We start from the raw sequence: 57,671 nt of genomic DNA on the forward strand, positions 1-57,671 counted from the left end.
GATCAGCATCACGCTTATCCAGGACTGCGGCGAACTGCTGACGCAACTCTCTTTCTGCCGGCGGCGCAATGGCTGCTACCACATGGCCGCGACCAATCAGAGGGCGGTCTTTGGCCTTCACTTCCGTGTCGTGCCATGCACGTTGTGCGCGCAACCACAGTGCCAGCGATGCGATTTGCGCGGCGCGCGGGTCGATGTCCACGCCATAGATGTTGTGCTCGATGATCAGGCGAGGCACGTCGCGCAGGTACGCGTCTCGGTCAGCATAGGCCTGGCTCAGGGGCTTGAAGCTGTCCTGAGGCTGAGTGGAGACATCCAGCGAGCCGGGGCCATGTTGCTGCTCCCACGCCCAAGCCTCCCGGTAGATCTCAGCGAACAGATCGAACGCATAGAGACCGAAGTGCATGGACCCACAGGCTGGATCCAGCAATTTCAGGGTGCGTGGGTCGCGAAGCTTGGCGGCCACTTTAGGCATTTCATCGGGTTTGACCAGCATGTAATGGCAGCGCTCGCGTAGAGGTGTCTGCCCACCCGTGGCGTTGAACCACAGCCTCCCCAGGGTGTTGTCGACTAGAAACTCGACCACATAACGCGGCGTGAAGAACTGGTTGCGTACTGCCAACTCCCGACTGTTGCGCGGGGCCTGCGATGCGTCGCGCATCGCTTTGCGCTCTTCCTTGGAGTTGAAGTACTGGTAGATCCAACCAATGGTTTCGTCTTCGGCCCAGAGCGGTTCGATCTCAGCATCGTTGATTAGCGCCAGCAGGGGCAACAGCGCCGCCTCGCGCGGGAACAGTCGGCCTTGCGGTGAATAGCGATCAAACAGCCCCGGCAGGTCTTGCGCCAGTTCATCAAAAACGCTGAAGAGGTAGCCGCGGTAGGCGTCCCCGGTTTCACCCAGCCCCGTGCCGGCTAAACGAGCATAGAGCTGAAAGCCCTTGGCTTGGTAGCCATTGCCAACCGACTCGACCAGCAGCCCGCGCGCTTCCGCCATGCGCAGGGCGGCCAAGCGGTTCAAGACGGTGAAGGCCTGCTCACGGACGATGCGGTCCAATCCCTGTTTGGAATCCATGTCGCCACTGGCACAGTAATGCGCCAGCGTGTCACGCAAGATGCGCGCGGTTTCGCGCTGTGCGTCGTTGAGGTGGCGCAGGCTGGCAAGGTCCGCTACGGCACCGGCGTTCGGGTCCATGCCATAGTCGTTTTGTAGTTGCCGCGTAAATTCTTCTTCCAGCACCCGGCGCGCGTCGTTGACGAAGCGCTGCAGTCGGTTCCTGGTCGTTTGGTCGAAGGCCATCAATCAGTTCCTATTGTTCTTTGCTGTTCGCCTGCACCGGGTGTTTGCCAATCCTGGCCAAAGTGGGCACGCAAGCCCTCGATGGCGGGTGGCAAGGCGCCCTCGCACGTCAGACCCAGGTAGGTGGCCGCACGGGTAGTGCCCACGTACAGGTATTTGTCGAAGAGTTCCGGGTGCTGTGCGGCAAGCTGATCGATAGCGATGAAGAATACCGCCTCGAATTCCAGCCCCTTGATGTGCTGGATGTCGAACACGCGAACATTGCTCTCTTGCCCCACGGCCTGGCCCTCACGGCAGGCAATGACTTGAATGTTGTGCTCAGCCAGCATCGCGTTGAGGGCATCGGCCACTGGGGCGACATCAGCCTCGGAATTGACGAAGATGGCCGTGGACGGCAATTGGCCGACAAAGCGCTCAATCTCACGGATGCGGTCGGCCAGCCAAGCCACGATGCCTTCACCGGTGGCATTCTCGAGCAGTGCAGGTGCAACTCCGCTGCTGTCGACGCGGGCCGGGAGGCTCACATGCTGCTCGGCACCACCCACGGCGCGGATCATGGCGCGGGCAAGCTCGTTGAGTTGCTTGCTCTGCCGGTAGGAGACGGTGATCTCTTTGATGTCAAAGTCGGGGAAGACCCATTTCAAGTCATCAGCCGTCTTGGCACCCCAGATGGTTAAACGCTGGTTGAAGTCGCCACACGCAAAGAATGAGCGCAGCCGAGGGTGCGCCAGGGCCGCCATACAGCCAAGCTGGATGGGCGAAAAATCAGTCGCCTCATCAACCAGAATCTGACTGCGAAAATGGGACAGAATGGATTGGAGCGATGACCAGGCCGGGCTGTCGATATCGCGCAGCACATTGGGCCGGCCGATCAAATCGCTGGCCGCACGCAGGATGGCCAACAGCACCAGGTCCAGCTCGAGCGGGTGGATGTCGCGTGCCTCGAAACCTTCATTCAGGTACCAAACCCCGTCTTCCTGACGTTGCCGCCTGAATGCACGGTAGCGCTTGGGAATGCCGTCGATGTAACGCTTGACCGGATTGACGAAGCGCCGCGCACTCGCTTGCACCAGAAGGCTTGCGCCGACTTCGGCACGGTCCGCGCCAGATAGGGTGCGATGGCCGAGCCATTCGATGATCTTGCCATTGCGCGAGGTTTTGCTGAGTGTGCGTTTGGAAGCCGCTGATCTCGCCTGGGCACGTATCGCCTGCATGTAGGCCGTGAGCGCGGCAGCTCGGCCTGTGCGTGGTGCTGATGCGTCTTCTTCCTCGTCTGCGTCGACATCGTCCTGGTCGTCCGCGTCCGTAACCTGCCCTTGTTGCAGGCCATCGATGAAGCGCGCCAATTCGTCCAAAAATGTTCGGTTGCGGTTAAGCTGCAGATTGAGGGTGCCTTTGATCTTCGCGTCAGAGGCTTCTTTCAGGCTGGTGACCAGTGCCTGCACCTTTGACAGCTCCGTTGCGAAAGCGCTGAATGTGCTTGCCAATGCGCCGTCGCCAGCGCGGTCGAGAATAGCCGCGAGGCGAGAACCCAACTCCTGCACTGCTGAAGACTTGGAATGACTGAGCAGAACCGCCGCGTCGCGCAGCTCTTGCACATAGGCGTTGCGCTCCCAGGCATCAAAGTCGCCGTACCACTGGGTGGGGCGCGTCAATGCGTCCATATTGAGGCTCTGAATGCCGTCTTTCAGTACAAAGGTGCCGCCGCCGGTAGTGGTGCGCAGCACACCGAAGGCATTCCTGGCGAGCTCGCGCCGGTAGTCTTGCCAGGTGCGAATTCGCAGATCTGATGCAGGCACTCCCTCGCGGGCGAAGGCTTCTTTGAGGTATTGCTTCAACAGTTCGGTGGGCGTGAACATCAGCCAGTTTTTGGAGTGCGCGACGCCCTGCGCTGCGCCGAGGCTTTCCACCAGACGCTGCTCGCCTTCTTCCAAGAAGGCCGTATCGAGCTTTTGGCCCAAGCGGCGAATCAAAGTGGTAGTTTTGCCAGTGCCGGGTGGGCCCAGGATGAGCAAGCGCTTGTCGAGCGGCAGGCGGAAAATCTCGTCCTGGTACTGGTCCAGCACAGGCTGGTCCCTGAGTCCCATCTTAATGATGACGCTGCGCCGCACGCCTTCGATGATGGACGCATTGGCGCTTTCCTCAGCAAGAAGTTGCCCCAAGAGGTCTTCGGTGGCTTCTTCGCCGGCAATCTCGGTCAACAGTGCCCGCAGCGACTCGATCGTCACCGGGCCAAAGTGTTCCGATTCAATGACCGTGTCGCGGGAATCCCAACCGTCGGGCATTGAGTCGGGCCTCAGTTGGGCACGCTCCAAGACCTCGACAACGGTTCCGTTTGGCAGCGTGAACTCGCCCCCTATCGCCAATGAGGCCAACCGCCCCACCGGGGCGCGATAACTGGCGAGGTTGGGAAAGCCGGATATCGGGCTAGTACGGCAGATATAGTAGGTCCGCTTTTCGCCGGAATCATCAGCCACCACAACGCGCGCAATGGCGGGCTCTGCCGCCAATACCAGGTGACTTTCACGGTTAGCCTGGCTAATCTGATCCAGCCTCTGGATGGCCGAGCTCGAGGTCATTGTGTTGATGCTTGCCAGAGCACCGGAGTTAAGCGTTCGCCCGCCACTGAGCTTGCTTAGGGCAGCAGCGGCAATGCTCTCGAGTTGCGCTAAAGCTTCATCAGCGACCTGCTCAAGGTGATGCATCGAATCCGTAGTGAGCTCCATAGTCAGGCTCCCTCCTTTCCAGGCTGAGCACCAACGACGAAAGACACCTCGATTTCTGCATATAGACCAAGTTGTGCCTTGATCTCGTGGAGCTGTTGGATCAGAGCATCGATGTCCGCAGCAGAAGTCATCTTCACAGGGATCGAGATGGATTTGGAGAATCTGGCGGGGCCCTTCTCGCCGGTCTTGGCGCGCTCTTCTTCTATGCGCTGGCGCAGGCGTTCCTGGCCCTGACGTTGGATGGACCGCTTGAGGTCTTCGAGCGTGCTGTTGATGTCATAGTCGCGGGCCAGAAGCTTCTTGAGTCCAGCCAGGTCTTGCGTTGCAGCCAGCGCCAGACCATCCAGCCGGCTTACGGCGTTGCCGCGCTCCTCCTGGGTCAGTTCTTCCCATTCCGGAATGCGCTGCAAGTCCTCCACGCCTTCCTTCAAACGCAGCTTTTGCTGGTCTGACAGCGTGATTACGGCATCGCGGACGCGACCCTTCAAGTGCGTGAGCTGCGAGTTAAAGTCTGCGCTGTGCTTGTAGAAGTCTTCCTTGCCCAAGCGATCCGAGAGGATCGCCAAGTCTTCGCCCAGTTCGCGGCGCAACTCGCCGGGAACGCCGGTATCGGGCAGCGCCTCAATATCGTGGCGGTGAGCCTGAAGATCGCGCAAGGTTCCGTCAAGCCCGTTGTCGAGCACCCGCTTCACTTCGAGCGCCCACTTGAGATTGTCGTAAATCGCGGAGGTTTCAGCACCAAGACGCTGGGGGGCATCCGATGCATCGGTGAACAAGACGTCGGCGATGTCCTGGTTCAAGATGCGAACGCGATCACTACCCGCCAGCCCGAGGCCACTGAGTTTTTCCGCCAGCGAACCATAGTCATGCTGGAATCGCGGAAAGTACTTCGCTGCCGCCTTGCTGATATCCTGTTCCAAGGGGATGACCATGTCACCCACCAACTCGGTGAGCCGCTCCGCTGCGCGCCCCAGGGTTTCGATAGACGGGCGCTCGTCACGCAGCGCAACGCCGATCTGTTTGAACGAGTTATTGGTCTTCAGGGCGTCGATCGCCTGTTGGCCAGCGGCAGTGACTTCGCGGCCTGATACCTTGAGTTTGATCTCACCGGCCATCAGCATGGCGGCCACGATATAGCGCGTCGTGTCTGGTGACCAGCCAAACGGATCACTGCTGAAGTCGTCCAGCAGGCGCTTGCCATCCACCGTGCCGCGCTTGTCGATGTAATCGCGAATGCTGATCATCGCTTTGTGCTCGGTCTTAAACGACGCGCGCCCCGCAAGGGTCTGGACCAGACCCAGCGGATCGAGGCTGCTGCTGATGGCAGCGGGATTGGCCACCTTCAGGAACTTCTCTGCGGTATCGGTCCCGGCGCGAACAGGGGCTTCGACGTAGCGGTCGAATACCTGGTCGGCGACATCGGCCAATAGCTTCCTGGCAGCGTCGAGCAAATCGGCGTCAAGTGCTGAGACGGCCGTAGCCTGACCACGGAAAACAAATGAGCCCCCCTGTAGGGTTTGCTTGATCTTGCTTTGGAGCTGAGTCGCGAGCTTGGCGGCGCGGTCGAGCTGGCCGGAACAATAATCCTTGACCTCCTGGTCCGGCTCATTCCGGTGTAGCTCGGCGATGCGCTGGCAGCGATAGATCTCGTTCGCCAGATCGTCAAGCTCAGGATTGGACTTGGCCAGCAGCCCGATGACATTGCGGCCAGCGCGGCTGCGGGAGTCATCGAGCATGCGGTTCTTGGCAGCTTCATAGTCGCTGGCAACCACCAGCTCAACGACGGTCTGGATGGTGCTTTGATCGCCAGCCAAGCTGGTAATGGCACTCCCCGCCTGCACCTTCAAGCCAGTGGCAATGGCCATCGTGCCGTGCAGACTGACCCGGGGTAGTGGATCGAAGGATTCGCGCAGCGCATCGTTAAAGATGCGCTTCACATCCACAGAGCGCAGAGCAATGGCGCCGCGTTCCTGTTCGATATCGCGCAGCTTTTCGCTAAGGAAAACCAGACTGCCGTCTTTCTCGCCGAGCGGCACGTGCACATCGTTCAGCATCTCCTCGACCGCCTTACGCACCGTATCGATCTGCGACGACGCAGTGACGGACGGGTGCATCAGGCTGGTTACGTTTTGTACCGACACCGGCAAATTGCCGAGGATCTGCAACACCGCGACGGACTTGGCGATGTCCTGATGGAGCTGCGAATCCGGGAAGCGAATCTGAACCTTGCCGACGGCCTGATGAACAGAAGTGAAGGCGCGGCGAATGTCCTTCTCCAACTCGTCGTAAAGCGTGACCGTGGTGGCAAGCCAGCCAACGGATTGATCCGCCATCGCCTTGGAGCCGCCCTCGCCTTTGAGTACGTCCTGGATCACCTTAATAGCAGAGCGCAGACCGATACCACCGGTGGATTTGGCTAGGGCACCCAGCAAGTGCAGCAGGATGTCAAAGTGGGCCGGCAAAAACGGGTAGAGATTAGTGAAGCTCTCCCGGCTGAAATCGGCGTCGTAGTACTTGGCGTCTTGCAACTTGGTGTTATGCCGCAGCGCCTGGCCGTGGGCATCGAACAGCTTGCCCAATTCCGTCTCACCAGCCGGAGATTTGCCCAGCAGACGGCGATAGCAGATCTCCTTGATGTCGCTCGACTCCAGATCGATCTGGATCGGAAAGCGGTCTTTCAGCTTGTAGAGCTTATCGGAGTTCAGCGCTGCACGCGGGTCGTCTTCGGTGAGCGTCTGCTGCGCGGTGGAAATGATCCAGGCCTTGCCGTCGCCCAGCCGCTTGAGGTTCTTGGCCAGGCCATCGAGATTGAGGATCAAGTTGTCGCGTGATGCAACATACTGCCCCACTTCGTCAACGATGAAGATAATATTCTGCTTGCCGCTTTTCTCGCGGACGATATCGATCATCTCCTGCACGCGCTGGTCTTCGAACTGGAAAAAGCCATCGGTGCTCGACGAGAAAGACTTGGCTTCCGGGAACAACGCCGGGTACATCTCGTGGGCGATCTTTGGAATCAGCCCATCGATGGCAAGCGGGTTGTTCTGAACGCGAGTCCAGGTAGCGCCGGGCAGCGCTTTGGAAATGCGTTCATATAGCTCGGGCGTGCGGCCATCTCTCTCAACCATGCGTTCAAAGGCGGCAACCTTGAGGTTTCGTGAGTAGCCGGCCCACTGGAGCACCTTGAAGTAAAGGACGGTGGAGACGTCTTCCATCGTGGCGCCAGCAAGCATTTCGCTGGCCAGGTCGAGCATCACCACGGCAGCCGGGAGGCGTTGCGCCACGGTGTTTAGCAGCGCCTTGGTTTGCGGCTTGTGCAGCCGGTCCTGCAGGTACTTGATGAACGGCGTGCCGTCGATGGTGCGCTGGTCATCGAAGGCCAGACCTAGGTACTTGGTGAACGAACTCTTACCTGAACCGTAGAAGCCTGAGACCCAGACACCAATCTCATTTTCTCCACTCGACTCCATTGCCAGTTGCATGCGGTCGAGGAGCTTTCGGAACTGCTCTTCAATGCTCTCGGTGACCACATACTCGGAGATCTCAGCCTTGAGCCGGCCTTCCTGCGAAGCACCATAGGTGATGACCTTCTCGATGGTCCGGTAAATGTCCTTGCTTGGGTCGAAGAGTGATCGAATGGTCATTATTTTGTCCCAGGGTTCTTTGATCAGGTCAGCCGCCAACGTGGACTGAGCGGTAATTGCCATCTTCCGGGTAGAAGCCGAGAAACTTCAGACGTGTCTTGCCGGTACGGACGCCGGGGTAAAGGAAAATCGTCGGCACATGAAATTTGCCTTGTAGCTGACTTTCGATAGCCCCAATGCGCAGGAATGGGTGAAGTGCCTCGAGGTCAGTCACCAAGAGCAGCGCACCTTGCTGGGCTTCGAGCGGCTGTAGGGCGTTTTCAAGACGCTTTAGCAAACCGTTATCCGCAGTCAGGATGTCAGCCAATGCCTTGTTAGTGCGCTGCCAATCCAGCGGGGCGGACTTATCTTCCATCACGCAGAGCGACCAGAACGGGTCTTCCTTGAGCAACGCCCAAATCTGTTCTGCAATCGAAAAGGTGTGCACATTCCAGCCTTCCTGATGGAGCTTGGAAATCCAGGCGGGCGTCTGCCGCTTCACCTCCAGGATCTGTTCGGGTGGGAAAACGAGGTAGTAAATCGGCTCGAAGCTCGCATGACTGAGTTCACGCCCATGCCGGATGCGCTCGCGCAGTTCATCGAAATCAGCTTTGAGTGAGGACATCGCAGAGCGCCTCCATGTCTTGTTGTTTCCAGCTAATCCGGACCACCTCGCCGGCCGCCTGGATGATGAGCAGTCCCTTCAGCGAAAGGCGTTTGATTTCGTCCAACACGTCTTCGCGCGCCAAACCGAATAGCTGCCAGTCTTCGTGCGTGAGCAAGGCGTTGTCGCCGAGACCGGCAAAGTGCAGTGCGTACGCGAGGTAAGCTGCCACGACCGGGGAGATCCTGAACGGAATGATGCGGCGGCTGGAACGCAGCCCGCGCTCCAGCATTCCGTAGTCAGCGCAGCAACCGGTCAGATAGGCAGAGACACGTCGCACCGTGGTTTCAGACCATCGTTTAACGGTCTTTCCGTCGTCTATTCCACGCTCGACAAAGACGCGAGCATCGTCATTGGTGATCTGCGTGTAGCCGCCTGCATACCGAGCCCAGTAGACGTGTCGCACGAAGTCGCCAAGGATCGGGTTGGCTCGACTCGTAAATACCAGCATGAGCTGGGTTAGGTCTGCTGTGGAGATCGTTGACGACAACCGCTTGAGTTGAACGGCCGGCGCTCCGCCTGCGACCAGATAGCGCGGGGCGAAGCACTCAACAACGATGTTGCGAAGCCGGCGGGCAGTGACTGTAGGAAATCGGCCCGATTCCAGAGCGATCTGGTACAACTGGTTCGCCGACATGCCAGGGGACCACAAGTCGAGCAATGTCTTGGTCTCGTTGACGAGTCCAAGACCTGCCTGCAATTGAGTTGTGTAGGTCTTGCTGTCAGCCACAGCTAGCCCAACAGATATGGATACGTCTTGGCGTTCTGAGAGAAAGCCGAGAGGTAGGCGCCCGCGATTGCCCTCAACGCTTCGGAAGACTCGAGGTCCTTAATATTTCCAACAGCCGTCGGTCCCTCGCTGGCAGGTATGCTTGGCTCAGCCAAGCTCTTCAACGCCTCCAGTGCCCCTTCTCTGGTTTTAAGGATCTGACGGACAAGGTCTTCACCAATGCTGCTTTGAACGATCGCATGGAGATCCTGTTCGACCTCTTCCGGCAAACGAAAAAGGTGGTAGCTGCCCACGCTCAAATGCTCGTCGTGCAGCCGCCGAGCTGCTTCCAGGACGCCGTGGTACTGCGCCAACCGGGTTGTTTTCGAAAAAACTGGCTCAAGGAAGAGTCGGCTAGACGCCTCATAAAACGAGGTTGGCCACCAGCCAAACTGAGCGCGCTCTCCGAGAAAACCGACGACTAGTCTCATCTGCAACAGCGTCGATAGGTAGGATTCCTTCATCTGATCTCGCATTGGTCAGCCTTGAGTCCTTTGGGTTGGGCCCGCATGGACAATTTTCTTTAATTGAGTAGGTCTTGATTGCATTGCATCTAGCGCAACATATCCAGGGGCCAAGACCGCGTTCTTCACGCCATAGAGGGCAAGATGATCCTTCAACCAAAGCCGATACTCTGGGCCACGCAAGCTATGATCCGGGGAACAGTCCACACTCCACTTGCGTAGGACGTATCCTGCGGCAGCCGCTCGCAGCTTGATTCGCAGCACCCCGCTCTCCATCTCGTAGTCCCGCTCCGTAATTTCCGGTCGTGGTTGATCTGGGTGCGCCACGAGTTCAAGTTCAACGATTCTGGTCCATTGAATATCGTGATCACTCGTTTCGCACGACTGGACCTCTGACTGCCTCATTACCAGCGGATCTTCAATGCGGGTGATAACGAAATCTCGGAACTCGTGCGTCCTGCGATCAAAAGCGCGGACGTGCCAGCGAAGGCCATTGTCGATCAGCGCAAACGGGACAATCTCCCTCTCCACTCGACCACTTGAGATGGAGTGGTACTGGATCTTGAGCGGGCATTTCAGATGGATCGCACGCGTCACCGCGGCGAGGGTGTCTATTTCCGGATGTGCTAGTCGCGATGGACTCTCGTAGGTTACCCATTCCGCTTGACGCAGAGGTTCGCTGTCACCGAATCCCTGCGTCAACAATGCGAGCACCCGGCCTCGAGGAAAATCGAACAGCGGCTGGAACGCCCCGCCTAGCACATAGGATTTTGCGCTTCCATCGTAGTCCAAATTACCGGGCGCCATGTCTTTATAGAGGGCCAAGTCACGCGTGGCTGCAGCCGACTGGATACTAAAGCGGGTCACCAGATCCTGGCGGCGAATCTCTCCCAAGAAGCGCAGGCGCAGTTCGATATAGGCAAGGCGATCTCGCTGCGACTGAGTCAGACCTGGAAGTTGCCTGTGAGGCATCGGGGGCGTTTGATTGGCAAATTTGTAACGCAAATTTTACAAGAATCTTTTCGATCCGTATATACGCCGCATTTTGATCGCCATCCTTCGAAAGGACAGAACCGAGGGCACGCGACCTTTTCGTGCCTATTAAAGCACATTCAACGACCAAAGGGGAACCTATGAATCGCCAGTATGGCGGGAGCGGCTGAAGCGTTTCTGTAGAGAACGCAGCCTGTCGCCGACCCAGAGGCAGATTTCTCTCCTTGCCTCAACCATGGTGCCGACGCGTAGATCCCCCAATCTGGGCCACCATTTTCCGGAACCCCGATCCGCGCTGGTCCGTTCTTCGTGGAGGAGTTCCTTGCGCGCCCTCGAAATGCCACGTCGGTTGACCCGCGCGACCGAACGGCGGTGGAATTCGCGAGCACATTCCATCGAATGCGGTCAGTTGGACATGGAAGCCTTCGTTATCGTTTCGTCCCTACTCCGGACGTGGGGGACTCGCTGGATAAGTCCGTGGACAGCGTTCCGAAGGGGTCTCAGTATTACCCCGAAGCGTGACACCGCATTTATTAAGGACATAATGGAAGCGCTTCTTCTGTGCCTCTCGACTCCTCAACTTGTCAGCAATGCCACCACGCGCCTTGTTGCGACTTGCGAACTCTTTAAGCAGAACGAGCGCCAAGCGACGATCTTCGGTATCCAGGGGTATTGCTAGAGACCGCCCTTCTTTTTTTCCTTGCACCAAACGGAGTACGCCGTCTGGTTCGACCAGGTGAGGCCTGAAGCATATAGCCTCTTGAACCTTAAACCCGAAAGCACGAATCGCTAATAACTGATGACCAACGTGTTCGTCTAAAAACATAATTCTACTCAACTTCTCATCGAAAATTACGTCATCTCTCGACTGAGACTTATCTCGTGGTCTTGCCCGAACTACCCTTACCAAACTTGAATCAACGACGTATTCCTCCGGGTTTTTAACGAGTTCTCCTTTACCGATCCACCGGCAGAAGATCCTAAGCGCCGAGAGATTTGTGACAATTGTTCTCGCCGACAAACCGTCCTGCACCCATACATCGACGAGCGCCACTATGTGCTCCCGCATCAGATTGAACGGATCAATCAACTCGAAGGCAGTTCGATTCACCAGGTCTTTGAAAATTTTGTGAATCGTACGCTGCCGTTCAGCTCGGGTCTGCGTACTAACAGCTTTGTTACTCCTGACACCAGAGACATTGCAGACATCAATAACATCCTGCACCGTTCTAGTCAACGCTTGAGTCTGCGACTTTTCTTTAATTGTATCTATTTCCGCACTACTGAGCAGACCCTTTCCCATGAAAGCCACCATCCTTTCCAATGAATCCGCAGAACAATATTTATGGATGGCGTCAAGTCAATCGTCACCTTACCGTCTGGCTCCACTCTAGAATAATCAAATCCACATTTGCCAGAATAGATATCGAGATCGCGCTCTTAAATCTATGGACGCTTCCACTTCCATCGCGATGTACATCGATTCACAGAAAATTCATCGCGCAACAATCTCATTACCTCCCGGTTAAATCGTACCCAACCGCCTTAAAATCTCAGTGTCTACTGACACCGCCAGCAGTCCTCTTATCCATGAGATAATAATTTGACAAATTATTTATCTGCGACGCTGGCGGGTCAACTTACATACGTAAGCGTATGGAGCCCCCCCCTAAATCGCCGGACACAGCCTCCCACTAGAAGTGCGGGTAGGCATACGACTGCGTTAATGAGATGCACGCAACCCGAAATCGCCAATATATGTCGACCACAACGAAATACTTACAATCTGCCCCTGCGGCCCGCTGGTAGCGGGTGCCACCTGTAGAAGCACGAATCAGCGTTGTCACCAAAAGGAGCGCGTTACCGTGGCCAAGATCGTCCCCGACGGCTGGGAAGTGGTGCAGGATGCCGGCCCCCAGCAACGTGAGTTGGAGACGCTCGGCGTTCTCGCCGAGTGTCTGTCCGACGACTATGCCGTCTACCACTCGGTCCACTGGACCAACATCGAGCGATCCCACGCGATCTACGGCGAGATCGACTTCGTCATCGTCAACCGCGCCGCCCAGATCTTGGTCATCGAGCAGAAGAGCGGCTTCCTCTCCGAGACCGAAGACGGACTGGTCAAGAACTATGCGAACAAGGCCAAGGTCGTGTCCGTGCAGATGGGGCGCACGGTGGATAGCCTGCGGTCAAAGCTCGCGCGCGCCCTGAACGACCAGTTCGTCGCCATCGAATACCTTCTGTACTGCCCTGACTACGTCGTCCGGAATCCGCTAACTGCAGGCCTCTCCCCGGAGCGCATTGTCGATGCCAAGCGCCGCGATCAACTGGGCGCGCTCATCCAGAAGTTCCTGCCACCGGGAGAGGACGATCCCACTGCCGAGCGCGTCCATCGCTTCCTTCGGGACATGATCCACCTCGAAGTTGACGTCAGCGCCCTGGTGGGTCGGGCAAAGACCATGGTCACGCGGGTAGCCGGCGGACTGGCGCATTGGGCACGCCAACTGGAGATGGAGCCGTTCCGTCTGCGCGTGACCGGTACGGCGGGATCGGGCAAGACGCAACTGGCGCTCGCCGAATACACCGATGCCATCAGACAAGGCAAAAGACCGCTCTACGTCTGCTTCAACCGCCCATTGGCAGACCACTTCGGCCGGATCGCGCCTGCCGGTGGGCTGGCATGTACGTTCCATATGCTGTGCGACCAGATGCTGCGCCATGCAGGCAGCATCCCGGACTTCACCCAGGCGGACGCGTTCACCCGACTCGTCTGCGACGTCGCCTCGCTCGCCATCCCGCAGGAATTCCAGTTTGACACCGTGATTGTCGACGAAGGCCAGGACTTTGCGCCGGACTGGCGCGACCTCGTGCTACGCCATGCCCGGCCTGGCTCACGTGTGATCTGGCTGGAAGACCCGATCCAGAATCTCTATGGGCACCCGCCTGCCGACTTGCCCGGCTGGATCAGGCTGCACGCGAAGAGCAACTTCCGCAGTCCGCGTCCGGTCGTCCGCTTCCTGCAATCACTGCTCGAGAATGGCACTGATATTGAGGCCCGCGCGCCGATCTCCACGTGGGAAGTCGACTTCCTGACATACCAGGACCCGGCGGACATGCGGGAGACGGTCAAAGACGGGATCAAGCGATGCTATGCCGACGGCTTCCGCAAGTCAGAAGTCGTATTGCTCAGTTACCGCGGGCGCGAAAGCTCCGGACTGCTGTGCTTCAACCAGCTAGGACCACATTCGCTCCGCACGTTCACCGGGGAATACGACGATGCCGGACAGCCGCTCTTCTCCGAGGGCGACGTGCTAGCGGAATCGGTCTACCGCTTCAAGGGGCAGTCGGCGCCCGCCGTCATACTCGCCGAAATCGACTTCGAAATGCTGGACGAGCGCGAGCTACGCAAGCTGTTCGTGGGTGCCACCCGCGCCACGATGAAGCTGGTTCTCGTCCTGTCAGATCGCGCCGCCGGGGCCCTGCTGGAGCGGATGGAGGGGGCAGGCTGAGCCCGCCTTGCCCCGATCATAAGCACGACGGCAGCAGCCTGACCGCGTAGCCCGCCGCGATGGCCCGCACCACTGACGGCGGCGTGATGAGCCGGACCAGGCCGGAAGGGCGACCGAGGTTGTCCGGCGTTGCATAGCCGCGTGCCGTCCACCTGAGCAGCCGGCTGCCGTTCCACAGGCAGGCGGCCCCGTTCACCTCCACCATCACGCCGGCAGGGAGGCTCTCCTGCGCAGCCTGCCAGTGCGCCCCGCTGCTGTCGTCGCCCGTGCGTTCCTCGTGCAGGAACTGGTCGATCTCGCCAATTGGCGTTGCCGCGTCCTTCCCGTTTCCGGCTGACCATGCCCGCTTGAATACCGCATAGTCGTCGCGCCGGCACTCTCCGCATGGCCGGTGTCCCGCGGCCAGGGCAGTTGCCTCGTCCTCAAAGAACAGCTCCGTATATTGGCCCGGCCGCATCAGCGGCTGCCGGTTGCGCCCCTTGAACGATAGCTGGCACGTAATCCAGGCCTTGCGCGACCAGGGGCGAACGATCCTGCCCGTGTCATCGTGCAGAATGCCGCGATTGCCCATCCAGGCTGCGGCCGGGCAGATGGCTTCGATCCTGCCGGCGGGTGTCACACCGTTGGGTAGCGGCATCTCTCTCCTCGATTGCAGGTTTCCATCTACTTCAGGCCGCGACCCGCAACTCGACCCGCAGCGCCGCGCCGGCCACCGGCAACACCAGCCACACCTCTTCCACCGGCAAGCCGCTGGCAGCCTCGATCACCTCCTTGTAGGCGGCAAGCTGGCCGGCATGGGTGGACGCCAGGGCCGCCCACTGGGCGCTAGCCGCCGGGGTCGACTTGTGATCGAGGAGAATCCAGCCGGTCGGCGTCCGTATCAGCAGGTCGCTGCGGCCTGTCACTCGCTGGCCGTTGTCGAGCGATCGGGTCATCGGCAATTCCACGACGGCCGCCATGCCCGGCCAGCGAGCCTGCAGCCACTGACGGATCGCGCCCAGTTGGCCTTGCAGCGGCGCGGCGAGCGCCGGGCGGGCAACCCCCATTCGCTCGAGTGCGGCCTGTACCGCCTCGACGCTGACCGGTTGCTCCGGGCAGGCGAGATCGGCTGCCAGGCAGGCATGGATCGCGTCGCCCAGGATGCCCCGTTCCGCGATGTCGCTCGTATCAATGCGCGTGCCAATCCGAACGGTCTCCACGACCGTCGCTGCCAGCTCGGCGGAGGCCGACGGGCTGACCGTCAACGGCAGCCGCGACCTGATCAGCGACGGCTGGACGAACCAAGCGAGGTCTTGCCCGAGCGCCTCGTGCGGCAGGTCGGCGGACTCGGCGTGAAGCCGGTCGCGACGGAACGGGACGGTGCCGCCATTGGCCAGCGCAAGCGTTCCGATGTCTGCCGCCGGCAGGTAGCTGTCGAGCTGCATGGTGCCCATCCATTCACCCACTGGGTTCTTTTCCTCCCGCGCCAGCACCAGCGCGTCGCGGGCGCGCGTCATGCTCACGTAGAGAAGGCGCTTGTGCTCCTCGTCGGCCTCGTGGCTGGCGGCCATGCCGGTCGACGACGCCTCGACGACGTCCGCCACCGCCACCTTCTTCTGCGCACCGAACGGCCACGGCCAGTAGCGCAACACGCGATCGAGCAACGGTTGGTGCACGTCGAAGCCTGACGGCGATTCCGCCTGCACGGTGTTCCACAGCCGACCCTTAATGTCGCTCGCGAGATCGCACAGCACCACGACCGGCCACTCCAGCCCCTTGGCGCCGTGATGGGTCATTACGCTGACCGCATCCACGCCCGGCTGGGACAACGTGTCGAGGCTGGCTGCGGCAAGGTCCTGCAGCCACAGCAGGAAGCCGGACAGCGTGGCTGCCTCGCGGCTCGTGTGGCACTCGTCCTCGTACTCGCTGGCCAGTTCCACCAGCCGGTCGACATTCGCCACGCGCAGCCTCGCCCGGTCGGTGTCCTGTTGCCATTGCACGACCCGGCGCACGATGCCGCAGCGGGTCAGCACGAGTTCGACCGCCTCTCGCGGCGCCAGCAGCGAACTCTGTGCGCGCAATTCCGTCAGCACTGCAAGGATCGGATGCGGCGCCGCGCCGGCCGGCGTTCCCTCCTGCCACTGCGCGGGCGGCGCGCCGCTGTCGATCCAAGCCAGTCGGTCGGCCATCCATTGCTCCGGACCGGCGCAATCGGCCAGCGACAAGATTTCGGCAGTCGCCAGCGTGTCGTGGGGATCGTTCAGGCGGCGCAAGCAGGCCAGCGCCAGGACCAACTCCGGCTGCGCCAGCAGCCCGGGTTGCGCGGTCGAACTGGCGATGCCGCGACGCCGCAGCGTTGCGGCAACCTCCTGGACGCCCTCGTTCGAGCGCAGCAGGATGGCGATATCCGAAAGGCAGACCGGACGGACCGCCTTCGTCTCACGGTCGACCACCGGCGTGCCATCGGTGATCAGCCTGGCGATGCCGGACGCCAGCGCTTCGGCCCTCTCGGGCTTGTTGTCCCCGTGCAGTATCCAGTCGATCACGGCGGGCGTGCCGCCCAGTTCGTCGCGCGTGGGCGTCAGAACGACGTCCTGCGGCACCAGGCCGTCGAATCCGTTGGCGAACACCTGGTTGACGAGTTCCACCAGCGACGGCCGCGAGCGCCACGACTTCGGCAGCACGTCCCGCGTACCTCCCAGTTCGGGCAGTGCGGCAAGGACGGCCTTCATCAGCGCCGTGTCGCTGCCGCGAAAGCCGTAGATCGCCTGCTTTACGTCGCCCACCCAGACCACCTGCCTGGCCAGGCCGGCCAGCTTGAGGAACAGCGCAAGCTGGATCGGGCTAGTGTCCTGGAATTCGTCGACCATCAGCAGATCGAGTTCTTCCGCCAGCGTCCCGGCGACGAACGGGACATCGAGCACGTCGAGCAGCTTGCGTTCCTGGTCGGTGAAATCGATCGCGCCAAGTTGCAACTTCAGGTCGTCATAGGCCTGCAGGGCGTCGGCAGCGAGGCCGAACAAGCGGCACAGATAGTCGCGCAGGTCCGCGTGCAGCCGCGGATGGGCCGCATGGCGGGCAGCCGCGTCGGCCACCGGCTGCACGGCCGGCTTGAGGCCGGCCTCCGGCGCCTTGCTGGCCACCCGGTTCCATTGCGCCCAGGTCAGGCGGCCGTGCTCCATGTCGCGTAGGCAGACTTCGCACATGTGCAGGTACTCCTGCGTGACCTTTTTCGCCTTCACCTCGATCGCTTCCCGGAGCACCGGGAGCACCGACACGATGGCCGAGTGCAGTTGACCGTCGAGGTCATCCGTCGTGGCGGCGGGGAAGTGCGCCAGCAGGCTCCGTGCGTTCCTCTCCCCGAAGCCGCGCAGGGTCTCCGCGTCGATGCCGTTGGCACGCGCCTGGTCGACGATGGCCCGCAACGCCTTGCGCCACGGCGCTTCGCCGTCCCCACGGGCAACCTCGTCCAGGCACAACCGCCGGGCTACGGCCAATAATTCCGCAAGCGCCTCGCGCTCCATGACCGTGTCGATCGCCTCGCGCAGCAGTTGCGCGGACCGCGCCTCGTCGAGCACGCGCTGTTCGACCGGCATGCCGGCTTCAAAGGCAAAGCGCTGCAGCAGGCCACCGCACACGCTGTTGACCGTGCCGATTCGCGCCTGCCCCATGGCGTTGGCCAGTGCATAGGCGTTCTGGCGGATCAGGTGCGAGCGCACCCGCTCCCGCAGTTCGGTGGCGGCCTTCGTCGTGAAGGTCGTCGCCAGCACGCCGCCGGGCTGCACGCGCCCTTCGGACAGCTCGCGATGAAGGATCTCGGTCAGCGTGTACGTCTTGCCGCTGCCGGCGCCGGCACTGATGAAGCGAATAGATGCTGCCATGCTCAGTCCTCCCAGCCGGCCAGGTGAATGAAGTCGTTGTAGCGGGGATCGAGCGGCTCGATCGGCAGCTCGGCCACAGGCGGCGTGGATGCATCCGTCGGTGCAAGCCCGTCGAACACGAGCTCGATCGCACCCGCGTCGATCTGCCCCTTGCGCCAGCGCCAGGTGTCAAGCAGACGCTGCCAGAGCAGCGCGGTGCTCCCCTCCGGCGCGTCTACCGCGCGCACGCCCGGGAACACTTCGGCGCTGGTGGTCAGCAGTTCGCCCCTGCTCAGGATGTAGTAGGCCACGTGCGGCCAACGGCCGCTTTCCTGCGCGACCAGTTTCGCGTAGATCGCTAACTGGAGATGCTTCTGGTGTACAAGCTTCTCGCGATACTTTTTGTCTCCCGCCCATTTCATGTCGATGACGGCCTGCCTGCCCGACGCCAGATTCAGCAGCAGGTCGCTGCTGCCACGCAGATGGCCGAGCGGGGTATCGCCCGCCAGCGCCGCCTCCGGCGCGATGGACGTCAGCCCGCAACCGCGCAGATGGCTGTGCAACTGGCCAAGCGAGGCCCGGAAGCGCATGCGGAACGACTCCATCTCGGCACGCTTGCCGGGCATCAGCAGCACGGCGCCCTCCTCCGCAACAATCGCATCCAGATGCGTGTCGAACCATTGCATGACCTGCTCGTGCGACCACTGCGCGCTGCCGGCTTCGAGATAGAGCCGCTCGACGACGCAATGCGCGAGATTGCCGAGTAGCCGGAAGTCGTTCGGCAGGCTCAGTAGCATGGACGGACGCAGGCGGGCCGGATAGTTTAGTACCCACTGGTACGGATTGAAGATCAACTGCTCCAGACTGGTGAACGACATGCTCTCTGGCCACGGCAGCGTGACGCCGGCCGGCAACTGCCACCAGCGGTCCCGCGCCGGCAACGGCCGGTGCGGGACCGTGGAGGTTTCGCCGGCAACGGTCGGATCCGTCAGCGCGGCCTCGACCGATCCGACCGGCGCGCCGGCGAGGATGCCGGACAGCAGCAGCCAGACCGGATGCGCTTCCTCTCCCGCCCTCGGAAGGACCAGTGTCAGGCGTTGCCCGGCGCGCAGGATGGGCTGCAGCCATCCCCTGGCCTGGCTCGCCAGCAGTGTCGTGGTGTCGGGGAGGTCAATGCCGGCTTGGCGCAAGATAGCCAGTTCGCCGGGCGACCACGGATACGGCGGCACCAGCGGGACGGCAGCCAGATGCCACCACATCACGTCGTCGAACGGTTCGATCATTGCGGCGGGATCGGTCACGCAGGCCTGTGCGCCGGCTTGCGCCTGCAGCAACGGATTCGACGTGCCGCGCGACGTGGCCTGCGCCACCAGCTTGTCCAGCGCTTCCGGCCGGATGGCCTGTACGCCCTGATCCAGGAGGCCCTGCAACGCCTGCAACACAGCCGTGGCCTGCTCATGCCCGGCCAGCCAGCCAGCGCGCCGGGCGTCGTCCGGGTCGGTCAGCCGCTTGCGGAAATACTCGGCCAGCCGCGCCACACGCTCATAGATCGTGGCGAGCGGCGCGCCGTCCGCGGGCGCGAAGCGTAGATGGTCGATCCAGTAGGCGATCTCCTGCCGCACGGCCCCGGCTTCATCGCCGTAGTGGCCGTCGATCTCTTTGAGCAATGCCGCCCAGCGCTGGCCACCGATGCCCGGCGCATCGGCCATCTTCTCGGCGATGCGCCGCCGCGCGAAGCTAGGCAGTGGCTGCACCGTGTGCGACAGGAACTGTAGCAAGGCATGGAAATCGAGCGGCGCCCACATCAGCCGCAACGCCAGCGGCAGCAATTGCAGCGGGGGACGATAGGGGCTGCGATCAGACAGTCCAAGCCTGGGCAGGTCTAGGGCGTCCAGCGACGCGTCGAGCAGCGAACCGTCGCGCTCTGCCACCACCGCCACGTCGGCGCCGCTCAGGCGGATGCGGTGCGCCAGCCAATGCGCGCCGGCCAACTGGGTTTCGGCGCGCACAATCCGCACGGAGCCGTCATCGCGCCAAACCACGGGCGCCGGCACCTGCCCCGACAGCGAAGTGATCAGGCTCTCTTGCAATGCTGCCAGCACCGTACCCGGCGTGGCCCGAGCAAGCGCGGGTTCGGCGACCGTGATCGGCAATTGCTCCAGCACGCGGCGCCAGCCCAAGGGAAATTCGGACGGCGCGTCGAGCAGGAGCACGGATGCGATCTGCGGCGTGCGTGCCACCAGCGCCGCCGATACATCCGCGAGCCTCTGGCCCGCGCCCGGCGCCACCTGCTCACGCGCGAGTTCTTCCACGTCCGCCAGGTCGCGCAGGCGCTCGGGAGCGCCAGCCGGAATCCTGCCATCCCAGCCGTGCTCGTACCATTGGTCGCGCCATGCCAGCAGCCGCGCCGCCGTGCCCAGTTCATCGATGGCAAAGCTGCGCTCGTAGAAGCGCTGGCCATTGCAGGCCTGTGCCAAGCATGCACGCATCTGCACGACGCGCTCCGAATGGGACGGCGTCATGCGCACCAGACCCAGTTGCATTTCCAGCAGCGCCAGCATCCCCAATGGACCGACGGTCGACTCGCCAAGCGCATTGCGCACATGCCAGCCACGCTGCCCGTCCAGCGCCAAGCCAAATCTGATCTTCTGCACTCTTGTACCCCCTGTTCCTGCCTTGCCCCGTTGTTGGATTGTCTTCCCGTCCCGGGCTGTGCCCTCAGCCCTTTGTTGTCACCGGCGGTGCATAACCCGGCGCCAGCATGGCGCTGCTCGCGCCGTACAAGGCAAGCGGATCGCGCAGCCACAACCGGTATTGCTCGCCTTCCAGCGTATGGTCCGGCGAGCAATCGACGCTCCAGCGCAGCAACATGTAGCCGGCCACGGCTGCCCGCGCTTTCACGCGCAGCACGTCGCTCGTCATGCCGTAGTCCATGCGGATGATCTCGGGCCTCTGCAGGCGCGGATGCGGCACGAGATCCAGTTCGATGACCCTTGTCCACTGGATGTCGGCTTCCGCGCGCTCCCCCGGCTTGGCGTCATCGTTCAACTGCCGCAGCGACTCAATGCGCGTGAGCACGAAATCCCGGAACTCGCCGGACTTGCGATCGAACGCCCGGGCGTGCCAGCGCAACCCGGTATCCACCAGCGCGAATGGCACGATCACGCGCTCCGACGCGCCGCTCGACATCGCGTGGTAGCGAATCGCCAGCGGCCGTCCGGCGTGAATGGCCCGGCAGACCGCAGCCAGCACGTCCAGACGCGGGGCGCTAAGCGTGGCGGGCGACTCGCACGGAAGCATCGGCCCGGCCACGCCTTCCACGCCCGCGCCAAACCCTTGGGTAAGCGAGGACAGCACGCGCCGTGTGTCGTGCTCGAATATCGGGGAGAAATCCACGCCGATCCGGTACGTCTTGCTGCTGCCGTGAAAGACGATGTTCGCCGGCGCCAGCTCCCGGTAGAGCGCGAAATCCCGCGTCGCCCCGGCAGGCGCGACCCCGAAGCGCGCGTAGAGGTCGGGCCGACTTGCCTCGCCAAAGAAGTACAAGCGGAACTCTAGATAGGCGAGCCGCTCGCGCTGTGCGTAGCTCAGGGCCTCAACGTCCGACGTGGGCACTGCGCTGGTCTTGACTGCCATCTTGCTCCCTGCGGAAGTGGGGGTTCGCCGAAATATAATCATCTTCAGCTTCTCATCATCATCATTTTGATGATATCTTCTTGGGCAAGCGGAAGCAAGAACTGTGTGAAGAAGTGGAAGGAAGCGCCACATCGGTCACCTCAACCAACCTGTCAGGACAATTTGCCCATGCCGAACAGCCCTCGCAGTGCCCTCTCCGATATCTCAGATCCTAGCGGCCAGGCCGCCCGTGACATGATGCGCAAGCGCTTCCACGGATGCCTGCTCGGCGGGGCCGTCGGCGATGCACTCGGGGCACCGGTCGAATTCATGACGCGAGAGGCCATCCTGCGCCGCTTCGGCCCGGCGGGCCTTACCGACTACGCGCCCGCGTATGGCGGCCTCGGCAGGATCACTGACGACACGCAGATGACCCTGTTCACGGCGGAAGGACTGTTGCGCGGGTGGGTCAGGGGCTGCCTGAAAGGGATCACGACCTATCCCAGTGTCACCGCACACGCGTACTTGCGGTGGCTGCGCACGCAGGGCCTGGCATCGCGCCACGAACTCGAGTTCGGTGGCGAGCAGCCAGGCTGGCTGTTCAGGCAGGAGGCAGTGCACAGCCGGCGGGCGCCGGGCAACACCTGCCTGTCGGCCCTGCAGGCGATGACCACCCTTGGCGCGCCCGCCCGCAACGATAGTAAGGGTTGCGGGGGCGTGATGCGCGTCGCGCCCGTCGGTCTCTTTGGCTCGCGCCTCGGGCAGCGCACCGCGCCGATGCAGGTCTTTAGACTCGGCACCGATCTTTCCAGCCTCACGCACGGCCATCCGACGGGAACCCTGCCCGGCGGCGTGCTTGCCGTCCTGATCCTCTTGCTCGTTGAAGGCGCCAGCCTGCTGGACGCACTCGCCAGCGCCAAAGCCTGCCTGCAAACCTGCGCTCACCACGAGGAAACGCTCGCCGCCATCGAACTGGCCGAATCGCTGGCCGCCAATGCGACGGCTCAGGCCGACGCCATATGGCAACTAGGCGAAGGATGGATAGCCGAGGAGGCACTGGCGATTTCCGTTTACTGCGCCTTGGTCGCGAAGGATTTCCGCGAGGGCGTGATCCTCGCCGTCAATCACGATGGCGATTCGGATTCGACCGGCTCGATCACCGGCAACCTGCTTGGCGCCATGCACGGCGTCGACGCCATTCCACCGCAATGGCTAGCGCAACTTGAATTGCGGGATGTGATCGAGGAATTGGCGAACGATCTGCTCGATTTTCCAGATTGGGACCTGGATAACGACCTTGCGAACAGGAGCATCCAGGAGAAGTACCCAGGCTACTGAGTGCGAACGCTTCGGCACCATCGTCTCCCCCAAAACCGGCACCCCATGACGGCCCAGATCCCCGAGACCCTCTATATGGATGAGAAACTCGCGATGTGCAGCGAGCCGCTCAATCAATACTTCACACTTTCCGGCAACTGCCCGGCATTCCGTGCGGAGTGCACTGCGCTCTGGCGCGGTTACGTTGGCACGTGGGAAATCGTCAACGAGCGCCTGTACCTGATTGGACTGGACGGCACCACCGAGGACGACGAACACGTGTCTCTGACGACGCTGTTCCCGGACTATCCACATCGCGTCTTTGCCCATTGGTTCGACGGGAGAATCCGCGTGCCGCAAGACGGGTTGCTCAACTACGTCCATGCGACCTACGCGAGCGAATACGAGCGGGATCTCCTCATTGATTTCGAGAAGGGCGTCGTAACAGCGGCAACCGTTCAACATAATGGCATAGCGGCGAACTCGAACGGCTCCAGCGGTTACAGCATCGGCGCCATGACTATGCTTGGCCCAAGCAAAGCCAACCAAGAGGACACTCAGTGATCTATCTCGTGGCATATCTTGGGTTAGGCGCCTGCTTTTTGCTGACCGTACGCACAATCAACACCCTATCCAAACGTAATGCCGCAACGCGAGATCACCCGGCCTTGCCGAGATCACAAGGCAAATTCGATATCGTGGACGATGCGCTACTACCCGCATTGGGATGCGCGTTCATCATCGTCTCGTGGCCGGTCATCGCTCTATGGATGGTCAAGGACAAGACTTTGCCCAAGGCAGACACCGCCGCCAGGGCAATAGAGGAACCGTTTTCTGTCGCACGACGCGACCTGATCGCGCAAACCACTATCGACGAAATCGAACAGTGCGAACTCGTCGATGATCCCCTCGGCGCAGTGCCGGCCGTGCCATTTGGCCACCTGCACGAGAGATGGGGGACCTTTAGCAACGAGGTCCACCCCCGAGACACCATCTGGTCCTTCGCAGCCAACCGAACCGACAATTGGGGAATCGAGCGACGCCGCTACGGCTACGTGTGCGTGCGCGACGACAAGATCGGCCAGTTCGTCGTCACGAGGACAGAACCTTCCGCTCGACCGAGAGCAATAGCCGATGAGCGGCGTCATCGAAGAGGTCATATTGACTTATCAGCCGGCACTACTCGGAGGCCGGCAACTACGAAGCAGTCGGCTGGCCTGGAGCACCGCCGCCCCCTGCCCTGAATCCGCCCAACCATCATTTCGAAGAATACGCCACGCTTGAAGAATCGAGGCACCTTCACTGACACGATAGAGAAGGACAAAAATGAAAGACGAGAAAATGCCTTTGTATCGAGGTTACCAACTCGTCGCGAGAGCGACCTCGACGGGGGCGCAATGCTGGGCATGGTACGGCGGGAAGCCCGTTCACAAGGTATTGTCCGATACTATCGACGGCGCCATCGCGGCGGCAAAACAGGCCATTGACGCCGCACTCGGGCCGGCAGAGATTAGCGGCGAGGTCGGGTTCGCGGCTTACAAACGTGCGTTTGAGACAATCCTACCCGGGCTCACCACGGCACAAATCCGGATGTTGCAGGCACACTTTTACGCACCGGACCAGACCCTCACAGCAACACAATTGGCCGATGCGGCAGGCTATAGCTCATACAGTGCAGCCAATATTCAGTATGGAAACGTTGGCAAGGCACTGTTTGAGCAGCATCCGGTCGCTCTGCCGACGCGCAATGACGGTAGTCTTATCTACACCTTTGCTCTCGCCGATGACGGTGGGTCGGTTCGCTCAGCAGCCTCGGCAGGCTCCGCAGAGGATGAAGCGCATTGGCGCTGGAAGCTTTTGCCCGCAGTGGCACATGCATTGAAAGCGCTGGGAGTCGTAAAAGGCTAGCTATAGGATCTGGTCTACGCATTGCGCGCTGCGAGCGCCAGGCCAAAAAAGCAAACAATGAACCCGAAAAAGACACTACTACTAGCCGGGGAGTATTTCGGAGTCCTGGAGGTCTTGGCCCATCGTGGCCATGGCGTCTCATTGAGCTCCTTACACGACACTCTTAAGATCGTGATACCCGACCACCCCCGGGGCGCTTTGGAGGTGGTGACACTATTGTCGGCCAATGGGCTGTTGGCCCCCTCCCCGGAGGCTGACGGCGAATGGGAGATTCCACCTGCAGTAACTGACTTCATTTTGCACCTTGCCAAGCGTCAGCGTCTGCTTGCGCCAGGTGAGCTGCGCGGCCTTCTCTTAGACATGGAGAGCGAGATTGCGGACTTTGGCCGGCTGACTCTGACCCGGGACGTCAATCTGCTCCGGCAATCCGCCCTGCGTCTAATCAATTCAATTCAGCGCGCCCAGCGCTTTTCCTCTGAACACCATGGCGCAGTCGTCTCTGAGGTCACCCGGATCAAGATTCGAGAGGACAACAGATCGCTGCGCGAACGCTATGAGTTCATCAAGCGCCTATACGAACGCCACGTGCTCCCAATGCAAGACTTGGTGGATGTGGACGGTATGCTGGCGCGACTACTGGATCGCCTTCTTGGCCTGATTCGCCAGGCGGAGCCGCTCATTGACGTTGGCGGTGGGCCAACGCCAATTTCGCGTCTGCGCGCCCATGTTTTGCAACTCAAGCGCGAAGCCCGCGACCTCTTTTATGAATCCTACAACGAGGTCCTGCCACTTTACAACGCCCTGCGTCAAGACCACGAGCTGGCCGCTGCAGCCGCGACAATGCTCGAGGTCGTCGCTCGCAAGGGGCTCGATGCATGGGATATCGCAACGCACCTGGCCGCACCCTCGTTCAGGGCTGAGAACCTTTTTAATGACTACGGCATCGAGGACTACCTGCACGGCGTTCAAGCTCACTCAGCCGAAGAGCCGACGCCATTGATCTCACTGGCAACGGCCGGCATCGAGCGCTCGCCCGATCTGCTGCATCTTGAAGACGTGATCGAACGCCTCAAGGAAGACGCACCGGTGCCGGACATTCTGGCATGGCTCTTCCAGGGCTACTCGGAGCAGCCGGAATCGGAACTCCTGTGCGCGTTCGTTGATATCGCCGCAGACGAGTCACTTTCAACTTCCCATGCTGACGCTGAGACGGAGTCTGTCTTTCGAGGCGTCACGTATACCTACTATCCACTGGGGATTGAGCTTGCAACTGCCGCCTAAATTGGAAGAGTCTTTCCGACTCCTGTCGAAAGGCCGCCATATCAGCAGCCTGGATGGCGAGGTCTTCAACTCGCTGACTCAAGAAACCGACCGCTACCGGGCCGTTTTCGACGCCCTAGGCTATGAGCTCGTCGATGACCCACAGGGCTTCTTTTACTTTAATGGCACTCGGAACGGCTTGAACCGGACCGTGAGCGAGTTTGCACTCTTCACGTTTATCATGGTCGACTGGCTCAGCGACAACGATACGTCAATCGAGATCGGCCTATTCGGCACGGTGCGCCCGTTGGAAGAGTTGCCGCACCTCCAGTCTGACCGGTACCGCGGCTACATGCGCCAAGCCGGCGGAGATGACGCGGATAACCTACGGCGGATCATCCAACGCATGGACGGTGCGGGCTTCCTTCGTTTATACGACGAGAAGATCCAATTCCTCGCCCCTACCCGCCGTATCCTAAAGGTCTGCCTGGCACTCGGCAAGAAGTCAGCCGAGGTGGCGACAATGCCCGTCATTGAGAATGACGACGAAGAACAAGAAGGAGCAATCGCTTGAATCACGTCCCGATCCCCGGCTGCGAGCGGATGGTCTTCATCCGTTCGGGCAACTATGACTATGCCGAAGTCGATTTCCGCGGCTCGGTACACTTGGTCGGGCGCAACAACGTCGGCAAGACGTCGATCATCTCGGCCGTCCAGTTCCTTTTTGTGCCGGACCAGAGCGACATGCGCTTCGACGGCCACACACTGGAGGATACACGCCGGTACTATTTCAAGCACCCCACCTCCTACATACTCTTCGAGTGCTTCTCAGCAGAAACTCAGAGTTATGTGACAGTAGGGATGCACGGGCTGGGCGCGATCGGCAGCTACAAGTTCGAGCGCTTCGCATTCCCTGGGCGGTTCGAGCGCTCGATGTTCGTTGACGAAAACGAGATCGCGCGAGAATTCGATGCCGTCAAGGCAGACATCATGGCCTCGCGCAAGCATTTCCGGTTGCTCGAGCCCAAAGACCTGCGCGCCACCCTCACCGGTACCTGGGACGACCGCCTTCTCAATTTGGGCATCATCCCGCTCCGGGACGGCACCGCGAATGAGCGCTTCGTGCACCTTTTCCGCAACCTGCTCAAGCTGAACAAGATGGAGCAGGAGGCAATAAAGCAAACCCTCGTGGAAGTCTACCGGCGAGAATTCACGAAGCCGACGATCGACCTGCAAAAAGAGCATGAGTCGGCCTTCGCGCGGGTCGAACGGGAGGGCCGTGCAATTCAGCAGCAAGAACTGGTCGAGACGCGCATCCCCGCCCTTCGCAAGGCGCTGGACGAACAGAAGCGGGCCCGACTGGCTCTCAAGCCCATGCATCGGGTCCTGATGGCCGCCCGGCAAGCCGAGGATCTTCGCCTCAACGAGGCCAAGCTTGCGACCGACGACGTGTTGGGCGGCTTCGAGTCGTCCCAACGTAAGCTGAATGCAAAATTTCAGGAGAGCACGGACAAACTGGTAAAGATCGGGATTCAGATCGCCAATCTAGAGGCGGACACCACGGCCTTTAATGCGCTTCAAGACCGCTTCCAGGGTTACGTGATTGAACTGGAGGAAACCAAGCTTCAGAACGCGATCGCGGACCTCGAAGCGCTCCAGGCAAAGTATTATGGCGCCGGAGACTCGGTTGAGGACATTCAGCGCGACATCACGCATATGCGGGCGGAACTAGCGGAGCTAGTCCGGCTGCGCGACCGCCACGACAAGCTCTTCGGTTCCTACATCGTCGGCCTGGTGGGCGAGAATCAAGTACGCGACGTCTTTCGCGTCCTCAACCCCAAGCTACTTGAACGGGAAGTCGACGGTGAGGAGGGGATCTCAGTAACCGACGCCGACGCGCTTATCGACGCCCTGAATCACGTCGATCGTCTGATTGACTCTGACGAGAAACGCTTCGATGGGCACGGTGTATCGTTCCCGATGTCCGTAGTCGGTGGCCCGAAGGGCGTACTGCCTGACGTCGCCCAGCTTGGGCGCCAGATAGAGGAGATGGAAGCCAAAATCGAAACTCGGATGCGCAATCTGGACGATGCCTTGGCCCGCGCTCAAGTGAAAGCGGAAATCCAGGAGCGTCAACGCGAACGTGATGAACGGAAAAACAACCTCGAAGCGTTCGAGGCTTACCGCAATCTGCTCGCCGGCCGACCCGCCAAGCTGAAAGAAGAAGCCGAGTTGCAAGCCAAGAGCGAAACGCTGATCGCTGAGCAGACCGCCATTAGCGCGGAACGCGACCGCCTGAGCTTACAGTTCGCCCAGGCGCAAACGCAGCATCGGGAAATCGCAGAGAGAATGGCCAAGCTGGCTCGAGACAATTTCGAACGCCCCCTGGATGACTGGGAGGACGCCGGCGACGATGATCAGTATCTGGGTATCCCCTACGCCGATATGACCGCACGGTACGTCGCCGCGTGCGCCGCCGAGCGGTCATTGACCGAGAAGCTGGCGTCGCAGATCGCGAACATCGAAACGGCGATGCAAGACGGCCTAGCCGGATCGGCGCCCGAGCAAAAGGCGCAGTCCGCCATTGAGATGGTGGAATCTCTGCCCGAGCGACGCGCGGCATACGATTCGATGTGGGATGGACTAGTGGTATCCATTAAGGCGTCGATTCGCGACCTGCTCGATGATGTCAGCCGCCTGAAGACCAAGGTAGTTGAGTTCAACCGTCGGCTCAGCGGCGTCCAGGTTTCCAACTTGAAATCCGTCAGTATGGAGATCGTTGAGAATGTCGACCGTATCCGCAGCTACCGATCGCTGTTCAACACGGGCGGACTATTTGACCGTGAGGAAGACACGAAGCGAGCAATCGAGGAAGTCAGCAAGCTTATCCGCGGCGCCAATGCAAAGGTGACCCTCACAGAGCTGTTCGGCGTCGAGTTCAAGGTCGAGTATCAGGATGGCTCGAGTAAGACGTTCCCAAAGCTCGACGCTATCGAATCCACCGGCACGACCATGATGATCAAGGCGCTGGTCAACATGTGTCTCATGCGTGACATGATGAAGCGGGATCGCCGGTATTCGATCCCGTTCTACATCGACGAATGCAACATGGTGGATGAGACGAACCTGAAGGGTCTCGCGAAAACGGCTTTGAAGCTTGGCTTCATTCCGGTCTTAGCCAGCACGATGGCGGTGGCTGTGGCGGAAACCCTTTATTACGTCCGCTGGGCCAAGGCAGGTCGTGCGGTGATCGAGCCCAAAAACCGTATTCGCCGCAGGGAGGCGCCCGATGAGTTCGCCGCAGCCGCTTGACGCCTTGGCGCGCATTCTCCACGAGTTGCTGAGCGGCGAGGCGGTGCCGGCGAGCAGGTTGTCGACCTCACTCACCAGGGCGCTGCTTCCGCTAACCGACATTGGCGCGGTCCGCATGGAAACGCGCGGACGGGGCAAGGCGCTCACGTGCCTGAAGCCGGATCTCGTTAAGGTCTTCGCCGACAACCGCTATCCGTCTGGACTGTATCTGACGTCAACGGCGCTTGGCTCAAGGACTGCAGCGCTGGCACAGTTCCGGGACAGCAAGGCGGATGGCGGCTTGGATTTCGAGTTGGTCCATATAAGGGTATTTGATGATGCCGCCCTGACGCTGGACGGCTTACCGGTCGATGCCTGCCGTCAAACCCAAATTCTGGGATGCGTGTCGGTCGTGCTAGGTATGATTCCAACGCCGCGGCTCGCCGGGCGAATTGCCTTGGCGGAGGGCCCTGAGGTCTTCATGCGCTTCGATTGGCGTTCGCTTGGAGTCGGCGTCGTCGTCTATTACCGCGGTCGAGCGTCGGAGCGGTTGTTGAGGTGGGCGGGAGACGCTGAAGTCGCCGATATCCTGCATTGCGGCGACTACGATCCGGTTGGTTTGGACGAGTACCTGCGGGCCCGAGCGCGGCTTGGGGACCGTGTCATACCCTACGTGCCAGACAACCTTGAGGCTCTGTTTGATCGATTCTCGAAGCCGGAACTCCTTCAAGACCAAGCGGGACTTGTACGCCGACTGCAGCAGTCGCAAGACCCGTATGTCCAGCGGATGCTCCGCCTGATTCAGGGAATCGGGGGCGGGATGGAAAACGAGGCACTTCTTGTAGACAACCGCGTTGGCTGCATGCCTTCCTGGTCATGACATAACCCACTTCTGCACCTTCGGCGCCCATGGAATCAGGTCCGTGGAGCTTCGCTGACTACTCTTCCAGGCTGTGCACCGCCACGGCGCGCTGGCCGGCCAGTTCGCTGCCCGACGGCCAGGAACATGATGTCATGCACCTGTTCGGCGACTCTTCCGTGGCGTCGCATCAGGTTGGAGGGCCTTGATCTGTTGGACGATAGCCTGGTACCAGATGGCTTCCTGCTCGCTTTGCGCTGCCGCATCCGGCGGAGGCTGGCCGTCAGTGCGTTGACGCCGCCCTTGCGCTCTTCCGTGCGCTGCCAGTGGGGCTGCGGAATGCCTCACCAATCGATCTTATCATTCTCGAGAAATCAATAGCGCCCATGGCCCCGGCCCAGCCATTGCACGCGACAGGAATGCTGGCCGTTGGGTTCGCAGCAAACCGTGTCACCAGTGTCTTCGCTCGTTCATTGCGCCTCGCATCCCCCAAGTCCTGTCCCTCCAACGCTTCGTGCCCCCAACCCGCGGACCTTGCCTTCAAGCATCCGCTGCGAATTCGACGGAATCCGACCAGCCGTTCCGCGCGAAGCCGACCACTGATTCCACATGAAGCCGACCAGCTTCGAACGTGGTGATGCAGGGCTGTGCGTTCTTACTCCGAGTCGTGTTTGTCGGTCAATCCATTTTGATTCTTGCGCATTGATTCTCCGTCCAGCGAGAGGCGATGGGCGTTGCGGAACAGCCGGTCAAGGATGGAATCAGCCAGAGTAGGATCGCCGATCGCGGCATGCCAGTTGTCGACGGGTAACGATGGTCGAGCGCGAGCCGTGCCGATCACGGCGTGCCTGGTCGGCAAGGGGCGTCATCGCAAAGTCGTCCAGCACCAGAATGTCGGTTTTGGCCCATTGGGTCAGCAGCTTCCCGAAGCGCCCGCTGCCATGGACGATGGCCATCTCCTCGCTGAACATCGGCATGCGCAGATAGCGTCGGAGTAAGTGGCGAAACTGCACAATAGCTTGCCCTGTGTCCTGAGTTCGAACCCACAGGCACGGCGCACTTGCAGATACGATTGCGCGGCTTGCATTAGCATGGTCCTTCCCCCGGCCACGGTTGGGCGATCTGGAGACCTCGCTCGGGATCGGCCGACATCAGCAGTCGGCCCCGCGCCAGCAGACCTGGCCAGTTACGGCGCGTGCGGAGGCGGCGGATTTTCATCGTCGACCATCGCCTCGTAGTGTGGCGGATCCTCGGTGGGTGCCAGACCGCCGGTCGTCAGCGCCGCGTCGAGCGCCTGGCGCAGCGCGACCAAGGTCGGCCACGGACTCGCGTCGGGCAGCGCCGCATCCCGCCGACGGACGGCCTGCCAGGCGACCTGCAGGTCCGGTTCCACGCGATCGCGCAGCGACGGCGACGCCTCTAGGGCACCGGCCAGCAGCTCAAATTGGAGGCGCAGCTCGACCGCGACTTCATAGGCCAGCGGCAGCGCCACCAGTCCGGCCAGGATGCGCGTGGCGCGCTCCTGAATCTCGCTGCGGGTGCGGGCGGCGACGGTCTCAAACTCGTCGGCGACGATCGCCCAGTCGACCGCCTCGGCCAAGCTGACCAGGCGAGCACGGTCGCCCTGCGCCTGCGCGTCGCGCAGCTTGGTGAGGAGCGCATAAGTGGCCACGAGCTGCTGGCTGTAATCGCGCATAGTTTCCTACGGAGAGAAAATTTTCGAAGTCGGCGCAACCTCGTCAGGCTGCCTTAGCAGCTATTTCGTAGCCGTCGGGATGGTGCTGGCTACGCCAGCCGGTATAACCCCGGGCAAAGACCTCGCGGGCCATCTCAGCGCATCGTGAAACAGGCGATGACGCCCATGAGGCCGGCAATGGCGGCCGACGTCACGCCAATGGCCCACCAGAGACAAACGCGTTGCACCGCGATCTGCCGCTCCAGCTCGGCCAAATGCCCTATCAGCGCCTGCCGAAGGCCCGCAATGGCCACTTCGATCCTGGCCGTCTCATCGGCGACCTCGCTCCTCAAGCTGGCCTTGCGGGAGGCAGTCATGGGACTCCTACGCGGTCAATGCCGCGAGTCATGCTAGTCATAACAGGCTGAATTCAACCACTTGTTGGGTGAACACCCAGCCAACGGGTGGAAAAGCGCCCGCCATGGAAAACCCCGGTCGATGGCACTCCTTACTCCGGGGCCGCAGTCCGACGACGGCGGACAACGCTGGCGGTGCGCATACAACCACAGGCAGGTGGCCCGAAAACGTGACCACCAATGCGCCGACGATCAGGAGGCCACCCAGGTCATCCATGGTCAAAGACTCCCTGCAATCTCCCGCAGGTCCGCCTCGCGGACGTCACGAAAATGCCCGCGCAGGATGCGCGGCAGGTCGGGCCGGCTCAGCAGCTTGGCGGCATCCCGGGCAGTCCAGCCGCGGCGCTCAAGGGCAGCGGCGATCGTCATGGCCACGTCCGCCTTGGCCCGCATCGCCCCAGCGTCCGGAAATCGCAGCTCCGCGTACACGTTCATATTAGTGCTCCTGTCGATCGGGTCCGCAGTCCCGCCAGTCTGGATGGCTCGGGGGAGCACAATGCTGGAGCGAGCCTTGGACCTCAGGTGCGGCGCCAGCGAAGGCCGTGATAGTTTGCCGTGCGCTCTTCAGCAACGGCAACAAATCCTCGCTGCCTTGCAAAATGGCCAAGTCCTCCGTCTCAGTCTTTTTGCATTCTCCTTTGCCCGATCCGGGGCGCAGCCGGACCACTCCGGCCGACGCATCGGCCGGCTCGCCATCCACGCGAAAACGCCGTAGAAGCCACCAACGACGAGGATGGCGATCAGTTCAGTCGTGGGTCAAGCGTCCTCCTTTGGCCGATCCGGGTCACAGTCCGACCAGTCTGGCTTGTCCGGCGGGCGCCTCGTCACATACAGGCTAAAGCCGACAAGGCAAGCCGTTAGCAGGACGACAAAAATCTCGCCGACCATAGACGTCACTCCTCTTGGCCGCCCACAGCGCCACCGTCGGCGCTCAGTAGCCTTCCACCGTGGTCCGCATGCCGCGCCCCCAGGCCGATCCAGAAAGTCTTCAAGCCGCGCTCCCGCTTAAGTGATGCTCTCCATGGTACGCCGTGGCCAGGCCCACGCAAGATCCGGCCGCCAGGTCAGTGTTTTCCGTCGATTTCCGACAATGTGCGCCCACCTAGATCTTGCGGCAGCATATGTCTCTCGTGAAGCACAAAAAAGAGCGCCATTCCCCTGAAAAACTCGTCGTGCTGTGCCATCGTTAGTAGGGAGTTGTGCCATCGTTAATCCGCGCCCGGTCAGCACGGCCGATAGTTATCCACAGCCATTTTCGCTCGCAAAGCATTGATGGATAAAGAGATTTACCCACAAACCGGCCCCAGCATTCCCCCGCTCATGAAATGTGCCACGGACCACTAACGATGGCACAAGACTCGATTAACGATGGCACATTAGCCCATTAACGATGGCACATTACCCTATTAACGATGGCACAATCGCGATTAACGATGGCACACAACCCCTCTAAGCTTGGCACATGAAATCGAGCCAACCCTATGATTCATAACAAAAATCTACCCTCGGTAACGGTTTAAGGTTCTAAAGCTTTAAGGTTTTATACAAAAAAACAAAACGTTGTGTCTTTGTTTACCGCCCGACCGACGCCCTCTGCGCGAAAGGCCCTTGCCCGCCCCGACGCGCGCCGCGACTGCCCAGGCGACGCGGCCGGCCCGCGGGCAACCCCACTCTCCCAAGAAATTCAACAAATCCCAACGCGGCACCAGCCCCAATAACCAGCTTCCGGTAATGCGATTTAATAATATTATCTTGCGTCTGTGAAATACATAACATAATCCCACAGCGAAAGCGCATCGATAATATGCACGGCGACTAGAGGGGAGAGCTTTCGGCCATAACAAAACTCGCGATTTGAGCACGATGCATCACATTCAAGATCGACCGCGACGGCTCGCGAGGGCATTGACCTGAACCACCAGCAATCGAGGACCACCAGGCCGCATCAGAGGGCCGCTGAGCGATTTTTTTGGCGACCACATATGACGGTTACCCCACCCGACCAAAAGCGCTCAAAACGGCCCTTCATCACCCGCCCAATCCACCCAAGATAAGCCGTCAAATAGAATCGCAATTTGCCACGCGCACGCTTGACAGATGACGAGGTTCGAGCGGCCGCCGCCCTGCTTGCGCTGGCTGTTTAGCGCAAGCAGGGCGGCGGCCAATAGAGGATCGTTTCTCGATCTTCGCTTGGCTCTCATGCCCCTGTCCGATCTGTTCGCTACGCTTACCCAATATCTGCACACCAAGGTCTTTCACGATCTTGCCCGTCATCCCGAATATCCAGCCGCATTCACCCGTCAGCGCAAGCTCACCCTGCCCACACTGATCGCGTTCATGCTTGGCAACTTGCGCATGGGCGTTCAAGCCGAACTCGATCAATTCTTCGCCGCGCTCGCCCGCCAAAACACCTTGTGCCGGCGAGTCAGTGAACAAGCCTTCGCCCAGGCTCGCAGCAAACTCAGCGGCGATGTCTTTGCTCACCTCAATGACTGGCTGCTTCAGCAGGTGTCCAACCATTTGCCGCGCTGGCATGGCTTTCGGCTGGTCGCAGCCGACGCCTCGCACCTGCGTTTTGCCATCCGCCACAGCCATCTGCCTCGAGCCGCCACCCGTGATCAACTCGCTTTCGGCCTGTACCTCCCCGGGGCCGAGATGATGCTCGCCGCCTCACTGCACAGCGTGCTCGAGAACGAACGCCAGATCCTGTTCGAGCATCTGGACCGCCTGCAATCCGACGACTTGCTGTTGCTCGACCGCGGCTACCCGGCCCGCTGGCTGGTAGCCGTACTCAACCAACGAAACATCCCTTTCTGCATGCGCGCCGACGGTAGCGGCTTTGCTGCCCTGCGGGACTTCGTCCGCTCCGGCCGCGCCGAGACCGTCGTCACGCTCCCGGCTCCAGCCCGCAATGACGCGCGCGACTATGAATGTGCGTCCGTCCCGCAGACCGTCCGGCTCATCCGGCAGATCTCGCCAGCCGCCAAGGTTCGCGTGCTCATCACCAATCTGCTCGACAGGCACCGCCATCCGGCTGCCACCTTCCGCGATCTCTATCACCAGCGCTGGCGTCTCGAGGAGGCCTTCAAACGCCTCAAACACCGCATGGCACTCGAACACCTGTCCGGCCTCTCACAGTTGGCCGCCAGGCAGGACTTCGGAGCCAAAGTCCTGTGCGATAACCTGCACGCCCTGTGCTGTCTTGCGGCCGCGCAGGAACATGACATTGACTCGGATCATCGGATCAACCGTGCCTACGCCATCACCGCCCTTAAACGTGTCCTGCCTGCACTGCTGCTCGGCCTGCGCTGGGCCAAGGCTGCCCTGAACGAGACCTTGACCTTGATCGCAACACGTCTCCAGCGCGTGCGACCAGATCGCGCCAAGCCCCGTCCACCACGCCACAAGCCTCATCGACATGCCGCTTATAAGGCTTGTTGATGCTGCTTATCTTGGGTGGATTGATCACCCGCCCCCCTTGACACCAGTCCCGCTTATAATCGCTCACCTCGCGTCAATTAAATCGACAAGCGAAATCGATGCAAGGAAGCCGCAGGCATTGGCCGCCCTAATAGCAATAGGGCATTAACGAACCGAAAATGGAACGAATCAAGGGACTTCAATTAGTTTGAGCCAATGCTGAAACGCGACGGGTAGATCCAGATCTCTGCCCGTTCGGGTTGCCAAAGGGACTGCGCCGGCGGCAGCCCCCTTGTTTGGGCGCAAGGCCCGGGCCCAGCAACTCCCCCCTTTTTCGCAATGCGCAAGCCGATGCGCCGGTGGCGACGGCGAGCTACGGGACGTCCTGCCGGTCTGCGATCCAGGTGGCGACCGAACCCCGGCGTGGATCCAGTCGCTGCGACGGGCATGGCGGCCGCGCGTTTGCCAACCACCCCAGCACCCACGCAGCCAGAACGCGATGCGCTCCACCCTGCCGCAGCGCTCACGCGACTTGCGCGCCGGGCTTATGAGCCGCGCCGCCCTGCCACGTGCCCGAACACCGTCTTCGCGCTCTGCCAGGCCATTCCCGGCTGACCGCCTGCGCCCGATCGCGTCCGCTTGATCCTCCTCAGCGTCCGGCGCTGCCCGCCTCCCGCGGGTGCCCCTGCCTTCCCACTCTTGATAAAAGCTGTTATCAAGAGTGCGGCCACCACGATGCCCCCGTCGGGCCCGCCTACTGATCAAGACCGACGGTGCCCGTTGCCCAGTTGTTCGAGAGTTTGCCGGCCATCTCGCCCGCGCAATCAGAACCTCAGCAAGCGGTGGGGGCCGATCAGGCCACGCAAACTCGGTGGCCAGCGTCTTGTTCGTTACCAGAATGGGTTTGGTCCCGATCGCAATCGTCAGCCTGCCCTCCCCACCGACTGATGCCGTTACCACTTGCTCGGAAATTCCCTCCCTGCCGGAGGGGCTCAGTTTCCCCGCCCAGAGTTGGGCGACGTCAGGCTCCGAAATCTAGACAGACTAGACACGTCTGAATCAATATCGCCCGGCAACCCAAGTCAGCAGTGTATTTCGCAATACCTCTATTTCCGTCTGTTGTCCAATCCTCGACCACACGTTGCTCACGGATCGGGACGCAGCCCACGACCACGGCTCGCAACTTTTGATGACCTTTGCGCAGACCGGTAGCCAAAGCAGTACTTCACCGAAAGCACCGCTTCCGCCGCACTGGAAGCGGGAGCTCCAACGACACGGAGGGCCGACCATGTCACGCCAGCGTCCAAACACAAGGAACGTCGAATTGCTACAGCGTTCTGGTGAAATCAAACAATTTCGCGCCAGCCTCAGTGTTCGGGCCGACAAGCCCCGGTCGTTGCCACCAGAGCGAGTGACCATGCTCACCATCGACATCCAAGGCGAACTCACCGAGCCCGTAGCAGGGACTTTGGCCTTTTCCCTCATGGCCTATGTCGCTCCAAAGCCGGCCATCGGTCAGGCCAAGATGCCATCGATTGGAGCGATCATTGCAATCAAGCCAGTTCTACAAGGCGGCTTAGACCTTTCCCCGAGCGAATTCCAGTCGCTTCTTACGATGGCATCCAGCGGGATGCTTAATTACTGCCATCTCGTGATCACAAAACCTCGGTACCGCTCAGCCTTGATTATCAACGTCGCCTTCAGCACGAGGCCCCCGTAGCCACTTGACGAATAGCCACATTCCTACGCCTTGTTTCCCCGCAAACGAATTAATTCGACGCTATGGTGCAGCATGTTGTTCGGCGCGGAGTCAGCAGGTCCAGGCATGGCTGGGGCACACCAATATATCCACGACTCGCATCTATGACCGCCGGCACCAGCGGCCGGACGACTCACCACCTACTCCTTACCGGTCTCCCGGCGCACATCGCGGTAGGAATGCCCATTACTGAGCACCCCCCGCACAGATCCGTACGAGCCCGATTCGGGCATACGGCTCCTACCTCGGGTGTTTGACGGCAAAGCGCCGGTCCGGCCATGGATGAAGGATTCGAGGCTGCGGGAGCCAGGCATCCGCGATCCGCTCGACCCGCGTCCACGTCATATGATCCTTTTGGCTGCGGCGCCTGAGCGCACGCCGCCAGAGGTCAACAACGTGGTAACGGAACGCGCTGAGCGCTCGCGAGTTCGTTGGTACCGCGTGGTACGCGAAGTATCCGCGCACCACCTGCCCAAGCCATTTTCCTTGCGCAGGAATCGGGTCGTGCATGCGCCGTCGCAGGTCCTCCTTGATCTGCCTGAGCTTCGCCCGCATGCGATCACCGCGAGTCTTCCTCTGCAACTGGAAGGCACCGCGACGCGATCGTCCGCAGATAAAGATGAAGCCCAGGAAGGCGAAGGTCTCCGGCCGGCCAAGGCCTCGACTCTGGCGGTTGGCCGCTGCGTTGCGGCCAAACTCCAGTAGCCTCGTCTTGTCCGGGTGAAGCGCAAGCGAGAACTCCTCCAGCCTCTGTCGCATCGCGTCCCAGAAGCGCCGCGCGTCAGCTTCGTGCTCGAAGCCAACCACAACATCATCCGCGTACCGCAGAATGATGACGTTGCCTTTAGCTTCCCGCCGTCGCCACCGGTTGGCCCAGAGATCAAACACGTAGTGCATATACACGTTCGCGAACAGTGGCGAAGCCACCGAACCCTGCGGTGTACCGGTTTCACTGACGCTCAGTTCCCCATTCTCCAGAACGCCCGCCTTGAGCCATTTCCGCACAAGGCGAATGACGCGCTCGTCGCCGATCCGATGCTCCATGAACCGAACCAGCCAGTCCTGACTGACCGAGTCGAAGAAGCTCCGGATGTCGGCGTCTAGGATCCAGTTCACCGGGGTGCGGATGATGGCCGTTGCCAACGCGTCCAACGCATCATGCTGACTGCGTCCGGGTCGGAACCCGTACGAGAAACCGAGGAAGTCTTCCTCGTAGATCGCATTTAGCACTCCAACCACCGCGCGCTGGACGATTTTGTCTTCCAGTGCGGCAATCCCCAATGGACGCTGTTTGCCGTCCGGCTTTGGTATGTACTGCCGCCGAACGGGTAGCGCCCGATACGCTCCGCTGAGTACTTGCGTGTGCAGACGCTGGAGATGCTCCTCCAGTCCTGCCTCGTAGTACCTCCACGTCATGCCATCCACTCCCGGAGCCGCGTTGCGTTTGAGCGCATAAAACGACTCCCGAAGCCGGTCGGCAGTGACGTGATGCAGCAACGCAGTGAACCGCTCCTTCTTCCGCTGCCTTGCAGCTCGCCGTACACGTTCCAGCCCCTGTGGCACGCTTGCCCGGTTCTGCGCCCGGCACGTGTTGGACTGACCCATGTTCCCCTTGGTCCCCGCCCTTCGCTCCACCCACTCCGCAGCCGATTTCCCGGCATTGTTCGCAGGCTTCCTCGCTAGTACGGCGGAGTCTGACTTCTCCCGTCCGTTCATCATCGGCTACGGCTCCTCGCCTTCCCGATGCGGACCAGGCCATGCTGCGACTGGCCAGACGAGAGATCTCCCGGTTCCCGCGCAAAGAGCGTCCGTGCGTGCCAGGGTCTTGGACCACGCCGGGTCGTCGAGGCACTCGCGTTCACGCGCCCCTTCATGTTGCCTTCCGCGTTCTGAACCGCGTCGGCACCCGGAACAACACAACTATCGCGGCTCGATGGCTGGCCCGCACGTTCCCCTACCGACGCTTCGCTGACCACCTCACGGTGGCCTGCGCACGGCTCGGGGCCGATGTGGTTCGCTATTCCTTCATCGCAGTGGACTTTCACCACCTACTCCTTACCGGTCTCCCGGCGCACATCGCGGTAGGAATGCCCATTACTGAGCACCCCCCGCACAGATCCGTACGAGCCCGATTCGGGCATACGGCTCCTACCTCGGGTGTTTGACGGCAAAGCGCCGGTCCGGCCATGGATGAAGGATTCGAGGCTGCGGGAGCCAGGCATCCGCGATCCGCTCGACCCGCGTCCACGTCATATGATCCTTTTGGCTGCGGCGCCTGAGCGCACGCCGCCAGAGGTCAACAACGTGGTAACGGAACGCGCTGAGCGCTCGCGAGTTCGTTGGTACCGCGTGGTACGCGAAGTATCCGCGCACCACCTGCCCAAGCCATTTTCCTTGCGCAGGAATCGGGTCGTGCATGCGCCGTCGCAGGTCCTCCTTGATCTGCCTGAGCTTCGCCCGCATGCGATCACCGCGAGTCTTCCTCTGCAACTGGAAGGCACCGCGACGCGATCGTCCGCAGATAAAGATGAAGCCCAGGAAGGCGAAGGTCTCCGGCCGGCCAAGGCCTCGACTCTGGCGGTTGGCCGCTGCGTTGCGGCCAAACTCCAGTAGCCTCGTCTTGTCCGGGTGAAGCGCAAGCGAGAACTCCTCCAGCCTCTGTCGCATCGCGTCCCAGAAGCGCCGCGCGTCAGCTTCGTGCTCGAAGCCAACCACAACATCATCCGCGTACCGCAGAATGATGACGTTGCCTTTAGCTTCCCGCCGTCGCCACCGGTTGGCCCAGAGATCAAACACGTAGTGCATATACACGTTCGCGAACAGTGGCGAAGCCACCGAACCCTGCGGTGTACCGGTTTCACTGACGCTCAGTTCCCCATTCTCCAGAACGCCCGCCTTGAGCCATTTCCGCACAAGGCGAATGACGCGCTCGTCGCCGATCCGATGCTCCATGAACCGAACCAGCCAGTCCTGACTGACCGAGTCGAAGAAGCTCCGGATGTCGGCGTCTAGGATCCAGTTCACCGGGGTGCGGATGATGGCCGTTGCCAACGCGTCCAACGCATCATGCTGACTGCGTCCGGGTCGGAACCCGTACGAGAAACCGAGGAAGTCTTCCTCGTAGATCGCATTTAGCACTCCAACCACCGCGCGCTGGACGATTTTGTCTTCCAGTGCGGCAATCCCCAATGGACGCTGTTTGCCGTCCGGCTTTGGTATGTACTGCCGCCGAACGGGTAGCGCCCGATACGCTCCGCTGAGTACTTGCGTGTGCAGACGCTGGAGATGCTCCTCCAGTCCTGCCTCGTAGTACCTCCACGTCATGCCATCCACTCCCGGAGCCGCGTTGCGTTTGAGCGCATAAAACGACTCCCGAAGCCGGTCGGCAGTGACGTGATGCAGCAACGCAGTGAACCGCTCCTTCTTCCGCTGCCTTGCAGCTCGCCGTACACGTTCCAGCCCCTGTGGCACGCTTGCCCGGTTCTGCGCCCGGCACGTGTTGGACTGACCCATGTTCCCCTTGGTCCCCGCCCTTCGCTCCACCCACTCCGCAGCCGATTTCCCGGCATTGTTCGCAGGCTTCCTCGCTAGTACGGCGGAGTCTGACTTCTCCCGTCCGTTCATCATCGGCTACGGCTCCTCGCCTTCCCGATGCGGACCAGGCCATGCTGCGACTGGCCAGACGAGAGATCTCCCGGTTCCCGCGCAAAGAGCGTCCGTGCGTGCCAGGGTCTTGGACCACGCCGGGTCGTCGAGGCACTCGCGTTCACGCGCCCCTTCATGTTGCCTTCCGCGTTCTGAACCGCGTCGGCACCCGGAACAACACAACTATCGCGGCTCGATGGCTGGCCCGCACGTTCCCCTACCGACGCTTCGCTGACCACCTCACGGTGGCCTGCGCACGGCTCGGGGCCGATGTGGTTCGCTATTCCTTCATCGCAGTGGACTTTCACCACCTACTCCTTACCGGTCTCCCGGCGCACATCGCGGTAGGAATGCCCATTACTGAGCACCCCCCGCACAGATCCGTACGAGCCCGATTCGGGCATACGGCTCCTACCTCGGGTGTTTGACGGCAAAGCGCCGGTCCGGCCATGGATGAAGGATTCGAGGCTGCGGGAGCCAGGCATCCGCGATCCGCTCGACCCGCGTCCACGTCATATGATCCTTTTGGCTGCGGCGCCTGAGCGCACGCCGCCAGAGGTCAACAACGTGGTAACGGAACGCGCTGAGCGCTCGCGAGTTCGTTGGTACCGCGTGGTACGCGAAGTATCCGCGCACCACCTGCCCAAGCCATTTTCCTTGCGCAGGAATCGGGTCGTGCATGCGCCGTCGCAGGTCCTCCTTGATCTGCCTGAGCTTCGCCCGCATGCGATCACCGCGAGTCTTCCTCTGCAACTGGAAGGCACCGCGACGCGATCGTCCGCAGATAAAGATGAAGCCCAGGAAGGCGAAGGTCTCCGGCCGGCCAAGGCCTCGACTCTGGCGGTTGGCCGCTGCGTTGCGGCCAAACTCCAGTAGCCTCGTCTTGTCCGGGTGAAGCGCAAGCGAGAACTCCTCCAGCCTCTGTCGCATCGCGTCCCAGAAGCGCCGCGCGTCAGCTTCGTGCTCGAAGCCAACCACAACATCATCCGCGTACCGCAGAATGATGACGTTGCCTTTAGCTTCCCGCCGTCGCCACCGGTTGGCCCAGAGATCAAACACGTAGTGCATATACACGTTCGCGAACAGTGGCGAAGCCACCGAACCCTGCGGTGTACCGGTTTCACTGACGCTCAGTTCCCCATTCTCCAGAACGCCCGCCTTGAGCCATTTCCGCACAAGGCGAATGACGCGCTCGTCGCCGATCCGATGCTCCATGAACCGAACCAGCCAGTCCTGACTGACCGAGTCGAAGAAGCTCCGGATGTCGGCGTCTAGGATCCAGTTCACCGGGGTGCGGATGATGGCCGTTGCCAACGCGTCCAACGCATCATGCTGACTGCGTCCGGGTCGGAACCCGTACGAGAAACCGAGGAAGTCTTCCTCGTAGATCGCATTTAGCACTCCAACCACCGCGCGCTGGACGATTTTGTCTTCCAGTGCGGCAATCCCCAATGGACGCTGTTTGCCGTCCGGCTTTGGTATGTACTGCCGCCGAACGGGTAGCGCCCGATACGCTCCGCTGAGTACTTGCGTGTGCAGACGCTGGAGATGCTCCTCCAGTCCTGCCTCGTAGTACCTCCACGTCATGCCATCCACTCCCGGAGCCGCGTTGCGTTTGAGCGCATAAAACGACTCCCGAAGCCGGTCGGCAGTGACGTGATGCAGCAACGCAGTGAACCGCTCCTTCTTCCGCTGCCTTGCAGCTCGCCGTACACGTTCCAGCCCCTGTGGCACGCTTGCCCGGTTCTGCGCCCGGCACGTGTTGGACTGACCCATGTTCCCCTTGGTCCCCGCCCTTCGCTCCACCCACTCCGCAGCCGATTTCCCGGCATTGTTCGCAGGCTTCCTCGCTAGTACGGCGGAGTCTGACTTCTCCCGTCCGTTCATCATCGGCTACGGCTCCTCGCCTTCCCGATGCGGACCAGGCCATGCTGCGACTGGCCAGACGAGAGATCTCCCGGTTCCCGCGCAAAGAGCGTCCGTGCGTGCCAGGGTCTTGGACCACGCCGGGTCGTCGAGGCACTCGCGTTCACGCGCCCCTTCATGTTGCCTTCCGCGTTCTGAACCGCGTCGGCACCCGGAACAACACAACTATCGCGGCTCGATGGCTGGCCCGCACGTTCCCCTACCGACGCTTCGCTGACCACCTCACGGTGGCCTGCGCACGGCTCGGGGCCGATGTGGTTCGCTATTCCTTCATCGCAGTGGACTTTCACCACCTACTCCTTACCGGTCTCCCGGCGCACATCGCGGTAGGAATGCCCATTACTGAGCACCCCCCGCACAGATCCGTACGAGCCCGATTCGGGCATACGGCTCCTACCTCGGGTGTTTGACGGCAAAGCGCCGGTCCGGCCATGGATGAAGGATTCGAGGCTGCGGGAGCCAGGCATCCGCGATCCGCTCGACCCGCGTCCACGTCATATGATCCTTTTGGCTGCGGCGCCTGAGCGCACGCCGCCAGAGGTCAACAACGTGGTAACGGAACGCGCTGAGCGCTCGCGAGTTCGTTGGTACCGCGTGGTACGCGAAGTATCCGCGCACCACCTGCCCAAGCCATTTTCCTTGCGCAGGAATCGGGTCGTGCATGCGCCGTCGCAGGTCCTCCTTGATCTGCCTGAGCTTCGCCCGCATGCGATCACCGCGAGTCTTCCTCTGCAACTGGAAGGCACCGCGACGCGATCGTCCGCAGATAAAGATGAAGCCCAGGAAGGCGAAGGTCTCCGGCCGGCCAAGGCCTCGACTCTGGCGGTTGGCCGCTGCGTTGCGGCCAAACTCCAGTAGCCTCGTCTTGTCCGGGTGAAGCGCAAGCGAGAACTCCTCCAGCCTCTGTCGCATCGCGTCCCAGAAGCGCCGCGCGTCAGCTTCGTGCTCGAAGCCAACCACAACATCATCCGCGTACCGCAGAATGATGACGTTGCCTTTAGCTTCCCGCCGTCGCCACCGGTTGGCCCAGAGATCAAACACGTAGTGCATATACACGTTCGCGAACAGTGGCGAAGCCACCGAACCCTGCGGTGTACCGGTTTCACTGACGCTCAGTTCCCCATTCTCCAGAACGCCCGCCTTGAGCCATTTCCGCACAAGGCGAATGACGCGCTCGTCGCCGATCCGATGCTCCATGAACCGAACCAGCCAGTCCTGACTGACCGAGTCGAAGAAGCTCCGGATGTCGGCGTCTAGGATCCAGTTCACCGGGGTGCGGATGATGGCCGTTGCCAACGCGTCCAACGCATCATGCTGACTGCGTCCGGGTCGGAACCCGTACGAGAAACCGAGGAAGTCTTCCTCGTAGATCGCATTTAGCACTCCAACCACCGCGCGCTGGACGATTTTGTCTTCCAGTGCGGCAATCCCCAATGGACGCTGTTTGCCGTCCGGCTTTGGTATGTACTGCCGCCGAACGGGTAGCGCCCGATACGCTCCGCTGAGTACTTGCGTGTGCAGACGCTGGAGATGCTCCTCCAGTCCTGCCTCGTAGTACCTCCACGTCATGCCATCCACTCCCGGAGCCGCGTTGCGTTTGAGCGCATAAAACGACTCCCGAAGCCGGTCGGCAGTGACGTGATGCAGCAACGCAGTGAACCGCTCCTTCTTCCGCTGCCTTGCAGCTCGCCGTACACGTTCCAGCCCCTGTGGCACGCTTGCCCGGTTCTGCGCCCGGCACGTGTTGGACTGACCCATGTTCCCCTTGGTCCCCGCCCTTCGCTCCACCCACTCCGCAGCCGATTTCCCGGCATTGTTCGCAGGCTTCCTCGCTAGTACGGCGGAGTCTGACTTCTCCCGTCCGTTCATCATCGGCTACGGCTCCTCGCCTTCCCGATGCGGACCAGGCCATGCTGCGACTGGCCAGACGAGAGATCTCCCGGTTCCCGCGCAAAGAGCGTCCGTGCGTGCCAGGGTCTTGGACCACGCCGGGTCGTCGAGGCACTCGCGTTCACGCGCCCCTTCATGTTGCCTTCCGCGTTCTGAACCGCGTCGGCACCCGGAACAACACAACTATCGCGGCTCGATGGCTGGCCCGCACGTTCCCCTACCGACGCTTCGCTGACCACCTCACGGTGGCCTGCGCACGGCTCGGGGCCGATGTGGTTCGCTATTCCTTCATCGCAGTGGACTTTCACCACCTACTCCTTACCGGTCTCCCGGCGCACTCAGAACTTGTGCCTAACGCCGACCGCCACCCCAAACCTACTCGCGGGGAGGAGAAAATTAGGCGACGTCTTTTGCAGTTTGGATACTTCCGCTGGGAGCAGTAGAGAGGCACGATATTTTCAATAATGAGTGCTGAGTCGCGTCGGTGGATGCCTCCCCGCCTTCTGCCTTCGTAGTTGACGTTCCAGGTGCCTTACTTTAGCGCTATTCCGGTTACGAAATATTTCCACGACCTTAATCACTGGCACGCACCCGAGGGGTCTTTACAGTATGGTACATTTTTCCACCGGACAAAGTCTGGAAGGTGCGGGTCGAGGGTTAGGCGCAACCATTCGGCGGGAGCATTGATCGCGCCTTGTACCGTGATGCGCGTAAGATTCGGTACGGCCCGCGTGCCGTGAATCTTCCCCGTAGCACTCGCTGGATCCGCGAGCGGACGGTCAGCGCCATACACATGTGAGTCTCCGTTCAGTAGCACCACAGGGCGCTGGAAGCGGATGGAAAGTTCGGCCAGTTCTCGAACATATGACGTATAGCCGCTGAGCCCACCAACTGCGGCGGAATCCCACATGTCCGCCTGCTGCGCAATCACAATGCCATGCGCATGGATGCTTTCTGCGCGCCTAAACGCCTTGAGTAACCAACGTTGGTTGGCCTCATTTCGCTGCGCCACTTCCTGCGCTTGGGTAGTCGGGTTCGTGAATTGCCCCGTCCAAGGCAATGTGTTGTTATTGGATCCAGGCACATTGAGCGTAACAAACACCATACGCGAATCTTCCCATGTCACGTTTTCGACATATTTATTATCTTCGGGATGGCCAGGTTCCGTCACTATCCCTTGGCTAGTCACAACCTTATCCGTCATCCCTAGACTATGTCCTGGGCGGACAAAGAAAAGGCCTCGTAGCAAGCCAAGTTCCTTCAAAGGGTCGCTTCCTACTTTGTGGCAGTCTGCCCATTCGTTATCTCCTGGTGTATAGATAAAGGCCGCTTTGAATTTCTGGAAAACGTTGTAGACGCGCTGATTCCATTCAGGTTTAGAACTCGCGCATAGTTCTCTCCCGGAATGAATGTCGCCGAGGTGAATCACCAAGCTGACGGTCGGGTCCGAATTGATAGAGTTGATGAGCAGCGGCGCGTTGTCGAGCAGGTTTTTGTTGTACGGCCAATCCCCCAATACGGCAATCGTGATAGCTCGGCTATCACTTTGGCCGAGGGCCGTCACCGGCGGAAGCGTGGTGACCCCGGCGCCAAGCAATGCGGCACATATCATTAGCCTCTTCATTGCGTCCCTCCGCAGTGGCGGGAATTTCGCGCTCATTGCAAGACCAGGTGCCTCCCAACGGAAGATCGTGTCCGCACGCGAACTTGATTCGACCAGTCTATACGAGACCAAGATAAATCGCATGCGGTAGCGCAATAACTGAAGCATCGCACTGCGATAATATGGGCTTGGCAAGCTGCAGTTCGCAGGTTCGCGTTTAGCCCCGGCTCCTTGGCGATTTCCGCGATCGAGCGCTCTGGATCGTTTGCCTCGGAGACAACCATCCCCCAAACTCTCTGGAGTAGTTCTTCGAACCCGGCCGTCGCCCGCGTGCACCTGCTTCCGTTGTTCTGATTCCCACCAGATCTGGTGGGAATCAGAATGCCTAAGCAATCCCCATGTGAACAGACGGCCTTCGGTACACGCTTACACAAAATCTGTGCGCTAGCCCGCATAAGAAAGTTGCCCGTCGCTAATAATGCCCGTTGGTGCAGCTCACCGATATGCTATAAATCGATTGACTCACCACTGTACTGAGCAACTCATTCGCCACTTCTACTGCGTGACGAGATTTGCGTTCAGTTTGTTCTGGCACACCGAGTGTTCGGAACGGGCTAATCTGACGATGGAACGTCCATCTCGACAAGACCAAACAAAAATCGCGGAGTGGATAATGTCCGTCTGTCCAAAATCTTTCTTCAGTTTACTCCTTAATTGTTTGGATGATCTTCTCTGGAATCAGCTTCAATATAGTGCGTCGACTAGGTTTAGAGTTGCGCACACACGCCTACGAAACCCTTTTATCCATCAGGTCTCTAAGCTGCCAAGTCTTATCACTTCTGCATTAGTCTCTTTCCTACTAGCTGGACCGGTGTTGGGCCAGTCACCTAAAATGGTGGCTCTTGTCATTGGTAATTCTGATTATCAAACTATTGGCCCCCTGTCGAATCCTAAAAATGATGCCGACCTCGTTGGTGCGGCACTACTTCGCATGGGATTTAGGCTAACGGGCGGCGGCGTGAGACATGATCTCACACTCGATTCACTTCGCCAAAGCTTAGCTCAACTTTCATCGGATGCCTCAAACGCAGACGTAGTTGTAATTTATTATGCAGGGCACGGAATCCAAATCAATGGCGAGAATTACCTAGTCCCAGTTGACGCGAATCCCCATAGCCCTGATGACGTTCAGCGGCAGATGCTTAGCGCCACCGATGTGCTTTCCATTTTGGACATTCCCCACACCAGAGTAAAACTTCTGATTCTTGATGCTTGCAGGAATAATCCCTTTGCAACGCGCGGGCTTTCCCTGACAGGTAGTGGCCTCGCGGACATGGCCACGCGCCTACCAAAAATGTCAGCGAGAGAAGGTACTTTTATTTGGTTCGCCACCCAACCGGGAAACGTGGCGGTGGATGGCATTGGAAATAATGGGCCATTCGCTAAAGCAATCAACCGCAACATTGGCGTTGCAGGGCGGGACATCTACGAAGTATTCAACGCTGCAAGCATTGAAGTCATCGACGCCACCCAACAGCGTCAGTACCCATGGCTGTCGGCATCGCCGATTCGAGGCGCGTTCTACTTTGTCAGCGTGACCGGGCGTAGCGAGTTCACCGCTTCTGATCCGCGACAAAGTTCGATTGATCGCCTAACGAGCATTTTCGCAAAAGGCGTTCACACCGCAACACGGAAATTCAGTTTTGGACAAGACTACAGAGATGTTAACAAATCTCTTGATGCTCCGTTCTCCCTGCCTCGCTATGATGGACTACCAAGAGCTGGGGAATTTGGATCCGACGATGTACGCTATTTTTGGGTTCCAGTAACTAGCCTGCCGTTTTTGGTATCTTCCATATTGCCCGAAGGATTAGGTGACAACTGTATCGCACCAGGCAGCTATTTCGTCTTCTTCTTCAAGAAGGAAAAGCTGTTCCATGTTTCGATGCGATTCGCAAAGAGCGGACAATGTCAGAGCTATGATTGGGTATGGAACAGGCTTTTTCCCGACGGAAAACGGTCCGCTACGCTCCAAGGCGGCCCCGACGGCGGCACGACTTCAGTCGTGGCACACGAACTCCAGCAATATTCCATTCTCGAGGTTACTCAGCGAGGTGTGGCTGACGAGCGTGCTGCCATCTTTCACGAATAGAATGAGTCAACTGGTGTACGGCTAAAAACGCAGAATGCGTATTGCCAGATAAAATCTCCAAATAACTTTGAGGCAGATGATCCCGAGATGGCAAACTGATTGGCAATTTTTCGAACGTTAGTGGCTCAAGCCAGTCGGAGCATCACTTAGAAAGTGCTCACGAAAGTTCCTCTAGGAAGTTTGTCTCAACCATAAAGGGAGTTGAGCATGTCAACGTCAATGCGGGCTCAGGTTTCATGGTTGGTAATTGCGACTGCAGCGATATCGGGATGCCTGCCGAAAGCAACGACTCACGTCGTCGACTCCAATCTTGGCCCCGGATGGAACTGCTTAGCGACGCCATCAGCATTCGACGGGCCAGGTGTGATATTCAGGGTTACCCAAGATGGTACCAAGTTCACAGTTGTAGATTCTACGACGGAGGCCGCCGTCGAGCGTGCGCCGTTCGCTGCAACTAAGGCGGGGAAAACTACCACCATCAGTGCCGATATCGTGGCCCGAATGATTGGCATGCCACTATCCGTAGATGGAAAAGCTGCTAGCAAGTATGTTGTTGAGCAATCATTCTCTGGAGCAGAAGAATTAAATACCGTCGATGATAAGGTGAGCACGATAATCAGCAAATTCTATTCCCGGACAGACCTTGATCCTAGCCAGCGGTACTATCTTGTTCGGCGTGCGATCGTTGCACGCTCAGTCAAGTACGACTTCGACCGCGATATCTCGGACAGCTTCGGGACGGATTTAGCACTCAAGGTTGTATCGATCAAGCCGTCTGCATCCTATAACAGCAGTAATGGATTCCATTACCAGGATACGTTTGCAGTGCCTCAAAATGTCTGCATTGTAGCGCAATGGTTGCCAGTGCCGCGCCCTGCTGGAACTGGGGCCGCCCCACCAGTACCCCCGCCAGACAATACCCCCCTGTTCATTAGGTCTAAGTAGCGCTATCGGTTCAAACACATTGATGTTGCCTCAAAAGAGCCGGAGATCTGACTACTGGAAAAAACTCCATTGGAAGCTGCGAGGGGAGTTCTCCAGAGAAGCTGGCCTTGGAATAAGGTCAAGCTATAATTATGCGTCGGTGCGACGCTCTCAACGCACAACGCAGTGACGTTGGGATGTATGTCAAGGAGGGCGTCAATCAAGAGTACGTTGGTGATTTAGTTGTCTGGATGAACACTGACGTCGCTGCGGTCGTGGCGTTCTCTGACCTACCTTTATACCGGGATTTTTCCGCGGATCCTGCGATTCCGAAAGCAGGCGAACTGGAAGTTATACGTGCTGACACACGAGTTCAGACATGCCATTGGCTTTTCTATGGACATCAGCGGAATTTACCGTAATTTCAACCATGCCTGGTCGCAATAGACGCAGCCCGTCCTTGCCAACTGTAGTTCTGTTCAGAGTTAGATGTCTTTAATCAAAGATCCAGTCGCCCCTAGCCGCCAATGTAGTGCAGGCCACCCCAAAATTCATTGGCACGGGCTATGATAAATTTTCGGTGATGCAATGCATACGACGAAACAGATAAGGACATGCTACGATCAGCGCCGGCTTCGGGGATTTCCAAGCGTCACCGGATCGCCGCGAAATTTGCCTACGACGGTTCGGGCTGGGCCTTCGCTGTACCGCGGTCCCGGAAGAATTGTTGTTCTTGACCCGATTGCAATCGACGCGAACAACTAAGGCTAGAAAGGCCCTTCTCAAAGCCTTTGGAATACAGCGTCGTTGGGGCTTCGGGGGCCGAGGCTTACGCCTCGCGAATCCGGGAAGCCTTAACGGCGCAATTCGCTCAATTCGGGTTGTCTCACGTCCGTCCCCGGAAACAATCGGCGCTCAAGTCGATTCCGTTCCAGGGTTTGCCGTGCCTGGCTACAAGCCCTCGACGGCGTGGGCAATCTTGCAGAATGCCTTGGAACGCGATTGCTCCGACAGGTCGCGCCGTATGTACCGTCAGTTCGCGTTCAGCATCATTACCCAACACGGCGCTTCTTGGCGTCATGACTCAAGGGAGGAGTCGTATGCGGTAGCTCTGCCCATACAGATCTGTTCGGGGGGCGACTGGGTACCCCCGTCCCTACCGCGATCCCCTACTCTGCCTATTTGGCGACACGACGAAAGGCAGGTCGCCGATCCAGCTAGTCGCAGAATCTTGCCGATTTGCAATGAGCATTCGTGTACCAAGGCGCGAGAAACCCGCCTTTGCGACCGCGTCCTCAAGGCCCCGACCACCGAGGGCACGCGTTTGCTCCAAGGGCGAATCGGAGACAAATGCGTAGTCGGCGGGTGGCTGCCCGCTCCGCGCCTGCGATGCAATTATTAACAGGTGCTCAAAACCGGTAGTCTTTGAGTCAAAGGTAGCGTTGAGAGTCTTGACGCCCAACGCAGCGGGCAGTCGCGGTGATTGCCCACCAACTGGAAACAGGCAGTGGACATTAAAGTCGCTGTCGAGATAAAGCACCGTGACATCGACTGGCAAGCTCGATCTGTTGGAAAGAACCAGTTCCAGCTTGTCACCGTTCGAGACACTTGTGACCTTTCCCGGGCTGATCTGTTCCGTGTGCCCCGTCGCTTTCGTGGTTACGTGCAACGAAACTTCCAGATCCGGCAAGCGCTTTGCAGAATACAGAGTGCCTATCCGGGTCAGATTAGTTGCGCGTGCCATCCGCTGGAGCCCATTCCAGACACGATTAGCAAGGCTGGCTGGATCGTTGCCTATTTCAATCGAATATGTCGGGCGCCCACCATCCTTCATGTACGATCCGTCGGAAGCGGCAAACCACACCCGGCTTTCATCAACCACGAGAGTGATATCGCTGGCTTGGCTTCCCGCGTCCACCCAATCGACGTGCGCGCTGTTCATGCCCCCCAACTGGGTTGTGCTCCGAAGATTCTTCACGAGAAGCTCGACCGTCTTGGCCGACTCCGGTCTGACGGACGCAGTGGTAGGCAATCCGACCTTGAGCGTCAAAGAGATCGCCGGCTCATTCAGTCGAGCAAATGAATTTGCGATTCTCTTCGGGTCGAGGCTGGGACGACCCTTGGTCGGCACCGGTGAAATCAGACTCTCGGTCGCCGTCGAATCAGTCACGGTGACAACGCCCTGTGCCTGGTCGTCAAGAGAGAAAGGATCCTTGACCACCGAGAGCATTGAACCCTTGTTCACTCCATTGAGTTGCCCGGCGCCAATCACCAGGCCGCGGTCCGGCTCATCGATGATGCGCCATTGACGGATAGGCTTGCTGGATCCCGCTATCGAGGCGTCCAGCTTCGTGCCGACAACCATGGGTGTTGGACTATCGCGCCGCATCAGCGCGTACTCACGCAACAAGCCATCACGAAACTGAGCAAAAGTTCCCGAAGGGTTCTTCCCGACAACCTGAACCAGCGTGTAAGTAAACAGACCATGAACCTCGGATTTGGCCTCCGGCATCGAATATTCAGGCGTTCTTTCGGTCGACTGGGACGCGAAGAACCCTACATAGCCCGCTTTGGGTTGTCCGGTTTGCTCGAGTAGTGACGATTCCAATCCGCGCAACTTCGGTTCCGCCGCGGTCGTCCGCACGCTCGATTTCGTGCGCGGCTTTATGCCAAGCATTTCCGGAGCTACCATCCGGTCGCGCGCGTTGGAACCGGGGATCAACGCTCGGTCGATGTAGCCGGAGTAACAGGCGTCAACCACCAACCACACGAAGACGCCTTTGTCGCGAAGCGCTGCCACCCATCCGGAGATCTCGTGATTCAAGATTACGTTTTCAGGTAATGCGTCGGTACCAGGCTTCACGTCCGACGGCAGAAAAATGGCGTTAAATGTATCAACGGAACGGTCGCCAATCTCATCGGGGTTCGCCGGCAGGAGAGATCCATGACCCGCCATATAAATGAGCGCCGTATCTCCGTTTTTTGCTGTGGCGATCAGCCGTTTGACCTCCCCTCGAATCGCGGCGCTTGTTGGTCGTGGCGCGCCGGGTATTCCATCTGCGACGATTTTGATATGGTCGCGCTCAAACCCAAGCAGCGGGAGCAACTGATCCCGCATGATGCGCACGTCAGGACCCGGTCCCTTGAGGGTATTGACCGAGGGTAGTGCAGAATATGTCGATACTCCGATCAGCAGAGCTAGCTTATGCGCAAGACAGGAGGTCGGCACTAATGCTGCTGCGACTAAAAGCACGAGCACCACCGACTTGAACAGCGCGATCTTGTTTGAATATGGCTTGCGTGTGAATCGAGCAATCGACACACAAATGAAGGCAAGCCAGGTCGGCAAGCACCCCGGCCATGGCGTGCATCTTGATTGGATCGGAAGAGCGTGAATCATTGTTCGAGTGCTCCCTTAGACAATAAGGAGGGCGATCATCAATACGTTCGCCGCTTGCTGACACGTACATTCTTCGCAGGCGCATCTCTCTCATCAAGGGGATGCGCGGTCTTTTACCGCGAATGCCTTCAGAAGTGCCCGCCTGGCATTAGCCGATAGTCTGACAGGCTTTCCAGTTGAATCGAATGCTATCGCCTCGAGAACGGGCTTCCCGGACGAAGGCACAACTAGTGCACGTCCCGAACCGTCATAGGCGAATTTTGCAGCCATCTTGTCCCGTGTGGAAAGCTCCGAAACGGGTGCAGGCCGATAACACGGGCTCTTATCGCCGTCCATGAATGCGTCCTTGTCCGTTTCGTTATATTGCATGACCGACAAATTATCGTAGCCTGTACCGACAAACTCGGCCGTCTGACGTATAACATCGGAGGGGTATGCTGCGAGTGGATCTCCGATCATAGCCATCTGGCTCTGGATAAAGGCTCGCGGCAGTGGAGGATTGCGTCGACTTACGAGCCACGACTCGTTGAATCTGCAGTCGATGCGCTGCTGTTCATGCAGAAAACCCAAGGCATGGCCAAACTCATGTAAGACGTAGAATTTCCAGTTCGCCGCATTGGGCACTGGTTCATCCTGAAATAGATAACCGTATGTCTGCCGGTCGGGGAATGCCAGAACAACGCTGTAGCCAGGATAACCCTGAACGTCGATATTAGTTCCGTTGGAACCGAGCACGCCATAGTATGCTTGCTGAGTGCCTTCATTGACGTACACTCGAATGTCGCTTCGTGAAGTGTCCGGTTTATCGCATCGCCGGAATAAGTCGTCGCCCCAGTCAAATTTCGTCTTTGCGTCAGCGAGCCATTCATTCGCCGCGTTCCGAATCTTCCGAAGGAAATCGAGATGTCCGTCGACGTAAGTTGAAGGTCCGACACAAACCTGAAGCTTCTCCTTGTGCCAGAGCCAGCTTCGTCGAAGCACGCCCCTCGATGCATCCAGTTGGGCGCTGTCCAGACCGGCGTGATCCAGGATGGCCAGTTGTCTGGCCCAGCGCGAATTCCCGTCCGTGAGGGCTTGTCCATAGTCATGGGCGTACGTCCTGCCTGCAAGGAAAACCGCGCACAGGACGAGTACCAGCCTTAGCTTTACAATATCTCTGGGCTTATACATGGATGCAGATCCTGAATATATATTTGTTTAAATGTTATTGGTCAAAATAAAATATACCTACCTTTACTGCCCGCATAAACGGTGCAAGTAGAATTTACTTATAAAACAATTACAGGAACCGGGATGCAAATAAAATTTGTATCGCTTTTGTATTTATTAATTTTGCAATTAATTCTAAATAAAAAAATTTTATCATACGGATGCGCCAGTTCAATGAAGATCTTCAAACGTAAGACCGATTAATCTGTGCGCTTTCGCACTGACAGATTCACACCAATTGATTAGCTCCATGCCCGATTGGCATGGAGGCTGGTAGTGGCGCTACATTACTACGCCCGCACGCTCGAGTGCCTCGGGTATAAAGTGCGGCTGATGGCAACGCAGTCCGTGAAGCGCTATGTGAAGATCAACAAGAACGAAGCCGCCGGACGCCGAGGCCAGACCACGCATGCGATTTGTTCCTGTCAAGGCAGTCGAGCAGCAAGGCGTACTGGCCTTGTATCGTGCGCATCAAGGGTTCGTGAAGGCTCGCACTGGTCTCTTGCGCGGCAGAACACCACGTCCACCCGTGCATACTGGGTTACCGCTATGCCGACCTTCCGCCTGCTTGCGCTTTCAGACTATGCTATTTGTAACCAAGGACTGAAAATCTTCCTAAGACGTTTTTCGCCCAGTTATGCTAGGAGTCTCATATGTCATGCGGTTGGCTGAAGCTTGCGTTGCTTTTGCTTGTGTGCACCAGCTTGGCTTTCGCTCAGAATTGCCAGGGAGCCGCCTCAAACCAAGACTCACGACGCAGCGCCATGCCTTCGCTCGAGCCGATCACTGGTCACTCGGGATCTGTTGAGGCACTTGCAATATCGCCGGATGGTTCTCTTGTTGCAACCGGTGGAAGCGATTTCATGATTCGAGTTTGGAATCGAAAGACCAGTTCGCTTATTCGGGTTATACCCGGCCACACAAAGGACGTCCTTACTTTAGCTTTCTCCGTAGATAATAAAAGCCTGCTGTCTGGCAGCGCTGATCGCACCGCTCGCATCTGGAATGTCGAGACCGGACAGGAGCGACAGAGCTTCCACGAACATAAAGATTCGGTCGAGTTCGTTCGCTTCTTCGGGAACGCCGGATTGGTCTTGAGCGCTGATAAAGAGTTCCCCAGCACGATCCGGATATGGGATACAAACGGTGCAAAAGAAAAGAAGAGGATCATTCTTCGCTCACGGGCAATCGCCTACGCCTATTCTGGCAAAAATGAGCTCATCGTCGCCGACGATAAAGGGAACGTTCAAATCTGGGCATTAAGCAAGGGCAAGCTAATTAAGGAGATTCGAACGAATCTGCAAGAATTAAGCGCGATTGCATCTGATGGCGGTCGAGCAAGACGGCTACTGGTTTCATCGAAGTCAGGTGTTCAGCTTTGGGATCGAAATAGTGGAAGCATTGTCAATGTTAGGCTACCCGATCCAGATAAAATACTTGGAAGCTTTTTCACAAAAAATGATGATGAATTTGTCATTTTGCGATGGAATGGAGCCATCTCCCGATGTAATTTCAGAGGAATTTGCAAATCGATAGACATGCAGATCCTTAAAGAGGAGACGCTGAGCGTTTTCACTGTTTCAAGCGACGGAATGGAGGTTGCTGTCGCATATGAAGCAAATAATCGGGTCGCCTTCTGGAGTGTTTCGCACCAGACGTGGTGGGCCACGCTCAATGCCCCGATGTTACGTGTTACCTCCGTTTCTGCACCGAGCGAGTGCGACGGTTTTTTCGTCGGTGACTGGGGCCAATACGTGTGGGAGTGGAATCTTAAACGCGGGGCGCCGTTCGAAGCCATGGACCTTTCCACTACCACAAGCTATCTCTATGCCAATGGCCGATTTGTTTTGGGTAGGGACTTTAATCGTAAGACGTCATTGATAGAGTGCGATTCAAGCGTGCGTCCACGACCAAAGCCTCTTAGCCCATCTAACATAAAGAGGAACGACTTACTGCCCATAGCGGTGTCTCCGAGTGGAGAGGAAATTCTGACAACCAACGATAAAGGTGAATTGACTGCTTACACCCGTGATTCCGGCGCGACTAACTGGACTTCAAAAGGGCACAGTGAAAGCAACGACACAGAGGTTCTAGGTGCAGACTATTCAGTAGACGGCGAGCAGAGTCTTACTTACGGGAAAGACGGGACAGTACGTATATGGAACAAAGCGGGGAAACTCACGCGGACTCTGAAGGCGAAAGGCAATGGTTGGGTATTCGCCGCGAAATTCTCCCCCGATGGTAAGCGTGTGCTCGCCGGATACGGCAATGGGATAGCGATAATCTGGCAGATAAGATACGGACCAGAGCCTCTCGTTCTAAGACGACATTCGCGGCTTGTTTCATCGGTGGCGTGGTCTCCCGATGGAAATACCGTCCTAACGGGGTCCTGGGACACGACGGCCCGCGTTTGGGACAGTTCAACTGGGAGCGAACTGGCTCATCTTCGTGCGAATGCTTTTTGGGTGACCGCCGTAGGATTTCTTCGCCATGGAAATCTAATGCTTGTTGGCAACGCAAACGGCACGACCCGCATTTTTCGGAGTAGAGATTATGTCGAGCTTTTGAGCGTGGTGACATTTTCAAAACGCGATTGGCTGGTTTCAACCCCGGATGGGCGCTTTGACACAAATTCGATCGATGCGCTTCGAAATATGCAATGGATAATGCCTGACGATCCCATGAGACCGCTAAAGCCGGACATTTTCATGAGACACTACTACGAACCTGGTCTTCTATCTCGTTTGCTGAATAACGATGCCGGCGGATTCGATCCAGTACCTCCATTGGTTCAATTGAACCGTGTCCAGCCCGCAGTCAGGATTCTTGGCGTTCGTCGAGGAGTCAGTGCGGATTCCGCTTTGGTTAGTGTTGAGGTAACCGGTCAAGAAGACCGCTCACAACGAAATGGAAAAACGCGGACGGCTGCCTATGCTCTTCGACTGTTTCGAAATGGTCAAATGGTTGGAGAGTGGCCCAGAAGGGTTGTCGATACGGTTGGCGGCAGCAGCTTACGAGAATGGCGCCGAAGATCGTTCGTGCCAAAAACGAACACTGGAGTCGGAGCCGTTCACACCTTCACAGTGCGGCTTGCCGCTGGAGACCGCGGAAAGGCAGTGAACTTTTCTGCATACAGTTTCAATGAGGATAGAGTAAAGAGTGAAACGGCTGAATACACAAAATACGTAGTACCAGTCGATGTTTCGTCGCGCGTTCCCCGCGCTTTCGTTGTTAGCGTTGGAGTGAATAGTTACGACGATCCGAACCGAAACCTAAGCTTTGCCGCAAACGATGCGCGGGCATTGACTGCGGCGCTTGGTCACATAAAGGGATTCGACGTGATCCCTATTTCCATTATCTCCGATACCGCTTCGAGAAACTCAATACAAGCAACAAAAGCAAATATCCACGCTGTTTTGGATGCAATAGCCGGCAAGCGCAACCATGAACTCAAGCAGCTTGCGAGAGAGTCTGGCATCAACTTCGACCAAATTGAAAAAGCAACTCCGGACGATATC

The 57,671-nt window shown here is 59.3% G+C and carries 38 protein-coding genes and 2 pseudogenes (2 of these 40 running past the window's edge); 15 read left to right on the forward strand and 25 right to left on the reverse strand.

The genetic code is table 11. The annotated features are described in order from the left end of the window. From ABNX08_RS13525 to ABNX08_RS13560, 8 genes are all read right to left on the reverse strand, one after another. Positions 1 to 1,297 carry the 5' portion of an Eco57I restriction-modification methylase domain-containing protein gene (locus ABNX08_RS13525; protein ID WP_349609035.1) on the reverse strand. It extends 593 nt beyond the left edge of the window, so 1,297 of the gene's 1,890 nt are visible here — the first part of the coding sequence; it begins with the start codon at positions 1,295 to 1,297; its stop codon lies off the left edge, out of view. Continuing rightward, positions 1,297 to 4,023, reverse strand: coding sequence for an ATP-binding domain-containing protein (locus ABNX08_RS13530; RefSeq protein WP_349609033.1), 2,727 nt, complete (start codon positions 4,021 to 4,023; stop codon positions 1,297 to 1,299). Before ABNX08_RS13530 ends, ABNX08_RS13525 begins: the two co-directional genes overlap by 1 nt. Before the next feature lie 2 nt (positions 4,024 to 4,025). Beyond that, positions 4,026 to 7,667, reverse strand: coding sequence for a BREX system P-loop protein BrxC (brxC, locus tag ABNX08_RS13535; protein WP_349609031.1), 3,642 nt, complete (start codon positions 7,665 to 7,667; stop codon positions 4,026 to 4,028). A 28-nt stretch (positions 7,668 to 7,695) separates the two neighbouring features. Then, entirely contained in the window at positions 7,696 to 8,271 is a 576-nt protein-coding gene (locus ABNX08_RS13540) for a BREX protein BrxB domain-containing protein (protein ID WP_349609029.1), read from the reverse strand. Continuing rightward, positions 8,252 to 9,040, reverse strand: a complete 789-nt coding sequence (locus ABNX08_RS13545; RefSeq protein WP_349609027.1) for a DUF1819 family protein — start codon at positions 9,038 to 9,040, stop codon at positions 8,252 to 8,254. Before ABNX08_RS13545 ends, ABNX08_RS13540 begins: the two co-directional genes overlap by 20 nt. Before the next feature lie 2 nt (positions 9,041 to 9,042). Further along, complete coding sequence (locus tag ABNX08_RS13550) at positions 9,043 to 9,543, reverse strand: BrxE family protein (protein WP_349609025.1); 501 nt, start codon at positions 9,541 to 9,543, stop codon at positions 9,043 to 9,045. 15 nt (positions 9,544 to 9,558) lie between these two features. Beyond that, entirely contained in the window at positions 9,559 to 10,515 is a 957-nt protein-coding gene (locus ABNX08_RS13555) for a WYL domain-containing protein (RefSeq protein ID WP_349609023.1), read from the reverse strand. Between the two features lie 463 nt (positions 10,516 to 10,978). Further along, positions 10,979 to 11,839, reverse strand: coding sequence for a phage integrase N-terminal domain-containing protein (locus ABNX08_RS13560; protein WP_349609021.1), 861 nt, complete (start codon positions 11,837 to 11,839; stop codon positions 10,979 to 10,981). A 562-nt stretch (positions 11,840 to 12,401) separates the two neighbouring features. Here ABNX08_RS13560 and ABNX08_RS13565 point away from each other — a divergent pair. Continuing rightward, positions 12,402 to 14,045 (forward strand): ATP-binding domain-containing protein, encoded by a 1,644-nt coding sequence (locus tag ABNX08_RS13565; RefSeq protein ID WP_349609019.1) that lies wholly within the window; start codon positions 12,402 to 12,404, stop codon positions 14,043 to 14,045. Positions 14,046 to 14,061: 16 nt separating this feature from the next. Here ABNX08_RS13565 and ABNX08_RS13570 read toward each other — a convergent pair whose 3' ends face one another. From ABNX08_RS13570 to ABNX08_RS13585, 4 genes are all read right to left on the reverse strand, one after another. Further along, positions 14,062 to 14,682, reverse strand: coding sequence for a hypothetical protein (locus ABNX08_RS13570; protein ID WP_349609017.1), 621 nt, complete (start codon positions 14,680 to 14,682; stop codon positions 14,062 to 14,064). Positions 14,683 to 14,713: 31 nt separating this feature from the next. Beyond that, positions 14,714 to 17,905 carry a UvrD-helicase domain-containing protein gene (locus ABNX08_RS13575; RefSeq protein ID WP_349609016.1) on the reverse strand — a complete coding sequence of 1,064 codons (3,192 nt, stop codon included), beginning with the start codon at positions 17,903 to 17,905 and terminating at the stop codon, positions 14,714 to 14,716. 2 nt (positions 17,906 to 17,907) lie between these two features. Next, complete coding sequence (locus tag ABNX08_RS13580; protein WP_349609014.1) at positions 17,908 to 20,445, reverse strand: PD-(D/E)XK nuclease family protein; 2,538 nt, start codon at positions 20,443 to 20,445, stop codon at positions 17,908 to 17,910. A 157-nt stretch (positions 20,446 to 20,602) separates the two neighbouring features. Next, the gene (locus tag ABNX08_RS13585) at positions 20,603 to 21,520 is read right to left on the reverse strand and encodes a WYL domain-containing protein (RefSeq protein WP_349609012.1); all 918 of its coding nucleotides are present in this window, start codon (positions 21,518 to 21,520) and stop codon (positions 20,603 to 20,605) included. A gap of 168 nt (positions 21,521 to 21,688) precedes the next feature. Here ABNX08_RS13585 and ABNX08_RS13590 point away from each other — a divergent pair, with 168 nt between their 5' ends. From ABNX08_RS13590 to ABNX08_RS13625, 8 genes are all read left to right on the forward strand, one after another. Then, the gene (locus ABNX08_RS13590) at positions 21,689 to 22,837 is read left to right on the forward strand and encodes an ADP-ribosylglycohydrolase family protein (protein WP_349609010.1); all 1,149 of its coding nucleotides are present in this window, start codon (positions 21,689 to 21,691) and stop codon (positions 22,835 to 22,837) included. A 45-nt stretch (positions 22,838 to 22,882) separates the two neighbouring features. Continuing rightward, on the forward strand, positions 22,883 to 23,380 hold the full coding sequence (locus tag ABNX08_RS13595; protein WP_349609008.1) for a hypothetical protein: 498 nt from the start codon (positions 22,883 to 22,885) through the stop codon (positions 23,378 to 23,380). Then, positions 23,377 to 24,060 carry a hypothetical protein gene (locus ABNX08_RS13600; protein WP_349609006.1) on the forward strand — a complete coding sequence of 228 codons (684 nt, stop codon included), beginning with the start codon at positions 23,377 to 23,379 and terminating at the stop codon, positions 24,058 to 24,060. The genes ABNX08_RS13595 and ABNX08_RS13600 overlap by 4 nt, the downstream gene beginning before the upstream one ends. Positions 24,061 to 24,142: 82 nt before the next feature. Continuing rightward, entirely contained in the window at positions 24,143 to 24,724 is a 582-nt protein-coding gene (locus ABNX08_RS13605; RefSeq protein ID WP_349609004.1) for a hypothetical protein, read from the forward strand. 57 nt (positions 24,725 to 24,781) lie between these two features. Continuing rightward, on the forward strand, positions 24,782 to 26,005 hold the full coding sequence (locus ABNX08_RS13610) for a hypothetical protein (protein WP_349609002.1): 1,224 nt from the start codon (positions 24,782 to 24,784) through the stop codon (positions 26,003 to 26,005). Then, positions 25,989 to 26,558, forward strand: coding sequence for a hypothetical protein (locus tag ABNX08_RS13615; protein WP_349609000.1), 570 nt, complete (start codon positions 25,989 to 25,991; stop codon positions 26,556 to 26,558). Before ABNX08_RS13610 ends, ABNX08_RS13615 begins: the two co-directional genes overlap by 17 nt. Continuing rightward, the gene (locus ABNX08_RS13620) at positions 26,555 to 29,296 is read left to right on the forward strand and encodes a chromosome partitioning protein ParA (RefSeq protein WP_349608999.1); all 2,742 of its coding nucleotides are present in this window, start codon (positions 26,555 to 26,557) and stop codon (positions 29,294 to 29,296) included. Before ABNX08_RS13615 ends, ABNX08_RS13620 begins: the two co-directional genes overlap by 4 nt. Next, complete coding sequence (locus ABNX08_RS13625) at positions 29,274 to 30,155, forward strand: hypothetical protein (protein ID WP_349608997.1); 882 nt, start codon at positions 29,274 to 29,276, stop codon at positions 30,153 to 30,155. Before ABNX08_RS13620 ends, ABNX08_RS13625 begins: the two co-directional genes overlap by 23 nt. Positions 30,156 to 30,417: 262 nt before the next feature. Here ABNX08_RS13625 and ABNX08_RS13630 read toward each other — a convergent pair whose 3' ends face one another. From ABNX08_RS13630 to ABNX08_RS13655, 6 genes and pseudogenes are all read right to left on the reverse strand, one after another. Next, positions 30,418 to 30,678 carry a transposase DNA-binding-containing protein gene (locus ABNX08_RS13630; RefSeq protein ID WP_367576178.1) on the reverse strand — a complete coding sequence of 87 codons (261 nt, stop codon included), beginning with the start codon at positions 30,676 to 30,678 and terminating at the stop codon, positions 30,418 to 30,420. A 111-nt stretch (positions 30,679 to 30,789) separates the two neighbouring features. After that, positions 30,790 to 31,123, reverse strand: a pseudogene (locus ABNX08_RS13635) (ATP-binding protein); the annotation flags it as partial. Positions 31,124 to 31,320: 197 nt separating this feature from the next. Further along, a complete protein-coding gene (locus ABNX08_RS13640; RefSeq protein ID WP_349608995.1) occupies positions 31,321 to 31,830 on the reverse strand; it encodes a hypothetical protein in 510 nt (169 codons plus the stop codon). Positions 31,831 to 31,964: 134 nt separating this feature from the next. Further along, a complete protein-coding gene (locus tag ABNX08_RS13645) occupies positions 31,965 to 32,186 on the reverse strand; it encodes a hypothetical protein (RefSeq protein WP_349608993.1) in 222 nt (73 codons plus the stop codon). Between the two features lie 258 nt (positions 32,187 to 32,444). Further along, positions 32,445 to 32,660, reverse strand: a complete 216-nt coding sequence (locus tag ABNX08_RS13650; protein WP_349608991.1) for an XRE family transcriptional regulator — start codon at positions 32,658 to 32,660, stop codon at positions 32,445 to 32,447. A gap of 1,577 nt (positions 32,661 to 34,237) precedes the next feature. Then, positions 34,238 to 34,426, reverse strand: a complete 189-nt coding sequence (locus ABNX08_RS13655) for a hypothetical protein (RefSeq protein ID WP_374063609.1) — start codon at positions 34,424 to 34,426, stop codon at positions 34,238 to 34,240. Here ABNX08_RS13655 and ABNX08_RS13660 point away from each other — a divergent pair. Continuing rightward, positions 34,425 to 35,666: an IS4 family transposase gene (locus ABNX08_RS13660; RefSeq protein WP_051370080.1), complete on the forward strand. Its 1,242-nt coding sequence runs from the start codon at positions 34,425 to 34,427 to the stop codon at positions 35,664 to 35,666. The two genes, ABNX08_RS13655 and ABNX08_RS13660, sit on opposite strands and share 2 nt — an antisense overlap. Positions 35,667 to 36,933: 1,267 nt before the next feature. Continuing rightward, positions 36,934 to 37,365, forward strand: a complete 432-nt coding sequence (locus tag ABNX08_RS13665) for a hypothetical protein (protein ID WP_349604932.1) — start codon at positions 36,934 to 36,936, stop codon at positions 37,363 to 37,365. A 279-nt stretch (positions 37,366 to 37,644) separates the two neighbouring features. On the opposite strand, the gene ltrA (ABNX08_RS13670) is transcribed toward ABNX08_RS13665, so the two are convergent. The 5 genes from ltrA (ABNX08_RS13670) to ABNX08_RS13690 all read right to left on the reverse strand — a co-directional run bounded on the left by ltrA (ABNX08_RS13670) (position 37,645) and on the right by ABNX08_RS13690 (position 46,489). Further along, the gene (gene ltrA / locus ABNX08_RS13670) at positions 37,645 to 39,120 is read right to left on the reverse strand and encodes a group II intron reverse transcriptase/maturase (protein WP_041681499.1); all 1,476 of its coding nucleotides are present in this window, start codon (positions 39,118 to 39,120) and stop codon (positions 37,645 to 37,647) included. Between the two features lie 432 nt (positions 39,121 to 39,552). Further along, positions 39,553 to 41,028: a group II intron reverse transcriptase/maturase gene (ltrA, locus tag ABNX08_RS13675; RefSeq protein WP_041681499.1), complete on the reverse strand. Its 1,476-nt coding sequence runs from the start codon at positions 41,026 to 41,028 to the stop codon at positions 39,553 to 39,555. A gap of 432 nt (positions 41,029 to 41,460) precedes the next feature. Next, positions 41,461 to 42,936, reverse strand: a complete 1,476-nt coding sequence (ltrA, locus tag ABNX08_RS13680; protein ID WP_041681499.1) for a group II intron reverse transcriptase/maturase — start codon at positions 42,934 to 42,936, stop codon at positions 41,461 to 41,463. Positions 42,937 to 43,368: 432 nt separating this feature from the next. Continuing rightward, positions 43,369 to 44,844, reverse strand: a complete 1,476-nt coding sequence (ltrA, locus tag ABNX08_RS13685; protein WP_041681499.1) for a group II intron reverse transcriptase/maturase — start codon at positions 44,842 to 44,844, stop codon at positions 43,369 to 43,371. A gap of 598 nt (positions 44,845 to 45,442) precedes the next feature. Further along, entirely contained in the window at positions 45,443 to 46,489 is a 1,047-nt protein-coding gene (locus tag ABNX08_RS13690) for a metallophosphoesterase (protein WP_349606850.1), read from the reverse strand. Between the two features lie 853 nt (positions 46,490 to 47,342). Here ABNX08_RS13690 and ABNX08_RS13695 point away from each other — a divergent pair. Together ABNX08_RS13695 and ABNX08_RS13700 are read left to right on the forward strand one after the other, a co-directional pair. Continuing rightward, positions 47,343 to 48,620, forward strand: coding sequence for a caspase family protein (locus ABNX08_RS13695; protein ID WP_349606852.1), 1,278 nt, complete (start codon positions 47,343 to 47,345; stop codon positions 48,618 to 48,620). Between the two features lie 207 nt (positions 48,621 to 48,827). Further along, on the forward strand, positions 48,828 to 49,565 hold the full coding sequence (locus ABNX08_RS13700; RefSeq protein ID WP_349606854.1) for a hypothetical protein: 738 nt from the start codon (positions 48,828 to 48,830) through the stop codon (positions 49,563 to 49,565). 1,135 nt (positions 49,566 to 50,700) lie between these two features. Here the strand turns inward: ABNX08_RS13700 and ABNX08_RS13705 are convergent. After that, on the reverse strand, positions 50,701 to 52,893 hold the full coding sequence (locus tag ABNX08_RS13705; RefSeq protein WP_349606857.1) for a hypothetical protein: 2,193 nt from the start codon (positions 52,891 to 52,893) through the stop codon (positions 50,701 to 50,703). Between the two features lie 144 nt (positions 52,894 to 53,037). Next, positions 53,038 to 54,114, reverse strand: a complete 1,077-nt coding sequence (locus ABNX08_RS13710; RefSeq protein ID WP_349606859.1) for a hypothetical protein — start codon at positions 54,112 to 54,114, stop codon at positions 53,038 to 53,040. A gap of 281 nt (positions 54,115 to 54,395) precedes the next feature. Between ABNX08_RS13710 and ABNX08_RS13715 the strand changes: the two are divergent. Together ABNX08_RS13715 and ABNX08_RS13720 are read left to right on the forward strand one after the other, a co-directional pair. Next, positions 54,396 to 54,649 (forward strand): annotated as a pseudogene (locus ABNX08_RS13715) (IS110 family transposase); the annotation flags it as partial. A 268-nt stretch (positions 54,650 to 54,917) separates the two neighbouring features. Next, a protein-coding gene (locus ABNX08_RS13720; protein ID WP_349606861.1) for a caspase family protein crosses the window boundary here: on the forward strand, positions 54,918 to 57,671 show its 5' portion. Its footprint extends 618 nt past the window's final position; only the first 2,754 of its 3,372 coding nucleotides appear in the window; its start codon is at positions 54,918 to 54,920; its stop codon lies beyond the right edge, outside the window.

Source organism: Cupriavidus sp. DF5525, assembly GCF_040149425.2.
GTDB classification, from domain to species: Bacteria; Pseudomonadota; Gammaproteobacteria; order Burkholderiales; family Burkholderiaceae; genus Cupriavidus; species Cupriavidus pickettii_A.

Excerpts from the sequence above, each read along its gene's own strand:
- ABNX08_RS13530 (WP_349609033.1), bottom strand. The coding sequence starts at position 4,023 with ATGGAGCTCACTACGGATTCGATGCATCACCTTGAGCAGGTCGCTGAT.
- brxC (WP_349609031.1), bottom strand. The coding sequence starts at position 7,667 with ATGACCATTCGATCACTCTTCGACCCAAGCAAGGACATTTACCGGACC.
- ABNX08_RS13540 (WP_349609029.1), bottom strand. The coding sequence starts at position 8,271 with ATGTCCTCACTCAAAGCTGATTTCGATGAACTGCGCGAGCGCATCCGG.
- ABNX08_RS13550 (WP_349609025.1), bottom strand. The coding sequence starts at position 9,543 with ATGAAGGAATCCTACCTATCGACGCTGTTGCAGATGAGACTAGTCGTC.
- ABNX08_RS13555 (WP_349609023.1), bottom strand. The coding sequence starts at position 10,515 with ATGCCTCACAGGCAACTTCCAGGTCTGACTCAGTCGCAGCGAGATCGC.
- ABNX08_RS13560 (WP_349609021.1), bottom strand. The coding sequence starts at position 11,839 with ATGGGAAAGGGTCTGCTCAGTAGTGCGGAAATAGATACAATTAAAGAA.
- ABNX08_RS13570 (WP_349609017.1), bottom strand. The coding sequence starts at position 14,682 with ATGCCGCTACCCAACGGTGTGACACCCGCCGGCAGGATCGAAGCCATC.
- ABNX08_RS13575 (WP_349609016.1), bottom strand. The coding sequence starts at position 17,905 with ATGGCAGCATCTATTCGCTTCATCAGTGCCGGCGCCGGCAGCGGCAAG.
- ABNX08_RS13580 (WP_349609014.1), bottom strand. The coding sequence starts at position 20,445 with ATGCTGGCGCTGCTGGAAATGCAACTGGGTCTGGTGCGCATGACGCCG.
- ABNX08_RS13585 (WP_349609012.1), bottom strand. The coding sequence starts at position 21,520 with ATGGCAGTCAAGACCAGCGCAGTGCCCACGTCGGACGTTGAGGCCCTG.
- ABNX08_RS13590 (WP_349609010.1), top strand. The coding sequence starts at position 21,689 with ATGCCGAACAGCCCTCGCAGTGCCCTCTCCGATATCTCAGATCCTAGC.
- ABNX08_RS13595 (WP_349609008.1), top strand. The coding sequence starts at position 22,883 with ATGACGGCCCAGATCCCCGAGACCCTCTATATGGATGAGAAACTCGCG.
- ABNX08_RS13605 (WP_349609004.1), top strand. The coding sequence starts at position 24,143 with ATGAAAGACGAGAAAATGCCTTTGTATCGAGGTTACCAACTCGTCGCG.
- ABNX08_RS13610 (WP_349609002.1), top strand. The coding sequence starts at position 24,782 with ATGAACCCGAAAAAGACACTACTACTAGCCGGGGAGTATTTCGGAGTC.
- ABNX08_RS13625 (WP_349608997.1), top strand. The coding sequence starts at position 29,274 with ATGAGTTCGCCGCAGCCGCTTGACGCCTTGGCGCGCATTCTCCACGAG.
- ABNX08_RS13640 (WP_349608995.1), bottom strand. The coding sequence starts at position 31,830 with ATGCGCGATTACAGCCAGCAGCTCGTGGCCACTTATGCGCTCCTCACC.
- ABNX08_RS13645 (WP_349608993.1), bottom strand. The coding sequence starts at position 32,186 with ATGACTGCCTCCCGCAAGGCCAGCTTGAGGAGCGAGGTCGCCGATGAG.
- ABNX08_RS13650 (WP_349608991.1), bottom strand. The coding sequence starts at position 32,660 with ATGAACGTGTACGCGGAGCTGCGATTTCCGGACGCTGGGGCGATGCGG.
- ABNX08_RS13660 (WP_051370080.1), top strand. The coding sequence starts at position 34,425 with ATGCCCCTGTCCGATCTGTTCGCTACGCTTACCCAATATCTGCACACC.
- ABNX08_RS13655 (WP_374063609.1), bottom strand. The coding sequence starts at position 34,426 with ATGAGAGCCAAGCGAAGATCGAGAAACGATCCTCTATTGGCCGCCGCC.
- ABNX08_RS13665 (WP_349604932.1), top strand. The coding sequence starts at position 36,934 with ATGTCACGCCAGCGTCCAAACACAAGGAACGTCGAATTGCTACAGCGT.
- ltrA (WP_041681499.1), bottom strand. The coding sequence starts at position 39,120 with ATGAACGGACGGGAGAAGTCAGACTCCGCCGTACTAGCGAGGAAGCCT.
- ltrA (WP_041681499.1), bottom strand. The coding sequence starts at position 41,028 with ATGAACGGACGGGAGAAGTCAGACTCCGCCGTACTAGCGAGGAAGCCT.
- ltrA (WP_041681499.1), bottom strand. The coding sequence starts at position 42,936 with ATGAACGGACGGGAGAAGTCAGACTCCGCCGTACTAGCGAGGAAGCCT.
- ltrA (WP_041681499.1), bottom strand. The coding sequence starts at position 44,844 with ATGAACGGACGGGAGAAGTCAGACTCCGCCGTACTAGCGAGGAAGCCT.
- ABNX08_RS13690 (WP_349606850.1), bottom strand. The coding sequence starts at position 46,489 with ATGAAGAGGCTAATGATATGTGCCGCATTGCTTGGCGCCGGGGTCACC.
- ABNX08_RS13700 (WP_349606854.1), top strand. The coding sequence starts at position 48,828 with ATGTCAACGTCAATGCGGGCTCAGGTTTCATGGTTGGTAATTGCGACT.
- ABNX08_RS13710 (WP_349606859.1), bottom strand. The coding sequence starts at position 54,114 with ATGTATAAGCCCAGAGATATTGTAAAGCTAAGGCTGGTACTCGTCCTG.